Here is a 57671-nt window from a genome sequence, read left to right as displayed (position 1 = left end):
CACGGCGAGCGGCAGCGAGATCGTCGCGCTGATCGAGGCCGACCGCCAGCTCTCCGAGACGGACCGGTCGCTTATCGCCCTGTTCACGAGCCGGCTCTCCATCGCTTTCGACAACGTCATCCTGTACGAGCGGCTGCAGCAGACCAACGCCGACCTGGAGCGGCGGGTCGTCGAGAGGACTGCGGAGCTGATCCGGGCGAACCGGCGGCTGGACCTGCAGCGCTCGGACCTGCGGCGCGCCAACAGCCTCAAGACCGAGATCCTCGGCACCATCGCGCACGACCTGAAGAACCCGCTCGCGGTGATCCTCGGCCGCGCCGAGATGCTGTCCGACCTGATCGACATGCAGGGCGACCGGGAGCAGATGCGCGCGCAGCTGCAGCACGTGCGCACCAGCGCCAAGGGGCTGACGACCATGATCGACAGCCTCATGGCAGACGCGATGACCGACGCCCTCGACATCAGCCTGCGCCGGGAACCGGTCGACCTCGCGGGCCTCGCCCGGGAGGTGTGCGAGGCCGACCGGCCGCTGGCCGACGCCAAGGGCCAGACCCTGGTCTGCGCGGGCCCGGACGAGCTGTTCCTGTGCGGCGACGCCGAGCGCCTGCGGGAGGCGCTCGACAACCTCGTCTCCAACGCCATCAAGTACAGCCCGGCGGGCGGGGCGATCACGGTGCGGGTCAGCCGCGAGCCGGGGCCGCGCGGCGCGGAGCTGATCTGCGCCGTCGCCGACCACGGACCCGGCCTGTCGCCGGAGGATCTGGCCCGCGTCTTCGGGCGATTCCAGCGCCTGTCGGCCAAGCCCACCGGCGGCGAGAACTCGACGGGGCTCGGGCTCTCGATCGTCCGTCGGATCGCCGAGCTCCACGGAGGCCGCGCCACGGCCGAGAGCGCCGGACCAGGGTTGGGGGCAGTCTTCGCGATCCGCTTCCCGGAAGACTCCGTCGGGCTGATCTGACGCGCGGCGCCCGGAACTCTCCCGCCTCCCGACGGCCCGTCACTCCGCCGGATCGAACCGGAACCCCGCGCGGCAGGCGACCGGCTGAATGCGCGGCCGCGTGCCGGCAGATGAGCGGCGGCCTCCCGGTCCCGCTCAGGGGCGGGACGGGTGCGCCTCGGCGCCCCCTGAGGACTGCGTCCGGAGATACGCGATGAGGTCCGCCCGGTCGAGGGGATCGGGGAGGCCGCGGAAGCTCATGCTCGTACCGGGCGCCAGCTTCGCCGGGGCGGAGAGCCACAGGTCCATTCTCTCCGGGGTCCAGGTTCCGCCCAGCGACCGGAGCGCACCGGTATAGCCGTAGCGCCTGCTGTTGCTGGCAACGGGCTTGCCGAGCACGTCGTAGAGTCCGGGACCGTTCCGATCGCCCGCCCCCGGGCTGATCGTGTGACAGGCGGCGCACTGACCGAACAGCCGCCCGCCGCGCTCCGCGTCGGCCACCCGCATGACGTCGGCGAACGTCGGTGTCTCGCCCAGGGACCGGCGGCGCTCCTGCCCGTCGTCCGAGCAGGCCGTCGCCAGCAGTATCAGCGCGAGCGGCGCGACGTGCGCGGGACGAGACAGGATCCGCGGTCGCGTCCGCAGGGGGCAGCACAGCATCGCATTCCCTTCGCGCGGGGAGGAGACCGGTACGGCAGGCCGAAGGCGCGCGCCGCCTCGGCCGATTCAGACGACGGTCGAGATCGCGCCGGGCGGATGCGCCAGCAACGTCGCGAGCAGGCTGAGGCCGTATCGCAGCGTCTCGGCGTCCGGCGCGGCCCCGAGGGAGACGCGGATGGCCTCCGGGGCGGTCCCGACCGCGAAGGCGTCGCTCGGGACAACGGACACGCCGAGCTGTCGCGCGTGGGCGCCGAACTCACCGCGGCGCCACGGATCGGGGAGGCGGAGCCACAGATGGTGCCCGCACGGATGCGCCCGGACGTCGAGATCGCGGAGCGTCTCGCGCGCGACCGCCTGCCTGAGCTCATTCTCCTGCCGGATCGCCGCGACGACAGCGTCGAGCTCACCCTCGGCGATCCAGTGCGAGGCGAGCGCGGCCGTGAGGGGCGAGGCCATCATGTTGATGGCGCGCAGCTCAGCCGCCAGCCGCACCGCCTCGTTCGTTCCCGGTACCGCGACGTAGGCGATGCGCAGGCCGGGACTCGCGCATTTGGACAGCGTCGCGATGTGCCAAGTGAGGTCGCTCGCCTCCGCCGCGAGGGGAGCCGGCGCGTCGAGGGGCAAGACCCCGTACGCGTCGTCCTCGATGATGGCGACGCCGTGCGTGCGGGCGATCCCGGCGATCTGCCGGCGACGGATCGCCGGCAGGGTCGCCGTCGTGGGGTTGTCGAGCGTCGGAACGAGGTACAGGGCCCGCGGCCGCTCGGATTCGCAGCGCTCGCGGAAGGCGTCCGGATCGAGCCCCTCCGCGTCGGCGGCCACTGGCACGAGGCGGACGCCGCGGCGCTCCGCGGCCATGCGCAGCCCGGGATAGGTGAGTGCCGGCACGCAGAGAGCGTCGCCCGGCTTCAGGAGGGCGGCGAGCACGGCGGCGAGCACGACCTGGGCACCGCCCGCGACGAGGACGCGCTGCACCGGAAGTGGCCCGAGCCGTCGACCGAGCCAGTGGGCCGCCGCCGCCCGGTCGGCCAGGTTCCCGGCGCTGTCCTGGTACTGCATCCGGGCGAGGAAGCCGGACGAACCGGCGAGCCGCGCCAGACCTGTCTCGAGGCGCTCCGCCAGCCGCGCCGCCGCCGGCTGCGGCGGCATGTTCATGCTGAAATCGACGCTGCCGGACGGATCCGGCCGCCGCATCTCCGCGGCCGGCGCGCGGGCTGCCCGGACGAAGCTCCCCCGGCCCGCCGTCGCGTCGATCAATCCGGTTCTGCGCGCCTCGTTGAAGGCTCGCGTGACCGTCGTGAGATCGACGTTGAGCCGCTTCGCCAGGGCGCGCTGCGGCGGCAGGCGCGCGCCCGGCGCGAGCCGCCCGGCACGGATATCCTCGGCCAGCGCCCTGACGATGGCCATGTATTTCGGTCCCGCATCGCCGGCGATTGTCGGGATCCAAGATTCCATCGTTGACCCCTGTTGTCCCGCTCGCGTATGCATACATTTACGATGCGGCCAGAGCGAGCCGCGGCCATGCCGCGCCTACGCTGCCCGGATCGGCGAGCCCGCGCCGCGATTGTATGGCTGAGTAGGCCATACAATCGACGAATACAAGCCCGGCCGCTCACGCGCCGACCTCCGGTTCAGGAACGTGGATGATGCAGAGGACCACCGATCACTCGCTCATGTCCGTCGGCCTGCGCTGCCGCTGTCCGCGCTGCGGGGAAGGACGCCTGTTCGACGGCTTCCTCACCCTCAGGCCGCGCTGCGAGGCGTGCGGCCTCGACTACGGCTTCGCCGATCCGGCGGACGGGCCCGCTTTCTTCATCATGATGACGATGGCATTCCCCGTCACCGCGTTCGGCATCTGGCTCGAGCTCACCTACGATCCGCCGCTCTGGGTCCACGCGGTGGTGACGCTGCCGCTGCTCCTCCTGGCCTGCGTGCCGATCATCCGGCCGCTGAAGGGCCTCTTCATCGCCAGCCAGTACATCAACAAGGCCGAGGAGGGACGCCTCGCGGTCCCGAAAGCGCCCGCCTCCGGTCCGCCATCGCGGGACTGATCGCATCGCTGCGCCGCGCGCCCGACGCGGCGACGCCGGACAAACGACGGATGTCCCGCACGCGGCAGCGGGGCCCCGTGAGACCGCAGCATGTTGACCGCAAGTCGATGCCCGGGCTAGCCTCGTGGAATCAGAGTATTCCGAGATGTCCCGCCGGCGCAGTGCTTCAACCGATCGTTCAGATGACGTGGCTGCGCGACGCATGCGGGCCACGTACGCGCGCCGCCTCGGCACCCACGCGGATGGTGGCAGACGATGCGCCGAGCCGCGCGGGAGGTTGCACGGGTCATTCTCCGGACCGGACGCCGTCCACGTCGCGACACGGGGCCTGTGAGGGACCTGCCGCTGACCAGAGGGCGCGACGCACGGGGACGCCGACACCGCGACCTGTCGGCCTGCCTCGGCGAGCGGGCTCAATCTGACGGGAGGGGCGTATCGAGACCGCGATCGCACGCCTGGAGCGCGCCATCGACCGCGCCGCCAGAGGGCTCGTCGGGCGTCGCCAGGTGGTGGAACTGGTCCACCTCGCCCTCGTGGCCCGCGAGCATCTCCTGCTGATCGGACCGCCCGGCACCGGCAAGTCGGCCGTGGTGCGGGCCTGCGCCGCCGGGACCGGGGCGCGCTGCTTCGAGTACCTGATCGGGCGCTTCACCGAACCGGCCGAGCTGTTCGGCCCGCTGGATCTCGAAGCCCTGCGCGCGGGCAAGCTGCGGCCGGACGTCTCCGGCATGCTGCCGGAGGCCGAGTTCGCCTTCCTCGACGAGGTTTTCCTCGGCTCGACCGCGATCCTGAACGCGCTCCTCGGCGTGCTGAACGAGCGCCGCTACCGGCGTGGGCATTTCGACACCGCCGTCCCGCTGCGCTGCTGCGTCGGCGCCAGCAACGCCCTGCCCGAGGATCCCGGCCTCGCGGCCTTCGCCGATCGCTTCCTCGTCACGGCCTTCGTCGATCCCCTGGCCGATGCCGATCTGGAGGCCCTGCTCGCCGGTGACGCGACCGCGTCAGTCGAAGCCGACGCCGGGGAAGCGCCGCTGACGCTCGCCGAGATCGACGCCCTCGCCGGGGCCGCGGCGCGGATCGACCTGGGCCGGATCCGGCCGTCCTACGCGCAGGTCGTGCGCAAGCTGCGCGCCCGCGGCGTGCGCCTCAGCGACCGGCGCGTGGTCCGGGGACAGGCGCTCGTCGCGGCGGCGGCGCTCATCGCGGGCCGCACGGCGGCGGAGGAAGCCGACCTGTGGCCCGTGATCCACCTCGTCCAGGACCGGATCGCGCAGGACGAAGCCCGCGACCTGCTGCGCGTCGAACTCGGCGCCGCGGCGAGCCCTGTCCTGCCCGCGGCCGCCAAGGCGGCGGGCTACGGTCCGGCCGCCCGGGCCGCGGACCTCGCCAGGGAGGGAGAAGCTCTGGCCGCCGCCGCTCCGGACGACCGGGCCGCCCCCGCCTTCGAGGCCTGGCTGGTCCGCGCCGAGTCCTTCCTCGTGCAGATCGACGCGGCGTTCGGGGCAGAGGACCGCCCGCCGACCCTCNCGGAACGGCGCAGCGCGGCCCTGGGCCTCGCGAGCGCCGGCGGCTCGCTCGGCCAAGTGCTGCTCGTCCCGGTCGCGCAGTCGATCAGCGCGGTCGCGGGCCTGAGCGCGGCGCTCCTCCACGCCCCGATCGACGATCGTCCGGTCGCAGCGTCCTCTGCCGAGGGGGTCCGGTGACGCACGTCACCGGTGCGCCGGCCGCGACCGAGGGGGCCGGCCCGCGCGCCATGGCGATCACCTGTCGCGACGGCTACCGGCTCAACGGCCGTCTCTGGCGCCCGGACACGTGCCGCGCGCCGGTGCGGGGCTCCGTCGTCGTCAATCCGGCGACCGGTGTCCGCGCGCGCTACAACCGCGCCTACGCGCGGTTCCTGGCCGAGCGGGGCTTCGCGGTGCTCACCTACGATTACCGCGGGATCGGCGATTCGCGGCCCGCGCGCCTGAGGGGATGCGGCATCCGCTGGCGGGACTGGGGCGAGCTCGACTTCGACGCCGCTGTCCGGTGGATCCGCGACCGCGAGGCGGGACCGCTGATGGTGGTCGGCCACAGCTTCGGGGGCTTCCTCCCGGACTTCGCCGAGGCCGCCGGCGCGGTGGACCGCATCCTCACCGTCGGCGCGCAATTCGCCTGTCGCCACGATTACCGGGCCGTCGACAGGCTGGAGATGATCGCCAAGTGGCACCTGCTGATGCCGTCTGTGACCGCCGCCATGGGCTACTTTCCCGGCCATCGGCTCGGGTGGATCGAGGATCTCCCGGCCGGGGTCGCCTACGAGTGGGCATTCCGCGGGCGGCGCATGGAGGCGAGCTACCCGGCCGCCGACCGCCCGGCGCTCCTCGCCCGCTTCGCCGCCGTGCGCGCCCCGATCCTGGCGGTCGGCGTGCCGGACGACCCGTTCGGAACGCCGGCGGCGATCCGCCGGGGCCTCGGCTACTACGTGTCGAGCCCGCGCATAGAGGCTCAGCTGACCCCATCCGCGATCGGCGCGGAGGCGCCCGGCCACTTTGGCCTGTTCAACGCGCGCAGGAGCGGCCGTTTCTGGACCGACACGCTGCGCTGGTTGGGCGACGGGCACAATCCCTGGCCGGAGGCCGCGATCGATCCGGGGCCCCCAATCCCCGCCTGATCGCGGCAGCTGCCGGCAGAGGCGTCGGACGTGCTCCGGCGGACCGAGCGCGCGGCCGCGGATGCCTACCCCGCCTTGTGACGCAGTTGCAGCGATCGCGCGATCGCGGAGCGCTTGGCCGCGTAACCCGGGGCGACCATGGGGTAGTCGCGCGGTAACCCGTACTTGGTGCGGTAATCCTGCGGTGTCAGTCCGTGGGCCGTCAGATGACGCTTGAGCGTCTTGTACGACCTGCCGTCGATGAAGCTGATCAGGCCCTCGGCCTGGATGGACGTGCGGACCTCCCGCGCCGTCGCGGTTTCGGGCGTCGCGATTGCGCGCACCGGTCCCACGCTGATCTGGCACAGCATCTCGTACGTCCTGGCTATCATCTCACAGAGTTGGACTGGCGAGATCGAATTCCGGGTCACGTAGGCGCAGACGATCTTGATTGAATTCTGCAACGCCGGGTCGCATGCTTTCCTGCCGTCAGTACCAACCTCAGGTAGCATACCTTAAATTCCCCCTCTAAACGCGCTCTATGAGAGTTGTATATCAATTTTCACCTGTCAATCCTTTGCCTTGATTTGACTTGAAAAAATGCTGGCGCAGACGATATTCTACTTACAGAGACAATGACTGAGCGATTTCTCAACCAGAAAGGGGCTCCGTCGCGCGCATCACGCGTGCAACACACCTGGTCTGCGGATCATCCATCCGGACCTCGTGGGCGGTTCCGACAACGCGGACGATCGTGCAAACGACGTCGCGTGCTGAAGTGGGCCGGACCGACGAGGCTCGGCCGATGATCGATCGAGACCGGGCCCCTGCGACGGTTCTCACGGGCGAGATCCGACCCGGCGAGCTCAGTTGACTCTCGGCGGCCAGATTCTTCGGCGCTGTTACGGCCGCGCCCGAGAACTGATTTCGCAACTTACGCGTCAGTGAGACTCACGATTTGTATACCCGCAGTAAACCTGATCAATTCCGCTTTCCCTGTTCTCGAAGCCATGCAAATGGTCGCCTTCAACCACCGTGTTGACGGCGGTCTCTGCGAAAGTTCAGCGGGATGCTGAGCGCTTCGGTGATGCGATGCTGCCCTCGCGCGGGTCGCGAGCGGGGCAACCTGACCGGCGCCGACCTGAGCCAGGAGGCGGCGAACTCGCAGGCGCTATCGACCCGCCAGTCGATGGGCATCTCGGCCCTGTCATCGGGCGCCCACGCGATACAGCCGGAGGAACAGGGCACCGAGCGCGCTCGACCCGTGCACGGTGAGCCGCGTCGAGAACAAGGGCTGCTCGATCCCGCTCAGACGGCTCCACACATCGTTGCTCCTAGAGGTCGATGCGGTGGGGTTCCGGCGGCGTCGGCCGCGCGCGCGGGGTGCCGCGCGGCGGTCCCACCGAAGTCCGCCGGCGCGACGCTCCGTCGGGGTCCTGCTCGGTCCGCGCCCCGAGAGGGCTCCCCCGACCAGCGCCGCGGCGCGGACCGACGGCGGGAGGCGGAGCGGGAGGAGCAGGGCCGGACGAGGACGGGGATGGATGCTGCGCGGCCGATGGTGCCGAGGCCGGGTCGGCCGGAGGCGGAGGGCCCGTCCACGCGAAAGCCCCGGGAGCGGTCAGCTCCCGGGGCTCTGTCGACCTCGCGGCCAGTTTGATCGGGCTGGGGATGCAAGGATCGAACGAAGGGCATCGCCGCCGCGCGGCGACCGACATGCAGAGGACCAGTCCCATGCCGGATCGTCGCGCGGGCCGATGCGACCCTCGAGGCGCGGGTTCGGCTCAGTACGAGCCGAACTTGTAGTTCAGGCCGGCGCGGACGACGGCGAACTCGGTGTTGGCGGCCGCACCGTTGAGGTAGGCGACACCGCGCGGCGGCAGCAGGTTCGGGATGAAGACGCCGCTGGCGGTGTTCTTCTGGCGATCGAGGTTCACGTACAGGCCTTCGACCTTCAGGGTGACGGCCGAGGAGCGGAAGAAGTTCAGGAACGAGTCGGTGGGCAGGGCGTACTCGACGCCGCCGCCGACCGCGTAGCCGTTGCGGAAGCTGCTGCGGAAGTTGCGGCCGGCGAAGTTCTGGTCGTCCTGGCCGGAGCCGTAGGCGTAGCCGCCGGTGCCGTACACGAGGGTGCGGTCGAAGGCGTAGCCGAGGCGGCCGCGGGCAGTGCCGAAGTAATCCAGGCCGTTGCCGCTGGTCGCCACGTAGGCGCGCGGCGCCGAGAAGGCGAAGCCCGGGGTGCCGGCAAGCCCATAGTTGAGCGTGCCGTTGGCGCGGCGGGCGAAGTCGACGTACTGGGCGTCGGCCTCGAAGCCGATCACAACGCCCGAGCCCGGGGTCAGCTGCCAGTTGTAGCCGATCTGGGCGCCGCCCGAGAAGCCATTGTTGCTGCTGCGGTTGTTGACGCTGACCACCGCGTTGGTGTCGGGCGAGTTCGCCAGCGTGCCGCCGCGCAGGGCGTAATTGGTGGTGTTGCGGCTGTTGGCGTCGAAGCCGTAGCCGGCGTTCACGCCGACGTAGAAGCCGGTCCAGGTGAACACCGGCACCGGCGTGAACACCGGCGGCGGCGCGGCACGCCGCGGCAGGTCGGCGGCGGAGGCCGCGGCGGTCAGGGCAGTGAACGCGGCCAGAGAGGCCAGAATCTTGGTCATGTCTGTGTGAATTCCGTTTGAGCCAGCGGCTGGCGATGACGTATCATTCGAGTCGTTGCGAAGATGTAACCTGCCTGCAACACGGCGAACATTGGAGCGACGTGGAGAGACAAAGCCTTAACGATTCCTGAGCGTCGGAGATTTACTCAAGGACGAGAAGCGATGACTTTTATCGTCTTTGGGTTGTGTTTCCGGCAGTGACGGACCGGATTGTCCCCTGCCCTGAGTCGCGCATCGGCCGCGCGCGGCTTCGGTGCGGGCGGCTCAGCGGCGCGCGGGCTGCGGCTCGAAGTCGAGGCCGCACCGCTTCTCGGCGGAGGCCTGTTCCAGCGCCTTCACCTCGCCCTTGAGCCGCGCGAGCTCGGCCGTCTGGTGATTGTCGCCGTCGATGAACAGGAGCGCCGGCAGGAACACCACGGCGCCGACGGTGGTGGCGACCTGATCGCCGCGGCGCTTCTCGTCCTGCGCACCGGCCGCCTGCGCGGCGCGCACCGAGACGCGGCCGGCTTCCTCGCGGATCTGGGTGCAGGACAGGCTGCTGTACTGGATCGGCGACACGTACGTAGCGGCCACCTTGTCCGAAGAGGTCGCGCATGCACCGCACAGGATGCCCACGACCATTGATGGAAGAACGATCTGCTTCATGATTGCGCCCCCCGCACGATCGTCGTCGCAATCTTTCGCGCGATCTCGACGTCGTCTGCGTCCGCGGGGGCCGTAAGGTACGGTCCGTCGATCGGCTGTAGCCCAGCTTACACACATGGCATGAGATCAATTTATTGGGACGCAGAACACCAATTTTGAGACAGGAAGTCCTGCCGAGCCGAGTCCAAGCATTCGGCATGATCACGATACGGTGAAGGGTCGTGGCGCGTGAACGGGCCCCGGAGATCGGAAACACTTTCTTCACGCTCACGAGCCGGCAGACAGGGCGCGCCGTCGGCGACGCGGCAGGCGCGCATCCGCAGCGGCCGGGCGCTGCTTGTATCGCTCGACCGGAGGGATCCGCGGAGTCGGTTGGGCGTCGACGACGCTGGCGCGACCGTTGCACCTGCGGCCGCAGGTCTGCGAAGAGCCCACTCGCCTGAGGCCGGGATGCGTCGGGATGGATCGCACCGGGAGAGGATCATGACGGATCAATCCGCACGGACTCGGGCGCCAGAATGCGGGCGCCGTCCATGACAGTGGCGGACGCGGGCGATCGCGTCGGGGCGATCTGCCAGGCCCTGCGACGGGCCATCGTGGAACGGGCCCTCGCCCCGGGCGACCGCCTGCCGGAGGACGCGCTAGGTGAGCGGTTCGGAGTGAGCCGCACCATCGCCCGACAGGCCCTGCTGCGGCTCGCCGGGGAAGGCCTGGTCGACCTGCGCCGCAACCGCATCGCCGTCGTGGCGACGCCGAGCTGGGAGGAGGCGCGGGACACTTTCGACGTCCGCCTCGGCCTGGAGCGGCTCGTGGTCCGCCGCCTCGCCGGACAGCTCGGCCCGGATCAGCGCCAGCGTCTGCTGGACCAGATCGCCCGCGAGGAAGCCGCCCGGGGCGGGCCCGAGGCGCTGTCGATCCGGCTCGCCACGGAGTTCCACCTGATGCTTGCCGAGATGACCGGAAGCGCCGTGCTGACCCGCTACGTCGCGGAACTCGGCTATCGCTGCGCCCTGATCCTGTCCCTCTACAGCCGCCCGCACTCCTCGGACTGCGCCGTGAGCGAGCACCGCGACATCGTCGCCGCCCTGGTCGCGGGCGACGCCGAGCGCGCCGTCGCGCTCATGGACCACCACCTCGACGCGGTCGCCGAGAGGGCCCGGATCGTTCCTCCGGCCCCGCGCGAGCGCGATCTCGCGCGCCTGCTGGCGCCCTACGTCGCGGGCGGCGGGGCCTGAGCCCGCCGCGTCAGGCCGTGAGGCCGTGCTTGATGAGGAGGCGCTCGGCGCTGTCGTTCCAGACCTCCATGCCGACGATCAGCCCGTCGCGCACGGTGAAGCGGTCGACGTAGCGGTTGCCCTCGAAGGGCGTGCCGTCCGGCCACGCGCCGTACAGGGTGCCGAGGCTGTAGACCGTGGTGACGCCGTCGCCCGGGACCACGTCGAGCCGCTCCATCCGCTTCTTCACCCAGGCGTAGCGGCCGGCATTGAAGGCCGTGACCTCGGACGGGTGGTGGAACACCCGCGCGCCGGTGAACACGATCCGGGTGCCGGGCGCCATGTAGCGGGCGGCCGTCTCGGGATCCGGGACCATCGAGGCCTCCAGATAGGCGGTGACGTTGGCGGCGTCGCGGGCGGTCGCCGCATCGCGGGTGACGTCGGTCATGGCGGGTCTCCTGTCGGCGCCACCGTGCCGCAAAAGCCCGGTCTGCGCATGCAGTAAGTGTATGCACTTTGACGAGCAATTGAGCACACGATGCCTCCGGCGATGCACGCATGCGGCGGCGCCGACCCCGGCTCGGCCGATATCGCGTGGCATGGAGGTTGCGCAAAGCAGGCTGCGCCCCGCCCTCGGAGACACGCCATGGCCTCCTTCCTGCCCCCGACCCTGCGCCGCTTCGCGGTGACGACGAGCGCCCTGCTCGGCCTCGCCGTCTCGGCCGCGCAGGCGGCCGACACCGTCAAGATCGGCCTCGTGACCGCCCTGAGCGGCCAGTCCGCGAAATCCGGCGAGGCGATCTCCCGCGGGATCGGGCTCGCCATCGACGAGATCAACGCCAAGGGCGGCGTGCTCGGGCGCCCCCTCGAGCTCGTGGCCCGCGACGACGAGGCCAACCCGTCCAAGGGCGTGCTGGCGACGCGCGAGCTGATCCAGCGGGTCGGCGTCGTCGCGGTGGTCGGCGGCCTCGACACGCCGGTCTCGATGGCGATCGTGCCGATCGCCAACCAGATGAAGGTGCCGTTCATCGGCCCCTGGGCGGCCGGCACCGGCATCACCCGCAACGGCGCCGCCGACAATTACGCCTTCCGCGTCTCCGCGGTCGACGCCCTCGTCGACGAGGCGCTGGTCGCCTACGCGGTGAAGACCTACGGGGCGAAGAAGCCCGGCATGATCCTCGTCAACAACGCCTGGGGCGAGTCGAACCAGAAGGGCCTCAAGGACGCCCTGCAGGCGGCCAACCTCCCGGCGGCGGGCATCGAGAAGTACGAGGCCAACGACGTCGACATGGTGCCCCAGCTGTCCCGGCTGAAGGAGGCCGGGGCCGACGCGCTGTTCCTCGTCGGCAATGTCGGTCCCTCGGCCCAGGTGGTGAAGTCGCTGGACCGGATGGGCTGGTCGGTGCCGGTCGTCTCGCACTGGGGCCCGGCGGGCGGCCGTTTCGACGAGCTCGCGGGCCCGAGCGCCGGGAAGGTCCACTTCATCCAGACCTTCACCTTCGCGGGCAACGCGTCGCCGAAGGCGAGCGCGGTGCTCGGCGCGCTCAAGGCCAAGTACCCGGCGATCAAGTCGATGGCCGACGTCACCCCCGCGGTCGGCATCGCCAACGCCTACGACGCGACCCACCTGCTGGCGCTCGCCATCCAGGCCGCCGGCTCCACCGAGGGGCCGAAGGTCCGCGACGGCTTCTACAAGATCGGAACCTATCCGGGCCTGATCAAAACCTACGACAAGCCCTTCGCCCCCGGTCAGCACGACGCGCTCGGCCCGAACGACTACGTGTTCACCCGCTTCAAGGACGGTGAGATCGTCGCGGTGACCAACTGAGCCCGGCGATGCTGACCTCCATCCTCGTCAGCGGCCTCGGCCTCGGCAGCATGTACGGGCTCGTGGCCCTCGGCTTCCACGTGACCTACGCGGTGTCGGGGACCGTGAACTTCGCGCAGGGCAGCGTCGTCACCCTGGGTGCGGTCCTGGCCTACGCGCTCGGCGTCACCCTCGGCTGGCCGATGCCGGCGGCGATCGTCCTGGCGCTCGCCGGCTGCGCCCTGTTCGGCCTCGTGGTCGAGCGGGCGCTGGTCCGCCCGTTCGTGGCCCGCGGCTCGGACGCGTGGCTGCTCGCGACGGTGGCGGGCGGCATCGTGCTCGACAACACCGTGCTGTTCACCTACGGCAAGGAGCCGCGCAGCCTGCCCTCGCCGCTGGCCACGAAGCCGGTGGAGATCCTCGGGACCGGCATCTACCCGCTGCAGCTCGTGATCCCGGTCGTCGGGATCGCGCTCGCCTTCGCGATCCGCACGGTGTTCCGGAAGACCGATCTCGGCCGCGTCCTGCTCGCCGTGGCGCAGAACGCCGACGCCGCCCGCCTGATGGGGATCGACGTGCGCCGCACCGTGGCCTGCGCCTTCGCGCTCTCGGCCGTGCTGGCCGGCATCGCGGGCCTCCTGATCGCGCCGCTCTTCTCGGTCTCGGCCGAGTTGGGCACGCTGTTCGGCATCAAGGCCTTCGCGGTGGCGATCCTGGGCGGCATCGGCTCCGCCACCGGGGTGATCGTGGCGGGGCTGCTCTACGGCCTCGTCGAGGCCGGCGTCACCGCGACCCTGGGCTCGACCTACACGCAGCTCGTGGTGTTCTCGGTGATCATCCTGGCCCTCACCCTGCGCCCCGACGGCCTGCTCGGCCGCGCCGCGGTCAACAAGGTCTGACCCGATGCCGAACCTGCGCTCAGGCCCGGCGATGCGGCTCGGCATCGCCGGCCTCACCGCCGCCGCGCTCGGCCTCGTCGCGCTGACCGCCGGCTACAGCCATTTCGTGATCGCCCTCGTGGCGCTGACCACGGTGGCGGGCGTCGGCCTCAACGTGCTCCTCGGCCTGACCGGGCTGATCTCCTTCGGCCAGGCCGGCTTCTACGCGATCGGCGCCTACGCGAGCGCGATCCTGACGCTTCACGGCGTCAGCTTCTGGCTGGCGCTCCCGGCGGCGGCGCTGATCGCGGCGCTCGTCGGCGGCCTCGTGGCGGTGCCGGCGATGCGGGTGAAGGGCCCCTACCTCGCCATGCTCACGATCGCCTTCGGCTTCATCGTCGAGCACGGGTTGATCGAGGGCGGCGAGCTGACCGGCGGCCAGAACGGCCTCGTCGTCACCGACGCGCCGAGCCTCCTCGGCGAGCCGCTCTCGCCGGCCGGCCTCGCGGTGCTGGCGGTGCTCGCCGCCGGGGCGAGCCTGGCCGGGTTCGACCTCCTCGCCCGCAGCCGCCTCGGCCGGGCGATGCGCGCCGTGCGCGACGCCGACGTCGCTGCGGCGGCTCTGGGTTTCGACCCGGTCCGGGTGAAGACCCTGGCCTTCGCGATCTCCGCCGCCCTGACCGGCCTCGCGGGGGCGGTCCTGCCGCCGCTGATGCTGTTCATCGCGCCGAGCTCGTTCCCGTTCTCACAGTCGATCCTGTTCGTCCTCTCGGTGATCGTCGGCGGCGCCGGAACGGTGCTCGGCCCGCTCCTCGGGGCCCTCGTCACCGTGCTGCTGCCGGAGGCGCTGTCGGGGCTCGCCGAGTACCGCCTGCTGTTCTTCGGCGTCGCGACCCTGGCGGTGCTGTGGCTGGTGCCCTCGGGGCTCGTCGGCAGCCTCGCCCGGCTGCTGCCGCGCGGCCGCGGCGCGCCAGCCGCCGCCGAGAGCGGCGAGGCGCCGCTGCCGGGTACGGCGGCGCGCGAGGCCCTTGTGCTCGACGGCGTCGGCATCCGCTTCGGCGGCATCACGGCAGCAGACGGCGTCGACCTCACGGCGCGGCCGGCAGCCGTCACCAGCGTGATCGGCCCGAACGGGGCCGGCAAGACTACCGTGCTCAACATGGTCTCGGGCTTCTACCGGCCGAGCGCCGGNACGCGGAGCGAGAGGTCCTTGATCTCGATGGCGGCGAGGGCCAGGGTGGCGCCGGCCGCGATGGCGACGGCGCTGCGATCGCCGATGGCCTGCCCGCCCTGAGCCAAGAGGGTGCCTTGCGCGAGGGTGGTGGGGCCGGTGTAGGTGTTGGCGCCCGAGAGCGCGAGGGTCCCGGGTCCGCGCTTGGTCAGGCCGCCGGGTCCGGCGAGGGCCTGGGTGAGGGTGAAGGTGTTGGCGGGGTCGGCGATGTCGAGGCCGCCGCCGTTCCGGCCCCAGGTGATCGGCCGGGTCGTGGCGGTGAAGGCGGTTCCGGTGACCTGGAGGGTTCCGCCGTCGAAGGCGAGGGGACCGCTGGCGGCGCCGAGGTTGGCGTCGCGCGAGACCGCGAGGGTGCCGCCCGCGAGCACGACGCCGCCCGAGAAGGTGTTGGTGCCGGAGAGCGTCAGCGTGCCGGCCCCGAGCTTGAACAAGGTCCCCGGACCGGACACGACGTTCGACACCGTCAGGGTCTGAGCCGGGTCGACGGCCAGACCCGAGACGCCCTCGAGGGTGAAGGGACGCGTGGACGTGAAGCTCGCCGTCGCCTCCAGGGCGGCGCCGTCGCCGATCGTGACAGCGCCGTAGGCTTGGCCGAGATTCGCGTCGCGCGACACCGAGACGGTGCCCGCCAGGATCCGCGTGCCGCCGGTGTAGGTGTTGTCGGCCAGTAGGCTCAATCGGCCCGGGCCCGTCTTGGACAGGCCGCCATTGCCGGACACGACCGCATCCTCCGTGAGCGTCGCGCCAGCGAGCGCCCCGAGCGTACCGCCGTCGCGCAGGATGACGGGCCGCCCGAGCGTGAAGCTCCGGGTGGCGATCAGCGCGCTCTTGTTCTCCAGCGTCACGGTGTTGCCGGGGTCGCCGAGCGCCTCGGTCCTGCCGACGGCAAGCCCGCCCTGCCAGACGAAGACCCCGCCGGTGAAGTCGCTCGTCCCGGTCAGGAGCTGAATGCCGGTCCCGTCCTTGATCAGGCCGCCGTTGCCGGAGATGCGCCCGTCGAAGTGCGGCACCATGGTCGCGCCGGCGACGTCGAGCACCAGCGGCGCCATCTCGGTGGTCAGCAGATGGGCCTTGGTGGCGCGGCCATGGTCGTCGAGGTTCTTGAGGACGAGCGGCAGGAGCGGCCCGTTATCGTCCGGCTGGTCGTCGCCATACCCGGTCGCGGGGGGATGGGGCGCCACGGCCTGATATTGCCGGAACGCTTCGGAGCTCAGTTGCTGCTGGAGGGCTTGGCCGATCCTCAGCAGCGTCTGCTCCTGATAGGGATTGGCGTCGATGAGGATGTTCGCCCGCGCGCCATCCACCTGAAACGGCACGTTGAGCTGGGGCGACGCGGAGGTCTGTTCCGTCACGAAGCTGAACACGCCGAGGCCGTCGTTGGAATTGTCGTCCGTGCCGAGGAGGCCGACGACCGCATCGACACCGAGGGCATTGCGGACATTCGACATCAGCGCTGTCGAGATCCGGAGCCAGTTCGCATAGGCGCGCTTGAATTCGTCGATGGAGGCGTAGGGGCCAACCTGCTGCGAGGCCAGGAAAGCCAGCGCTGAATCGCCTTCGAGACCCGGGTTCTTCCGAGCGAAGGCCACGAGGTCGTCGATCGTGCGGGCGAACACCGTCGGGTCCACGTTCAGCCGCGAGAACTTGTCTCCGAGCAGCCGGACGAGCGCACTCTTGTAATCATCAGGCAATGAGACGCGAGAAGAGAGGTAATTTGAGATCGAAACGTACGCATCATAGAAGATCAGCGGTATGGCCCCCGTGGTCGCAGCCTGGACCCACGCGGCCCCGTCGGTGAAATTGTCCCGGATATCGTTCAGGAACGCGGCCCTGTCGGTGGGATCAGTCGGGATCGTCACGGACGAATCGGCAAACTTCACGAACTGAGCGAGATCGTCGTCCGACATCGCCAGGACCGCCGTCTTGACCGCAGCGTCGACCCCGGCGCGATCGAGCGACACGACGGCGGCGTGCGCGGCCGTCAGCATCCCGCCGACGAGGGAATCGAATTGCGGTGGCCGCTGCGGATCCTCGGTCGACGTCGCGCTGTAGATGCCGACCTTCAGGCCGGTCAGGTCACCGGTCAGGCCGGCATTGTAGTCGGCAGGCCGGACGAAGTCCTTGCTGCGCGTGTCGGTCGTGTCGAGCTTGACCATCCCGTTGAGGGCGAGGGCGAGGTCGTGGACGCTGTTGCCCATGGGGCCGGCGGTGTCGATCTGTCGGGAATAGGGTGCGACGCCGGTCGTGCTGATCAGGCCCGCCGTCGGCTTGAGGGCGTAGAGACCCTGCTGCTGGGCTGGGTAGATGATCGAGTCGGAGGTTTGCGATCCGACGGTGAGCGGGGCGAAGCGCATGGCGGCCGCGATGCTCGGCCCGCTGCTCGATCCGGCCACCGCGATCGACGGATCGACCGGGCTGATCGTCTGGCCGCCCGTATCGCTGCGATTGTTGCTCGTGAGCCCGGCCCACTGGCCCATATTGGCCTTGCCCATGATGAGAAGGCCCTGCTCCCGCATCCCGGTCACCAGGGTCGCCTCGGCGGCCGGACGGGATCCGATCAGGGCGGCCGAGCCCGCGGTGGTGCGCAGATCGTCGGCGGTGCCGATGTTCATCTTGAGGAGGACCGGCACGCCGAAGAGCGGCGGCAGCGTCGAGCCCTGGCGCTGCGCCTCCATCCGCTGCGCGTCCGCCCGGTCGGCGAGCGTCAGGATATCCGGATTGATCTGCTCGACGGAGCGCAGGGCCGGGCCCGCATGGTCGAGTTGCTGGATCCTGTACATGTACTGCAGCACGATCTCGCGCGACGTCGTCTCGCCCCGTTGAAGCATGCCGGCGAGGTCCACGGCCGTCCGTCCGGTCAGGTCGACGCCGCCGTAATCGGGCAGCGGATCGCTCGAGAGGGTTCGCGTCAGCGGGACGGGGGCCGGCGGCTTCGGCAGCGAAGCATCCGTCAACCCGAGCCGCCCCACGAGACCGACGATGTCGGCTTCCGTCGCGGCGCGCGGATCGAAGGTCACGAGCGGCCGGGCGGAGATGGCGAGGGTGGCAATCTCCGCATCGGTCTTGAGCCGGCCGGCGCGGATATAGGCAGCGCGGACGACGTCGCGCAGGGCGAGTTGGTCCTGGGGATCGGTCGCCTGCCCGGAGGCCGGCACGGTCAGCCAGAGGGCGCTCAGCAGGGTTCCGGAAACGCGCAGTCGCCCCCGTGATGCGGGCAGGCCAAGGAACATGGTCGGTCTCCGGAGCTGTGATTCTGACAGGCGTGTTCGACGGGCCGGGGCACGGCATGCGAGTCGCGGACGGCTCACCCGGGCCTCCGCCCTCGGCGACGAGACCCAGGCGCTGACCGGCGCGGCGCGCCGGCGGGCGCGCCGCGATGGGGGCGCCGGAAAGCGCCGGACGCGGAGGGCCGCACTCGCATCGGCCCCGCCGCCATCGACGGCCGCGCCTGGGCATCCGGCGGAACGGGCCGCGATACCGGCGCCGTCCCGGTCTCGGTCAGCCGGACAGACCGGGCAGAGGCGGATGGCCGGAGCGGGACCGAACTCGGCCCGAGAACAGAGCGGGGACCGCGGCCGGGCATCCGGTGCGCGAGCGCGACGCGACGGATCGGCCCGCCGCCGGTCACTTCGCCTCTCCGATCGGACCTTTCGCTTCAGAGAAAGGCGCAGCGATCTTCGGCGTCATCTCCAGGCGGTCGAAGACATTCCGTCGGCCGTCCAAGTCAAGATACGGAATATCAGGGACAAAATCGGCGGATATCATGCCGATGAGATAGAAAATGACTCAGCGATCGGTCAAGATCTCACAATAACTACTGTATTTGATCGGCAATTACCATCTATTGGATAAGATATAGATCTTTTTTCCAGAATTCATCCGGCAACCGGTCGCGACAGATCCCGGCGTTCCTTCGTTTTGGCATAATATTTGCTTGTGACCTTCGCGAGGCCCGTGTGCGGACAGGGCGCAAATCGCGCCGACCACGACCGTTTAGCCGGACCTGTGACCCGAGAGTCACAATTCGGCCGGCCCTTCTCTCCTGCGCGCGCGGGCGGGCCCGAAGACCGCCGGCCAAATGCGCATCCAGGTCGACCTCGATCTGCCGCGCCTCGAGCGGCCACGGGCGCTCTCTTCAGGCGCGCGAGCGTGGGCTTCTGCGGGCAAGGCCGGAGCGCGCAGAGCAAGCCTCCCGGGAGCGGCCGAGCTCTGCCAGGTCTTCGGTCGACCCGCGACTCGGCCGGACGAAGCGTCCGTCCGCGCGAACTGGCTCGGGACCTTTCCGGGCGCGCTGCCGTCTCGCCGAACCGCCGCCCCCTCACCAGCAGGCGCCTCATGTTTGGGGCCTGGCCGACCGCCTGCCGCGATGAGCGCGGCTTCCGACAGCGGGTCGAGAGTTCCCGCGCCGTCAGGGCGCGTCCGATCGATCACCCGACCGGGGACGGGACACCATGACATCGGCAGGCTGCCACAGTGTGACAAAAATACAGCGCATCGCGCTGTCGATGCGGCATCCGGAATCCAAATGAAGGCGATTTCGACGCCGATACGAAGAAAGACTCATGTAATCAGCAAGCCGGCGCCCAATCCAATCCTATATTATTGTAAAAATTACGTACCAAACTCAACGTCTCATGCAAGATAAAGATATGAAATCGCCAGTTGCGCCAAGATCGGCAATACATTTAGATCTGCATCGCGCATGCGATCGGGATCCAAGACGAAGAATTTCTAATCTTTGATCGAACATCGTGCATAGATGCGAAGATTCGGATCGCAGGCGGATCGAATGTGCAAAAAGATCGGATTTCCATTGATCGTCTTCGGGAAGAGACGTCTTCGGAATTCGGTTCTATCGATCTCATGGCGCGCGAGCCTGGGCCTCGCGGCCTTGGGATGGTCCGGTCCGAACCTCGTCCTCGCGCAGAGCACAGTCAGCGCCGATCCGGCATCGTGGCGCACCCCGGAATATCGGGCCGACTGGGGCCTCGAGGCGATGCGCGCCGCCGATGCCTATGCGGCCGGCTACACGGGCTTGGGCGTCACGGTCGGTGTGGTCGATTCGGGCATCTACGCTGCCCACCCGGAATTCACCGACGCCCGCGTGAAGCCGCTCACGATCACCGGCACCTTCGGATCGGACGGCTACTACTTCATGAACGGGTCCGGGGCACCGGACGACCGGTCTCCGCAGCCGAGCTTCTTCGACAAGGGCGAACCCTACACCGTTCCCGGAACCTACGATCCGGCCGTCAACGATCCGCACGGCACCCACGTGACCGGGTCGATCGCGGCCTCCCGCAACGGCGTCGGCATGCACGGCGTGGCGTTCGACGCGAATGTCTACGTGGCGAACACGCACACGACGGATGAGGCCATCTACGGGGCGAACGCCGACTACGCGTACTTCAAGAACGCCTATGGCAGCCTCGCGGCTGCCGGTGCCCGAGCGATCAACTCGTCCTGGGGCAGCCCGCCGCCCACGGACGACTACAACAGCCTCCCGGGCTTACGCCAAGCCTACACGAAATTCGACGGCCAGCTCGGCTACGTCGATGCCTTGTCCAATGTCGCCAAGCAATACGGCATCATCCAAGTCTTCGCCGCTGGTAATACAGGCTGGAACAATCCGAACGTTCGCTCGTCACTGCCGTATTTCCGACCGGACATCGAGAAGAACTGGCTCGCGGTCGGCGCGGCCGGACCGGGCGCGAACGGAAGCACGGCCCCCGGAGATCTCGTCCTCGCCCCGTACTCGAACCGCGCCGGCGCCGCCAAGTATTGGTATGTCGTCGCTCCCGGCGATGCAATCAACAGTACGGCACCGACATATACGCGAAGCGCCGTCTGGGATCCCGATAGCTGGGGTATCGATCCGAATCATCAGACCGGCTACACCAGGGTCGATGGGACCTCGATGGCGGCGCCGCACGCCACCGGCGCGCTGGCGGTCATCATGCAGCGCTATCCGTACATGACCAACACGCAGGCCCGCGACGTCCTGCTCACCACCGCCTATCACCGCGATGCCGTCGACGGCATTCCCGACGCCAACCGCAATGCGCCCAACGCGGTCTGGGGCTGGGGCTTGATCGACCTCGACAAGGCCATGCGGGGGCCCGGCCAGTTCCTGGGTCCCGTCGCCGCGAATCTCCCCGCGGGCGTGAAGGACACGTGGTCCAACGACATCTCCGAGGACGCACTGATCCGGCGCAAGCAGGAGAACGACGCCGAGGCGGCCCTCTGGGCGACCCGCAAGGCCACCCTCGATTCACGCCTTCAGACTCCGGTCCTGACGGCCGGCCTTCCGGCCAGCCGGACCGCGCTGGACGGCGTCGTCAGCGCGCTGCGCAATGGCAGCCAGTCCGCGATCCAGGGCGCCATCACGGCCGCCACCGCTGATCCCGTCGCCAATCAGGTTCTCGCGACGTTCGTCCGATCCAATGGGTATGACGGCGTCTGGCCCCTCACCGACCCGGCCTACGCCGCTGACCGCGCTGACATGGGCGACCTCCTGAATACCTATCTCTCAGGACTGACGAGCGCCGATTACAACAGCGCCATCGCTCAGATCGTCCGCGATTGGCAGAACGAGTCTCGGTTCGAGCCCCTGCGGATCGCCTCCTTCGGCAGCATCCCCAGCCAGGGCAGCCTGACCAAGCTCGGGGCCGGCACGCTGACGCTCTCCGGCACCAACACCTTCTCGGGCGGCGTCGTGCTCGCGGGCGGCACCCTCGCGGTCTCGCGCGACGCCAACCTCGGCGCCGCCAGCGGTCCCCTCGCCTTCGACGGCGGAACCCTCCAGGTCACCGGAACCGCCTTCACCGCCACGACCCGGCCGATCACCTGGGGCCGGAACGGCGGCGGCCTCGACATCGCCGACCCCGCCAACACCTTCACCCTCACCCAGGCCCTCGCCGGACCCGGCGGCCTGACCAAGCGCGGACCCGGGACCCNGCGGGCGGCACCCTCGCGGTCTCGCGCGACGCCAACCTCGGCGCCGCCAGCGGTCCCCTCGCCTTCGACGGCGGAACCCTCCAGGTCACCGGAACCGCCTTCACCGCCACGACCCGGCCGATCACCTGGGGCCGGAACGGCGGCGGCCTCGACATCGCCGACCCCGCCAACACCTTCACCCTCACCCAGGCCCTCGCCGGACCCGGCGGCCTGACCAAGCGCGGACCCGGGACCCTCGCGCTCTCGGGCGCCAACACCTACACCGGCCCCACCACCCTCGCGCAAGGCACCCTCTTGGCCCAGGGCGGGCAGGCCATCGGCGATCGCAGCGCCGTCGCCATCGCGGCCGGCGCCACCCTGGCCCTCGCCGACAGCGAGACCGTCGGATCCCTCGCCGGGCAGGGCCGCGTCGCCCTGGGCTCCGCCCGCCTCACCGCCGGCGGCGACGGCACCTCAACCACCTTCGTCGGCACCCTCGACGGGACCGGCGGCCTGACCAAGGCCGGACCCGGAACCCTGACGCTCACCGGCGCCAGCACCTACTCCGGCGGCACCACCATCGCGGCCGGCACGCTCAGCACGGCCCATGCCGCGGCGCTGGGAACCGGAGCGGCTGCGGTCGCGGCGGCTGGCACCCTCGACGTGAACAACGTCACCCTCGCCAACGCCCTGACGCTGGCGGGCGCCGGCCGTGCCGGCGTCGGCGCCCTCACCGGCACCGGCACGGCCGGCGCCTCCGGGGCGATCACGCTGGCCGGCAACGCCGCGCTCGGCGGCCGCGGCACCCTGACCCTCTCCGGCACCATCGACGACGGCGGCAACGGCTACGGCCTGTCGAAGGTCGGTCCCGGCACCGCGATCCTCACGGCCGCCAACACCTACACGGGCACCACCACGATCTCTGGCGGCAGGCTGGCCCTGGCCGGGTCCGGTTCGATCGGCGCCTCCAGCGGCGTGGCGCTCGCCACCGGCGGCACCTTCGACATCGCCGGCCGGACCGGGACCGGCACCGCCGTCACCACCCTCACCGATACCGCGCCCGGCCAGGCCGGCACCGTGGCCCTCGGCACCAGGACGCTCACGATCTCCAACGCCGGCGGAAGCTTCGGCGGACTGATCATCGGTACCGGCGGCCTGACCCTCACGGCGGGCAGCCAGACGCTCACCGGCGCCAGCACCTACACGGGCGTCACCATGGTCTCGGGTGGCACCCTCGCGCTGGCGGGCTCCGGCTCGATCAGCGCCTCCAGCGGTGTGGAGTTGGCCACCGGCGGCACCTTCGACATCGCCAGCCTGACAGGCCCCGGCACCACCATCGCCGGTCTCGCCAACACGGCAGCAGGTCAAGCCGGCACCGTCGCCCTCGGCACCAAGACCCTGACTCTGGCCGACGCCGCGGGCAGCTTCGGCGGCCGCATCACCGGCACCGGCGGCCTGAGCCTGACCGGCGGCCGCCAGATCCTGACCGGGCACAGCACCTACACGGGTGCGACCACCGTGGCGGACGCCACGCTGGAGATCGACGGCGTGCTCGGCGCCTCCGCGGTGACGATCCGGCGCGGGGGCACGCTGTCGGGCATCGGCAAGATCGGCGATCCGCTGATCGAGGCCGGCGGACGGCTCGCCCCCGGCAGCGCTGCGGCGATCGGCACTCTGGCGATCCACGGCCCGCTGACCTTCGCGCCGGGCGCGTTCTACACGGTCCGGATCACGCCGACGTCCAACGACCGCACCGACGTGACCGGCCCGGTGACGATACAGGGCGGCACCGTGCAGGTGCTGGCGGGCTCGGGCACCTACACGCCGGCCCTGCGCTACACCCTGCTCACGGCCAGCGGCGGCATCACCGGCACGTTCACCAGCCTCCAGACGACGAGCAACCTCGCCTTCCTGACGCCGTCACTGAGCTACGAGGCCCACGGCATCGCCCTCGGCTTCGCCCAGACAGCGCCGCTCACCAGCGCGGCCACGACGCCGAACCAGGCCACAATCGCGAGTGCCCTCAACGGCACCGGGCCGACCGTCACCAGCACGCCGGCCACGGCCGTCGGCGCGCGCCCCGCCGTGACGACGAGCGTGGCGGCCACCGGCACGGTCACGACCGCGGTGAGCACCGGAACCGGGACGACGACGGTTGTGTCGAGCCCGGCCGCACAGGTGACCACGGCGCTGCTGAACCAGACAGCCTCCGGCGCCGTGCGGGCGCTCAACAGCCTGTCGGGCGAGATCCAGGCCTCGGCCCTCTCCGTGCGGGCGCAGACGGCGCTCGCCGCGCAGGGCACCCTGCTTGAGCACCTGCGCTTCGGCGTTGGGCCGGCCGGCGGCCTCGGCCTGACCGGCGCTGCCGGCCAGCGTTTCGCCCCCGGCACCACCCTGCCGGCCGGCTACGCAGCCTTGACCCCGGACGAGCCTGCCACCGGCGTCGTGCCGGTGCGGCCCCTCGCGCCGCGCTACGCGGTCTGGGGTCAGGCCTTCGGCGTGTTCGGCTCGAACGATGCCTCCCGCAACACCGCCCGCCTGACCCGGGAGACCGGCGGCTTCCTGCTCGGCGTCGAGACCGGCCCGGGCGTGCTGGGCGACGGGCTGGGCTCCGGCCTTGAGGGCTGGCGCCTCGGCGTGGCGGGCGGCTCCGGCGTCACGCAGTTCGACGCGACCACCCGCCAGTCGTCCGGCCGGATCGAGGGCAGCTTCGGCGCCGCTCATGTCGACGGCACGCTCGGACCCGTGCAGGTCCGGCTCGGGGCCATGTATGGCAGGGACGCCCTCGATACCCGCCGCACGGTGCTGTTCCCGGGCTTCTCGCAGGCGGTCAGCGGCCGGGCTGGAGGCAGCACGCTGCAGGGCTTCGGCGAGGTCGGCTACCGGATCGGCGGGGCGGAGCGCTATGTCGAGCCGTTCGTGGGCGGGGCTGTGTTGCGCCTGCGCCGGGACGGCTTCACCGAGACGGGAGGCTCGTCGGCGCTGGCGGCGTTCGGGCGGACCGATCTGATCGAGACGGCCACCGTGGGTCTCCAGGCGCGGGCGGTGGTGGCCGACCTGTTCGGGGGCGCCGGCCCGGTGCTCGCGCAGGGTCTGATCGGCTACCGGCGGGCGTTCGGGGATGTGGCGCCGGCCGCACGCCTGGCGTTCCGGGGCAGCACGGGTTTCCGGACGGCGGGCGCGCCGCTGGCCCGGGACGCGGCGGTGGTGTCGGCCGGCCTGGAGTGGCAGGTGGCGCCGGGCACGCTTGTTGGCCTGAGCTATGACGGCCAGATCGGGGCGCGGACACGCGACCACGCCGTCAAGGGCAGCTTCTCGTACCGCTGGTGAACGGAGTGATTTCAGATCCCGTTTCACTCCGCAAGTTCCGTGGAGCTGACCTATGCCCCAGGCACCTCTATTTGCCGATGAGATCGTTTTTACAGATACAAAGCAAATAGAGGTCTGGAGCATTTCTTTAATATATGGGCCGCCTCGACGCACGATGGACACGCCGCCTGGTTCAGGGACCCGGCGGAGACGCTGATCCATGCCCGACAGGACACCTGCACAAGGACAACCCCCTTTCCAGTCTCCCACGTCGGTCGCTAGCCCCTCGCCCTCGGGCGTTCGCCGCTACGGAGAAGGCGCGGTGCGGAGGTCTGGCACCCGGTTGTCCGTTCTGGTGCCCGGGGGCCCAACGGTGGCCGAGGGCGGCGTGGCTGCTTCGATAAGGGAGTGCCGGAGACAAGGCGTTCTTCGAGGGCTCGTCCATGGAGTCCAGCTTGAAGTGACGTAGGACGAGGCGCCTCGACTTGCCCCACGTGCCTTCCTCGAGCGGCGTGCCCGAAGGCCGTGACCGCGCATTTGCCCGCGCGGCCTCGTGATCGTTGTGTGGCATTTCCGCGGCCGCGGCAGGCAGCCAGCGCCCCAGACAGTCGCCGCGCCCCGAGTTGCCGCTCCGATCTTTGACCGATCTGTGGGATTGGTTGGCATCGACTTTGCGAACCGGCCGCTCAACCGCTTCCGGTCACCGGACCCGAGGCGCGATGCGGAGAGGAGTTCGGGGGATGGGTGCGATGGACCGCCGGAAGGTGCTGAAACTGTCGATGGCGGCCGCGGCCGGCACCGTCGCGATGCCGTTCGTCGCGCGGAAGGGCTTCGCCGCCGAGCCGATCAAGCTCGGCAGCCTGCTCGACGGGTCCGGCGCGCTGGGCCTCGAAGGCAAGCGGATGATCGAGACCACCGAGTACGCGGTCGAGCAACTCAACAAGGCCGGCGGGCTCCTCGGGCGGCCGATCCAGCTCATCGCCTACGACACGCAATCGTCGATGCAGCTCTACACCCAGTATGCCCAGCAGCTCGCCCTCAAGGACAAGGTCGACGTCGTCCAGGGCGGCATCACCTCGGCATCGCGCGAGGCGATCCGACCCATCTTCGACCGCGCGCGGACCCTCTACTTCTACAACACGCAGTACGAGGGCGGCGTCTGCGACCGCAACGTGTTCTGCACCGGGTCGACCCCCGCGCAGACCGTCAATCACATCGTCGACTACGCCCTCAAGAACTGGGGCAAGAAGGCCTACATCGTCGCGGCAGACTACAATTACGGGCACATCACCGCGAGCTGGATGACGAAGTTCATGAAGAATGGCGGCGGATCGGTGCTCGGCACCGACTTCTTCCCCCTCGACGTCACCAACTTCTCGTCCGCGATCAGCCGCATCCAGCAGGCGCAGCCCGATCTCGTCCTCTCGGCGCTGGTCGGCGCCAACCACTCGGGCTTCTATCGCCAGTGGGACGCGGCGGGCATGAAGTCCAAGATCCCGGTCGGGTCGAGCGTGTTCGGGCTCGGCGACGAGCTGACGACGATGGATCCCTCCACGACGAACGGGATCATCACCTGCTACGGCTGGTACAACGACCTCGACACGCCCGCGAGCAAGGCCTTCGTCGCCGGCATGCAGGCGAAGTTCGGCGCCGACGTCACCGATCTCAGCGAGCTCGACACCGCCACCTACGAGGGCATCCTGTTCTGGGCCGAGGCGGTGAAGAAGGCCGGCTCGATCGAGCGCGACAAGGTCATCGCCGCCCTGGAGAGCGGCCTGAGCATCGAGTCCCCGACCGGCACGGTCACCATGGACGGTGCCACCCACCACACCATCCGCAACACCTATCTGGCCCGCCCGAAGGACCGGAAGTGGGAGATCCTCGCCACCTTCCCGAACTCGTTCCCGGCCGACACCGGCGGTGCCTGCGACCTGATCAAGAATCCGCGCACCAACAAGCAGTTCACGCCGGACCTGAAGGGCTGAGGGCGATGGATCTCGCCGGGCTGCTCGCCTTCAACGTCGTCACCGGCATCGCCACCCTGGTCCTGATCACCCTCGGCCTCGGGGTGATCTACGGGATGATGCGCATCATCAACCTCGCCCACGGCGAGTTCATGATGCTCGGCGCCTACACGGCCGTGATGGCGAGCGGGGCCGGGGTCAACATCTGGATCGCGATGCTCGTCCTGCCGCCGCTGGTGGTCGGCGTGATCGGGCTGATCCTGGAGCGCACCGTCATCCGCTTCCTCTACGGGCGGATGATGGACACGATGCTCGCCACCTGGGGCATCAGCCTGGGCTTGATCGGGCTGATCACCACGCTCTACGGCAACGTCGTGCGCGGCGTCTCGACGCCCGTCGGCAGCTTCGACATCGGGCGCTACGGGGCGAGCCTCTACAGCCTCGTCATCGTGGCGACGGCGCTGGCCGCCCTGGCGGCGATGTTCCTGGTGCTGCGCTTCACCAAGTTCGGCCTGATCCTGCGCGCGACCATGCAGAACCCGCGCATGGCCGCGGCACTGGGGGTGCAGCCGAACCGCGTCTACATGGCGACCTTCGCGCTCGGCGCGGCCCTGGCGGGCCTCGCCGGCGGCGTCCTCGCCCCGATCTCGGGCGTCTCCCCGGCCATGGGTGCGGCCTACATCGCCCGCGCCTTCATCACGGTTCTCGGCGGCGGCCCGGCCATCGTCACCGGCACCGGTCTGGCCTCCAGCCTGTTCGGCGTCATCAACGAACTCGTCTCGTTCAAGACGACGCCGGTCATCGGCGACGTCGCCCTCCTCGTCGCGGCGATCCTGCTGATCCGCGTCCTCCCGCAAGGCATCACCGGCCGCTACCTGAGGCGCAGCCTATGATCTCCGCAGCTCCCGCCCGCCGGCTCTCCGCCGCGGGGTTCCTGGCGACGCTGGCCCTCGGCCTCGCCATCCTGTTCGGGGCGCCCCACGCCCTCGACACGTTCGGCCTCGTCCAGTGCACCGGCTTCGCGGCGCTCGCGATGTTCGGCCTCTCGCAGGGCTTCGTCTGGGGCTTCGCGGGGGTGATGTCCTTCGGGCAGGCCGCCTTCCTGGGGCTCGGCGGCTACGCCTACGCCATCGCGGTCCTCAACATGGGCGACAGCACCGTGCCCGTCCTGCTGTCGATCCTGGTGCCGATGCTCTTCGCCGGCCTGCTCGGCTACTTCATGTTCTACGGGCGGATCAGCGACGCCTATATCGGCGTCATCACGCTGACCGTGTCGGTGATCCTGTTCCAGCTCGTCAACGCCACCTCCGGCAGCCAGTACCGGATCGGTGCGGCAGAGCTGGGCGGCTTCAACGGCATCCCGGCGATCCCCGCCCTCAACGCGCCCGGCCATCCCGACGAGCCCCTGGACATCGAGGGGATCTGGTACGCCGCGATGGGGGCCCTGATCCTCGTCTACGCCCTGTTGCGGGGGATCCTGGCGAGCCGCCTCGGCCGCGTGGTGGTGGCGATCCGCGAGAACGAGACCCGGGCCCAGCTGATCGGCTACGACCCGCGCCTCTACAAGCTCATCGCCTTCATGATCGCCGCGGGGGTCGCGGGCCTCGCCGGCTGTCTCTACGCCAACTGGGGCGGTTTCATCAGCCCGACCGTGTTCGGGCTGCCGATGTCGGCGCAGGTCATCATCTACGTCCTGGTCGGCGGCCTCGGCACCCTCGTCGGGCCGATGCTCGGCGCGGTGCTGATCCAGGCGCTGATCATCGCCGCCGGCAGCCAGAGCGCGGTCGATTCCAACCTCGGGCTCGGTGTCGTCCTCGTCGGCTTCGTCCTGCTCGTGCCGCAGGGGCTGATCCCGGTCGCCCGCGGCATCGGCCTCCGCCTCCTGGAGCGGGCACGGACGCCCCGGGCCTCGGGCGGGAAGGCGAAGGACGCGCTCGCCGCGGGAGGCGCGCGATGAACGCTCCCACCCCCCTCACCGGCGCCCACGGGGCGCCCCTGCGCCCGCTCGTCGAGGCCCGCGGCGTCACCATGCGGTTCGGCGGGGTGACGGCGGTGGCCGACGTCGATTTCACCCTCGGCGAGGTCGAGCTGCGCTGCCTGATCGGGCCCAACGGCGCCGGGAAGAGCACCTTCTTCAAGATCCTGACCGGTCAGCTGAAGCCCACCGAGGGCCGGATCCGCCTGCGCGACACGGACATCACCGGGGCCGAGCCCCACGCGATCGCGCGGCTCGGCGTCGGCATCAAGACGCAGGTGCCGAACGTCTTCAACGGACTCTCGGTCCACGAGAACGTGTTCGTGGCGGCCGGCCGGCGCAAGTCCATCGCCCGCACCCGCGCCATCGTCGACGAGACCCTGACGCGCCTCGACCTCACCGGGATCGCCGGACGCATCGTCGGCCAGCTCGCGCACGGCCAGCGGCAATGGGTCGAGATCGCCACCGTGCTCGCCCAGGAGCCCGAGCTGATCCTCCTCGACGAGCCGGCCGCCGGCATGACCCACGAGGAGGTCCACCGCACCGCCGCGCTGATCCGCGAGATCAACCGCACCCACGCCCTGATCGTGGTGGAACACGACATGCCGTTCATCCGGATGATCGCCAAGACCGTGACGGTGTTCAACCAGGGCCGGATCCTCATGGAGGATACGGTGGACGCCGTTCTGGCCGACAGCCGCGTGCGCGACGTCTATCTCGGCAAGCAGGCCGCCTGACATGACCGACCCTGCCAGCCCGCCGCTCCTCTCCGTCGAGGGCCTGCATTCCGGCTACGGCCGCATCCCGATCCTCGGCGGCGTGACCCTCGCGGTGCGCCCCGGCGAGTTCGTCGGCATCCTCGGCCACAACGGCATGGGCAAGACCACGCTGCTGCGCACCCTGATGGGCTACCTGCCGGCCACCGCCGGGCAGGTCCGGTTCGACGGGACCGACATCACCCGGCGCAGCCCGACGGCCCGGGCGCGCATGGGCCTCGGCTACGTGCCCCAGGGGCGCGAGATCTTCCCCGCGCTCAGCGTGCGCGAGAATCTGCGCATGGGCTGCCTGCTCGCGAAGCGGGACGAGGACGAGACCATCGGGGACATCCTCGCCACCTTCCCCCGGTTGAAGGCCTATCTCGACCGGCCCGGGGGTGCCCTGTCGGGCGGCGAGCAGCAGTTGCTGGCGCTGGCCCGCTGCCTCTGCGGTGGCCCGACCATCCTCCTGCTGGACGAGCCGACGGAGGGCATCCAGCCCTCGATCATCGAGGAGATCATCGAGATCCTCCTGCGGATCGGGCGCGAGCGCGGCATCGCGCTGCTCCTCGTCGAGCAGAACCTGACCTGCATCACCGGCCTCTCGGAACGCATCCTGATCCTTCAGAAGGGCGTCATCACCCGCGAGGTCCCGCCCGAGGTCGCGCGCGACCGGTCGCTGATCGACGAGTTCGTCGGCATGGCCTGAGCCGCCGCCGGATCCCCTCCCCTTCGCCAGTCCGGAGTTCCCCATGGATGCTGCCCCGATCGACGCGCCCGACCTTGCCGGGATGCTGACCGAGATGACCGTCGCCGACGTCCAGGCCGCCTTCGCCCGCGGCGTGACGGCCGAGGCGCTGACCGAAGCCTTCCTGGCGCGGATCGAGACCTACAATCCCCGCTACAACGCGATCATCTTCCGCAATCCGCACGCCCTCGACGAGGCGCGCGCGATCGACCGCCGCAGGGCCGCGGGCGAAGCCCTCGGGCCGCTGGCGGGCGTGCCGGTCGTGATCAAGGACACGATGGACGTCGCCGGCCTGCCCACCACGGCCGGCTGGCACTTCCTCTGCGCCAAGGCCGGGGGAGTGGACCTCGTGCCCGCCACGGACGCGCCCGTGGTGGACCGCATGCGGGCGGCCGGCTGCGTCATCCTCGGCAAGACCAACGTGCCCGTGCTGAGCGCCACCGGCAGCCACGCCAACGACAGCTGGGCCGGTCGGACGCTCAACGCCATGGCGCCCGACCTCCTGCCCGGCGGGTCGAGCGCCGGCACCGCCACGGCCGTCGCGGCCAGCCTCGCGGTCCTGGGACTCGCCGAGGAGACCGGCGGCTCGATCCAGAATCCCGCCTCGGCGCAGGGGCTCGTCGGCATCAAGCCGACCTTCGCCCTGGTGCCCAATACCGGGGTGGTCCCGCTCGCCGGCAGCACGCGCGACGTGGTCGGGCCGATCGCCCGCTGCGTGCGCGACGCGGCGCTGACCCTCGATGCCCTGGCCGGCTACACGGCGGCCGACCCGAAGACCGTGGCCGGGATCGGCCGCCGTCCGAAGGGCGGCTACGCCGCCGCGCTGTCCGACACGGCCCTGCGGGGCAGACGCCTCGGGCTCTACGGGCCGGGCTGGCGCGACCGGGCCCTCTCGGCGGAGACGATCCGGCTCTACGCCCGGGCCCAGGCCGAGATCGCCGAGCGGGGTGCCACCCTGGTGGCCGACCCCTTCGCCGGAAGCGGCTTCGCGGAGCTCGGCCAGCCCGTCGCCGGGCTCGATCACTACGACGCCCGGGGCATCGAGAGCGTGCTCTACGACCTCCATCACTATCTGCAACGGCTCGGTCCACAGGCGGCCTACCGGACCCTCGCCGACTTCGACGCCGCCACGAAGGCGGAAGATCCCCTCGCCCCGGGCGGCGTCCTCGACTGGATGAATCAGGTGCCGGCCTTCGCGGCCTGTCGCGCCGATCCCCTCGCCCCCCCGGATCTCTCGGATTTCCTGGCGGCGCGCGAGCGGTACCTCGACATCTTCACCGCGGTCATGGCGGAGCACGGTCTCGACGCCCTGGTCTTCCCGCAGACCCGCGACGCGGTGCCGGCCCTGCACGGGTCGGAGACGATCCACGAGACCACCGTCTGCGAGATCAACATCGCCGGGCTGCCGGGCGTGGTCGTGCCGGCCGGCCGCTACGCCTCGGGCTCGCCCTTCTGCCTGATCTTCGTCGGGCCGCTCTGGAGCGAGGCCGACCTCCTCGGACTCGCCTACGATTACGAGCAGGCGACCCGGCACCGCCAGGCCCCCGACCTCCGGGCCTGAAGGGATAGCCCCCGCCGCGAACCCGGCGGGGCTATCCGGCCGGCAGCGCCTCCGGGTCTGCGGGATCGTCCCGGCGCAGCGCGACGCCGCTGGTGCCCTGGGCCAGCATCGCCCGCAGCAGCGCCGCCATCTGCCCGGCGGCCGCCTCGACCGGGAGGCCGCCCTCCCGGATGTTCGAGATGCAGTTGCGCCGCGAGTCGGGCAGACCCGGCGCCGGGCCGTGCGTGACGTAGCAGCCCAGGCTGTCCGAGGCCGACAGGCCCGGACGCTCCCCGATCAGAACCACGACGCAGCGCGCCCCGAGCCGCGCCCCGATCGGATCGCCGATCGCCACGCGCCCCTGGCGGGCGACCACCACGGGCGCCAGACTCCAGCCGGCCCGCCGCACCCGCGCCGCCAGCGCCGCCGCCGCCGGCACCGCGTTCAGCGCGACCGCCGTCGCCGACAGCCCGTCCGGCCCTCGACCGCCCGGCCGCCGAGCTGCCCCACGTCGACCGGCGGCTCGTGGAGATCGCGCGGGCGCTCGCCGGCAGCCCCGCGGTCCTGCTCCTCGACGAGCCCGCCGCCGGCCTGTCGCGGGCCGATACCGACCGGCTGGCCCGGCTGATCCGACGGATCGCCGACAGCGGCGTCGCGGTGGTGCTGGTCGAGCACGACATGCCGCTGGTGATGGGCATCTCCGACCACATCCTCGTCATGGATGCCGGCCGCCCGATCGCGCGCGGCACGCCCGCCGAGATCCGGCGCGACCCGGCGGTGCTGCGCGCCTATCTCGGGGGCGCCGACACCCCGGCCCGGCCGCGGAGCGCGCCGTGGCAGGGACCGGCGGACGCCGTCCTCTCGGTCCTCGACCTGACGGCCGGCTACGGCGCCGCGCCGGTCCTCGACGGCGTCCATCTCGACGTGCGGCCGGGCGAGACCGTCGCCCTGCTGGGCGCGAACGGCGCCGGCAAGTCCACGGCCATGCGGGCCTTGGCAGGGCTGCTGCGCCCGGTCGCGGGCGCGATCGTGTTCGAGGACCGGCGCATAGAAGCGCTGCCGGCCCACCGGATCGCCCGCGGCGGCCTCGTCCTGGTGCCGGAAGGCCGGCAGGTCTTCCCGGAGCTGACCGTCGTCGAGAACATCCGCCTCGGCGCCTTCGGGCGCGGGACGCCGATCGACCCGGCCGAGGTCGAGCGCCTGCTCGACCGGTTCCCGCGGCTGCGCGACCGGGCGGCGAGCCGGGCGGGCCTGCTCTCCGGCGGCGAGCAGCAGATGCTCGCCATCGCCCGGGGGTTGATGGCGCACCCGCGCATCCTGCTCCTCGACGAGCCGTCGCTGGGCCTCGCCCCGGCGATGATCAACGCCCTCTACGCCACCGTGGCCGAGCTGCGCGACGAGGGCGTCACCATCCTGATCGTCGACCAGATGGCGGCTTTGGCCCTCACGGTCGCAGACCGCGGCTACGTGCTGGAGCAGGGCCGGGTCGTCGCGCGCGGAACCGCCGCGGAGCTCTCGGCGGACAAGGGGCTGGAAGCGGCCTATCTCGGTGCGGCGTAACGGGAGCTGCTCATGGACACGAAGGCCGGACACGGTCGCTACGGCTACAGCGCCCTCCCCGACCGGCCGGTCTACGACTGGCCGGAGGGTAAGCGGCTGGCTGTCTATGTCGGGCTGAACCTCGAGACCTTCGCGTTCGGTGAGGGCCTGGGCGCCGAGCTGGCGCCGGGCGGCCCGCAGCCGGACGTGCTCAACTACGCGTGGCGCGACTGGGGCAACCGGGTCGGCGCGTGGCGGATCGCCGAGATGCTCGACGCTCTGGCGATGCCGGCGAGCGTGCTGGTCAACAGCAACCTCTACCGGGACTGCCCCGGGCTGATCGAGGCGTTCCGGGCGCGGGGCGACGAGATCGTCGGCCACGGCCGCACCAACGCCGAGCGGCAGGGCACTCTCGACGAGGACGCGGAGCGGGCCCTGATCGCCGAGACGACCCGGGTGATCGCCGCGCGGGAGGGCCGCCCCCCCGCCGGGTGGCTCGGGCCGTGGATCTCGCAGTCGCGGGTGACGCCCGACCTGCTCGCCGAGGCCGGCTACCGCTACCTGCTCGACTGGGACCACGACGACCAGCCGACCTGGTTCAAGACGCGCGGCGGCGGCCGGATCCTGACGGTCCCCTACCCGCAGGAACTGAACGACATCCCCGCCATCGTGGCCCGCAAGGAGACGGGCCGCCAGTTCGCCGACGCGATCGTCGACGCCTTCGACGAGATGCTGGAGCAGTCCCGGAGCGCGCCGCTGGTGATGGGCGTCGCGCTCCACCCCTACATCGTCGGGCGCCCGCACCGGCTGCGGCCCCTGCGGCGGGCGCTCCAGCACATCGCCGACCGCCGCGCCGACATCTGGCTCACCACCGCCGGCGCGATCGCCGACCACATCGCGGCGCGGGAGGCCGGGCCGCGCTGACGCGGCCCTGACCGCGGCGAGTTCAGAGCACCTGCGACAGGAAACGGCGCGTGCGCTCGTCCCGGGCGGCGGCGAAGAAGGTCGCGGGCGGCCCGTGCTCGACGATCACGCCGCGGTCGGTGAAGTAGATGTGGTCGGCGACGTCGCGGGCGAAGTTCATCTCGTGCGTGACGAGCATGCAGGTCATGCCCTCCTCGGCGAGTTCCCGGATCGTCACCAGCACCTCTTTGACGGTCTCGGGATCGAGGGCGGCGGTGACCTCGTCGAACAGCATCACGTCCGGCCGCATCGCCAGCGAGCGGGCGATGGCCACGCGCTGCTGCTGGCCGCCGGACAACTCGCCCGGGTAGGCGTTCTCCTTGCCGGCCAGCCGGACCTTGGCGAGGAGCGCCCGCGCCCGGGCCTCGACCTCGCGCTTCTCCTGCCCGAGGACGTGGATGGGGGCCATCATCACGTTCTGCAGCGCGGTCTTGTGCGGGAACAGGTTGTACTGCTGGAACACCATCCCGACCTTGCGGCGCAGCGCCAGCTTGTCGAGCCGCGGATCGGTGACGTCGATCCCCTCGACCTCGATCGAGCCCGCGCTCACCGGCACCAGCGCGTTGACGCAGCGGATCAGCGTCGACTTGCCCGAGCCCGAAGGACCGATGATGCAGACCACCTCGCCCTTGCGGACGTCGAAGCTGATCCCCTTCAGCACCTCGAACGTCCCGAAGGACTTGTGCACGTCGACGACGCGGACGATCGGCTGATCGGGAGTCCGGCTCGGGGTCGGGGTGGCGGCCAGGGTCGCGCGCGTCATGGTCTCAGCGGGTCTCGAAGCGGCGTTCCAGGGCGGCGGTGAACCGGTCGATCGGGTAGCAGTAGAGGAAGAAGCACAGCAGCGCGAAGCCGTAGAGCGGCGCGAACAGCTCGGGGCGGCCGCCCTCGGCGGCGTGCACCTGCGCGGTCAGCGTCAGCATCTCGGTGACGCCGACGATAGAGGCCTGCACGGTCGCCATCGCGATGAGCGAGTAGACGTTCATCCACGGCGGCAGCATGCGCTTCGCGCACTGGGGCAGGATGATGCGCCACATCGTCTGTCGCCGGGTGAAGGCCAGGGATTCCGCGGCCTCCCACTGGGTGTTCGGCACTGAGCGCACCGCGCCGCGGACGATCTCGGCGACGTTGGCCATGACCGGCAGGCTGAACCCGAAGGTCGCCTTCACCCAGTCGGGCAGCGGCACGCGGATGCCGAAGACGGTGACTTGGAACGGCACGAGGAACATCACGAAGAACAGCAGCACCAGCCAGGGCACGTTGCGGAAGACCTGCGTGACGCACCACGCGAGGCGGGGCAGGATCCGCCCCTCTGCCAGCATGGCCAGCCCGAGCCCGATGCCCGCCACCGTACCGATGGCCATCGCCATCAGCGAGATCGCCACGTTGAAGGCGAAGCCCGTGAGCAAGAGGGGCGCCCACTTGATCACGACCTCCAGGGGCGACAGCGCGGCGGCCCCGCCCTGCGCCCAGGCCGGCAGGGCGATGAGCGCGAGGCCGGTGAGCAGCCAGAGATGGGCCGGGCGCAGGCGCGACGCCGCGCGGTCCTCCGGGAGCGCGAAGGGCAGGAGGACCGGCAGGTCCCCCGGTTGTCCGCCTTGCGGATCGGCAGCCTTCATCGGCCGTATCCCGGGATGCGCAGGGCGCGTTCCCAGCGGTGCATGATCCAGACGAGAACGCCGACGAGGACCGCGTAGGTCGCCAGCAGCACCAGCATCATCTCCAGGACGTTCTGCGACTCGGACCAGATCTGCTTGACCGCGTACAGAGTCTCCGGGACCGCGATGGCGTAGGCGAGCGTGGTGGTCTTCAAGAGATTGATCAGGTTGTTGTTGAGCGCCGGCAGGCAGACGCGCAGCGCCAGCGGCAGCACGACGTAGCGGTAGGCCTTGAGGCGGGTGTAGCCCAGGGCCTCGGCGGCCTCGACCGTGGTCCGCGGCACCGCCTCGATGCCGGAGCGGAAGATCTCGACGTTGAACGCGCCCGCGAACAGCGACAGCGAGATGATCGCCCACTGGACGTTGTTGAGGATCGGCGCGCGCAGGCCGTCCGCCGAGCGGATGTCCGGGAGCAGCGTCCCGAGGCCGAAGTAGAAGAAGAAGATCTGCACGAGCGGCGGCGTGTTGCGGAACACTACAACGAAGCCGTTGACCAGCGCCCGCAGGACGCGCGACGGCCCGCTCTGCAGGAGCGCGCCGACGGCGCCGATGACGAGGCTCGCCAGGATCGTGCTGATCCCGAGGAGCAGCGTCATCCGCAGGCCGGCCACGTACCGGTCCCAGTCGTAGGGATCGTAGAAGACCGTGAAGTTGAAGCCCGTGGTCTCGTAGAGCTGCTGGAACCACGCCTGGATCGTGGCGATCATCGCGGGCGATCGGCCGGCTTCGTCGTGCAGGCGCGCATCAGTTGGTCGCGTTCTTGTACTTCTCGTGCATTGCCTTCGAGTAAGCGGTCGGCTCGATGCCCCACTTCTTCTCCTCGTTGACGATGAAGCCGGTCTTCATCCAGTTCTTGGTGGCGTCCTCGACCGCGGCCTGGAGCGTGGTGTTGCCCTGCGCCACCGCCATCATCCACGGGGCGTCCAGGATGCCCTTGAGCGGCAGCGCGTAGTTGGCCTTCCAGTCGTCGTCCAGCAGTTTACCCTGCAGCATGCTCTGGTCGTAGACGTAGCCGATGCAGTTGCCCTGCTTGAGCGCGAAGAGCGGCTTCTCGGACCCGTCGAAGGCGACGATCTCCGCACCGTAGGTCCGCGCGACGTCCTTGTTGTACCACGCCCCCGAGGTGGCGCAGAGGGGCTTGCCCTTGAGCTGCGCCCAGTCGGTGATGCCCGAATTCTTGGGCAGCAGGACGTTCACGAAGTCGGAATAGTAGTTCGGGTCGATCGCCTGCACGACGCGGCGGCGCTCGGGCTTGTCCGACAGGGTGGCGATCAGCAGATCGACCTTCCCCTGCTGCAGGAACTCGATCCGATTGGCCGAGACGACCGGCACGAGCTCGAGCTTCACGCCCAGCCGCTTGGCGATGTCGGCGGCGAGGTCGGGCTCCAGGCCGATGATCGCCCCGCTCGGGTCGCGGAAGCCGAACGGCTTGTAATCCGCCTTCACGCCGACGATCAGGGTCCCGCGCTTCTTGATCGCGTCGACGCCGTCGGCGGCCGTGGCCCGGCCGGGCAGCGCGACGCTCGAGAACGCCGCGAGCGCGGCCAGCGCGCCGGTGGCCAGAAGGGTGCGGACGGTGAGACGCATCGGATCTTTCCTGCTCGGGTCGGCCGATCTTGGCATGGTTTCAAGCAATCCACGAGCCATTGGCCGGCGCATCAACTGAAACGTGCCAGGGCGAAGGGCGTGAGATCGACCGTGCTGCCGGGGCCGGCCAGCTCCGACGCGACCGCCTCGCCGATGCCGGCCGAGTGCTTGAATCCGTGCCCCGAGCAGGCGGAGACCACCGTGACTCGGTCCATCGCCGGATGCCGGTCGATGATGAAGCCGCGGTCGGGAGTCACCGTGTAGACGCAGGCCGCGGCCTGGACGACCTCCGGGGTCGCGCCGGCCAGCCGGTTCGCAACGCGTAGCCGGTACATCGCGTCGGATTCCGACGGGTCGACGCGGCGCTCTACCCCGTCGGCGGTGGTGGTGGTGGTGTACTGTTCCGTGGCGACCTTGATGGACCCGTCGAGCGGCGGGAAGCCGTAGAGGTATTCCGTGTCGCTCGTCCCGTACATCCAGATGAAGACCGGCGAGTGCGGCCCGTAGGCGGTCTCGTCCGCCAGCGCGTACCAGTGCAGGAGCTGACGCCGGACGGTCAGGAGCCGGTCGAACGGGCTCCCGAGCAGCGGCGCCGTCCAGGCGCCCGCGGCCACGACGGCGCGGTCGGCCAGGATGGTCTCCTCCGCAGTCTCGATGCGGACGCCGCCCCCGTCCTGCTGCAGCCCGACCACCGTGCAGTTGGTGCGGATCTCGGCGCCCGCCGCCTCCGCGCGGCCGAGCTGCGCCGCGAGGCAGCGCTCCGGAAACACGTAGCCGCCGCCCGGCTCGTAATAGGCCTTCTCGTCGCCCGCGAGGTTCTGGAATTGCGGGAACCGGCGGGCCACCTCCGCGCCGGTGAGCACCTCGTGGGCGATGCCGGCACCCTCCGCGGCGGCGATGGAGCGCCCGACGAAGTCCGGCTTGCCGTGATGCGAGGAGACGCCGTGACCCGGGGCCATGACGAGCGCCCCGCAGGCGTTCAGCAGGGTCTCGCCGGTCTCGGCCTCCAGCGCGCGCCAGATGCGGTGCGAGGCGGTGACGAAGGGGACGTAGTCGGCGCCCTCACCGACCGCCTGCCGGGTGATCCGCGTCTCGCCGTGGCTGGATCCGAGCGCGTGGGGCGGCGCGAACCGGTCGAGGCCGATGACCGCGGCGCCCCGCTTCGCCAGCTGGTAGAGCGCGGCGCTGCCCATCGCGCCGAGTCCCAGGACGGCGACGTCGTAGCGGCGGCTCACGGCCGAAACGCCCGCAGGCTGCCGGGGCGGGCTGCCGCCGCGGCGCGGATCGGAGGACGGTCGGCAGGTCGAGGCATCCGGAAGCGATCTCGCGCGGCACGGGATAACGGCACACAGCATGATGGATGCCGAGCATCGCGTTTGACTGTGAGGGACGGTTTTCTGCACGTTTGAGCCGTCGAGGCGCGAAGGGTGCGGGCGCGATGGAGGCTGAGACCGGTGACCGGCCGCAGGAGATCGGCTTCATCCTCGTGCCCGGCTTCGCGCTGCTGTCCTTCGCCTCGGGCTGCGAGCCGTTCCGCGCGGCCAACGAGCTCGCCGGGCGGCCGCTCTACCGCCTGCGCTACTTCGGCGAGGCGGAGGGCTCGGTGGCCTCCTCGTCGGGCGCCGAGATACCTACCGAGGCGCTGCCGCGCCTGCGCGGCCACATGCACACCCTCTTCGTCTGCGCGGGCGGAGAGCCGACCGGCTGGGACAGGCCCGAGATCCACGCGACCCTCCGGCGGATGGCGCGGCTCGGCGTGCGCATCGGGGGCATCTCGGGCGGTCCCTACCTGATGGCCGCGGCGGGCCTGCTCACCGACCGCGCGTTCACGCTCCACTGGGAATATGCCGGCGCCACGGTCGAGACCTTCCCGGACGCGCGTTTGAGCCGGGCGCGCTACGTCACCGACGGCGATCGCCTGACCTGCGGCGGCGGCGTCGCGCCCCTGGAGATGGCCCACGCCCTGATCGCCGAGCGCATGGGCGAGGCCTTCGCCCGCCGCGTCTCCGACTGGTTCCTGCACACGGCGATCGGCGCCGCCGACGACCCGCAGCGCGCCTCCGCGGTCGAGCGCTACGGAATCCACCATCCGGCCCTGCTGGCGGTCCTGGAGACGATGGAGAAGACCGTGGAGGCGCCCCTCGGCCGCTTGGCCATGGCGCGCCTCGCGGCGATCAGCCCGCGCCACCTGGACCGGCTGTTCCTCGACAAGCTCGGGCTCAGCTTCTCGGCCCAGTACAGGGCGATCCGCCTCGCGCACGGACGGCGCCTGCTGCGCCAGAGCCCGCTCCGGATCGGGGAGATCGCGACCGCCTGCGGCTTCGCGAGCGCGGCCCATTTCGCCCGCTGCTACCGGTCCCGGTACGGCTGCAGCCCGTCCGCGGAGCGCGCGTGACGTCCGCTCCGGCCGTCCGAGCGGTCAGTCCCGCGCGGCCGGCAGCGCCTCCGGGTCTGCGGGATCGTCCCGGCGCAGCGCGACGCCGCTGGTGCCCTGGGCCAGCATCGCCCGCAGCAGCGCCGCCATCTGCCCGGCGGCCGCCTCGACCGGGAGGCCGCCCTCCCGGATGTTCGAGATGCAGTTGCGCCGCGAGTCGGGCAGACCCGGCGCCGGGCCGTGCGTGACGTAGCAGCCCAGGCTGTCCGAGGCCGACAGGCCCGGACGCTCCCCGATCAGAACCACGNCCTCGGCCAGGGCCGGCGGCAGCGCGCCCGCCGCGCCTGCCAGCCGGCCCTGCCCGTCCGTGATGCCCACGGCCCGCAGCCACGCCTCGAATTCCGGCGCCGGGGGGCGACCCAGGGTCTCGCGGGCGAAGACCGCGTCGTGGTGCGACAGCGACTGGTAGTTCAGCATCACGTCGTCCGCCCCCGGCACCGTGATGACGAAGTTGACCCCGGCCGCGCACAGCAGGGTCAGCAGCGCGTCCATGTCCTCGCCGTCGGCATCGGCGTGGTTGGTGTAGCAGACGTCCACGCCCATCGGCAGGCCGAGCAGCTTGCCGCAGAAATGGTCCTCCAGCCCGGCGCGGATGATCTGCTTGCCGTTGTAGAGGTACTCGGGGCCGATGAAGCCCACGACCGTGTTGACGAGCAGCGGGTCGAACTCCCGCGCCACCGCGTAGGCGCGCGCCTCCATGGTCTGCTGGTCGACGCCCCAGTGCGCGTCGGCCGAGAGCGCCGAGCCCTGGCCGGTCTCGAAGTACATGACCTGCCCGCCCGCCGGGCAGCGGCCGAGGGCGCGCGCCGCGTCCGAGGCCTCGCGCAGGACGGCGAGGTCGACGCCGAAGCCGGCATTGGCCTTCTGCGAGCCGGCCACCGACTGGAACACGAGGTCGACGGGCGCGCCCCGGGCCATGGCGGCGATCGCCACGGTGACGTGGCCGAGGCAGCAGTGCTGGGTCGGCACGTCGAGGCGCAGCCGCAGGGTCTCGAGCAGCTCGACGATGCGGATGTAGTCGGGCAGGGAATCGGTCGCCGGGTTGACGCCGATGACCGCGTCGCCCGAGCCCATCAGCAGGCCGTCGAGGGCCGAGATCAGGATGCCCTCGGAGGAATCGGTCGGGTGGTTGGGCTGGTTGCGGGTGGCGAGGCGCCCGGGCAGGCCGAGGGTCGAGCGGAAGCGGGTCACCACCGGCCGCTTGGCGGCGACCGCGACGAGGTCCTGCAGGCGGCAGATCTTGGAGACCGCCGCGACCATCTCGGGCGTGAGGCCGGGCGCGAGGGCGGCGAGGGCGGCGGCGTCGGCGGCGGGCGCGAGCAGCCACTCGCGGAAGGCGCCGACCGTCAGCGAGGCGACCGGCGCGAACGCTTGCGCGTCGTGGCGGCGGGCGATGAGGTCGGAGACCTCGTCCTCGTCCGAGGGGATCAGCTCCTCGGCCAGGAAGGTCCTCAGCGGCAGGTCGGCGAGGGCGATCTGCGCGGCCAGGCGCTCGACAGGCCCTTCCGCGCACAGCCCGGCGAGCTGGTCGCCCGAGCGCTCCGGCGTGGCCTTGGCGAGCAGGCTGCGCAGGTCGGGGAAGGTGAAGCGTGTGCCTTCGATCGTCGTCGCGTAGGCCATGCGGGCGCTCCCGGCGCGCTGTCGGATCTCAGGGAACCCGATCCTGCAGGATGTCGAGGGCGGCCCCGTGCAGGTCGGGTGTGGCGGCGGCGAGGGCTTCGCCGTGGTGGCGGGCGAGGTGAAGGCGCTGGCCTCGCAGACGGCCCGAGCCACTGAGACGCCCCCGGCGCGCAGGGCCGCCACCTTGGCGGCGACTTCCGCGGCGTTGCGGGCGCAGAGGGCGACCGCGGCCCCCTCGTCGGCCAGCAGGTCGACGATCGCCGCGCCGATCCCCTTGGTGCCGCCGGTCACCAGCGCCCGGCGGCCTCTGAGCCCGAGATCCATGCCGTCCTCCTTCGTCGCCGATCAGGCGTGGGCGATCGCCTTCGTGATCGAGGCGCCGAGCGTGTACTTCGGATCGACCATATTGCCGAGCCGCACCCGCCCGCACTGCGTGAGCAGCATGTAGGCGTCGATCTCGTCGAAGCCGAAATCGGCCGCGAGCCAGCGGACCAGCTCCCGGTAGGCGATGCGTGCCGCGTCCTCCATCGGTCGGGCGGAGCCGATCGTCATGTAGAAGTCGGCGGTCTCGAGCCGCGGCCAGCGGAAGGTCCAGCCCTTGATCAGGTCGATCTGCACCGTCGTGTGGGTCGGGTGCTCCACCGCGACGCCGCAGAGCTCGCCGTCGCCCTGCGCGGCGTGGCAGTCGCCGAGGTAGAGGAGCGCGCCCTCGGTATTTACCGGCAGGTAGATCACCGCGCCGACGCCCACATCCGGCAGGTCCATGTTGCCGCCGTAATAGTCCGGCTGCAGCGAGGAGATCGCCTCGATCTCCGGCGAGGTGCCGATCGTGCCGATGAAGGGCTGGTAGGGCAGCGTGATCCGGTCGTTCCAGCGCACGCCATTCTCGGCCGTGACCTCGAGCTTGCGCACCCGCTCGGGCAGGGACGGGTTGAGGAGCGCGGTGTCGCCGGTGGCGACGAGGCCGCCGAATTCCGGCATGATCAGCGTCGTGCCGCAGGGCTGCGGGCCGCGCGGCCGGATCGAGCGGATCGCCACCGCGAGGCAGTCGCCCTTCTCGGCGCCGTTGACGTAGATCGGCCCGTTCTGGGGATTGAGGTACGGGAAGTTCAGGATCTGCGTCGGGCTGTCGGTCTCGTGGCGGATCTTGCCCTCGAAGGCGTCGTGGGTCTCGACGGTGACGACGGCGCCGGGATCGACGGTCAGCACCGGCTCGGCGAAGGGCCCGTAGACGTAGTGGTAACGGCCCTGCTCGGCCTCGGTGATCGTGTGCTCCCGGCCGGGCTTGCCGCCGGCGACGCCCTTGCGGGCCATGATGGACTGGTCGAGCCACTGCATGGTCGTCTCTCCCTGGGTTGTCGGACTTCGGTGTCAGACGGCGAGGTGGCGCCGCACGAGGTCGCGGTCGTCGAGGTCCCGGGCCGTCAGCTCCGCGACGATCCGGCCCTTGTCCATGACGTAGCTGCGCTGGGCCATGGCGCGGATCAGGTCGAGGTTCTGCTCCACGAACACGATCGTCACCCCGGTGCGGCGGTTGAGATCGACGAGGGTGCGGCCGATCTGCTGCACCACCGAGGGCTGGATGCCCTCGGAAGGCTCATCGAGCAGGATCAGCGCCGACCCGCCGACGAGGACGCGGCCGATGGCGAGCTGCTGCTGCTGCCCGCCCGAGAGCGTCCCGGCCCGCTGCCCGCGCCGCTCGCGCAGGATCGGGAACGGCCCGAAGGCGCGCTCGTAATCCGGCCGCTCGCCCTTCGGCAGCAGCGACGCGCCGACCGTCAGGTTGTCGGCGACGCTCATGCGCGGGAAGACGTCGCGGCCCTGGGGCACGTAGCCGATGCCGAGGCGGGCGCGCCGGTGGGCGGCGAGCCCCTCCACGGCCGCGCCCCGGAACGCGATGCCGCCCGCGGAGGCGGGCAACAGCCCGACGAGGCTGCGCATCAGCGTCGACTTGCCGACGCCGTTGCGGCCGATCACCGCCACGATCTCGCCGGGCCGGACCGCGAGGTCGACGCCCTGGAGCACGGGCTTGCCGCCGTAGCCGGCGCGCAGGCCGGTCGTCGCGAGGAGCGGTTCAGGCATCGGCGACGCTCCGCAGCGGCGGCGCGTCCGCCTCCCCGAGGTAGATCGCGGCGACCCGCTCGTCCGCGATGATCGCGTCGGTGGTACCCTGGGCGAAGATGCGCCCGACATGGAGCACGGTCACCCGCTGGGCGATCTGCCGGACGAAGGCCATGTCGTGCTCGATGGCCAGCACGGCGACGCCGTCGCGGTTGAGCGCCTGCACCATCGCGCCGGTGGCGAAGGTCTCGTCCGGCGACATCCCGGCGGTGGGCTCGTCGAGCAGGAGCAGGCGCGGCTTGAGGCTGATCGCCATGCCGATCTCCAGCCACTGCTTCTGCCCGTGGCTGAGGGCGCCGGCCCGGTCGGAGGCCGCCGCGGTGAGGTTGAGGAAGGCGAGCAACCGGCGGATCTCGGCGCTGAGCGAGGCGCCCTCGAGATGGTGCTGCAGGGCGATCTCCAGGTTGTGGGCGACCGACAGGCTCGGAAAGATCCCCGGGACCTGGAACTTGACGCTCATGCCCCGCCGGATCCGCGCGAAGGGCTTGAGCGCGGTGATGTCCTCGCCGCCGTAGAGGATCTGCCCACGCTCCGGCGCGTACTCGCCGAGCAGAAGGCGGAAGAAGGTGCTCTTGCCGGCGCCGTTCGGCCCGATCAGGCAGTGGATCTCCCCCGCCGCGAGGGCGAAATTCACGTCGTTGGTGACGTGCAGCCCGCCGAAATGCTTGCTGAGATCGCGGGTCTCGAGGAGCGGGGTCATCGGCCGGCCTCCCGGCGGCGCAGGCGGCCGAGCCCGCGCATGGCCGCCACCACGAGGCCGTCGGGCGCCGCCAGCACCACGACGACGAGGAGCAGGCCCATCACCACCAGGGCGTACTGGCTGCCGTAGATCGTCAGCGCCTGGAAGCCGCCGAGGACCACGAGCGTGCCGATCAGCGTGGCCGTCAGGTCGCCGCGGCCGCCGACCGCGACCCAGATCACCGGCAGCGCGGCGGCGGTGAGCCCCATGCTGGAGGGCGTGATGTACTGGCCCCAGGCGGTGTAGAGGGTGCCGCTCAGCCCCGCGAGGGCCGAGCCGATCACGAAGGCGGCGAGCTGGTAGCGCCGCACGTCGTAGCCGAGCATCTCGGCCCGTTCCGGGTTCTCGCGGATCGCCACCAGCACGTTGCCGAACCGGGCGTTCACCAGGATGCGCAGCGCGAGGTAGACGACGATCAGGAGGCCCAGGAGGCCGTAGTAGAGGGCGACCTCGGGAAACAGCACGACGTCGCCGTCGGGCCACGGCACGGTCAGGGGCGGCATGCCGCTCATCCCGTTGTAGCCGTTGAGCCGCGCCGCCCCGATCTTCCATTCCGGACCGGCGGTCTGCGCCATGAAGCGCTCCAGGGCGAGCGTCACCGACAGGGTGATGATGCCGAGGAACACCCCGCCGATCCGGCCGAAGAACAGGAAGTAGCCGAGGAGCGCCGCCATGACGGCCGAGAGCGCCACCGCCAGCACCAGGGCCGCGAAGGTGAAGCCGTAGGCGGCGCCGACATTGAGCGTGAGCACGCCGTAGGCGTAGCCGGAGAGGCCAAAGAAGGCAGTCTGGCCGAAGCTGAGCGCGCCGCCGTAGCCCCAGATCAGGCACAGGCCGAGCGCCATGAACACCCAGCAGAAGAAGTAGGCGGTATTGCCGACCGTGTAGCCGTCCGCGAACCACGGGTAGGCCACGGCGGCCGCCACCGCGAGGGCGAAGGCGGTCCAGAAGGCCGGGCCGCGCCCCAGGGTCTGCGGGCCCTCGAGGCGCCGGAGCAGGGTCATCGCCATGGCCTCAGGCCCGCTCGCGCAGGATCAGGCCCGAGATGCCCCGCGGCAGCACCCGGATCACCAAGATCACCGCGACGAGGAGGCCGATCTGGCCGAAGAGCTGGCCCTGCCACGTCGTGAGCAGCGCCCGCACCGTGCCCAGCACGAGCGCCGCCGGCGCCGTGCCGAGGAAGATGTCGGCGCCGCCGACCACCACGGTGACGAAGGCCTCCATGATGAAGGTCGTCCCCATGGTCGGCACGATGGTCATGGTCGGCGCGTAGAGCCCGCCCGCGAGGCCCGCCAGCGCCGCGCCGAGGCCGAAGGTCAGGGCGTAGACGGTGCGTGTGTCGACGCCGAGGGCCTCGGCCATGTGCGGCACCTGGATGGTGGCGCGGGCGAGCGTCCCGAAGCGGGTGGCGTTGAAGGCGAGGTAGAGCCCGGCCAGCACCGCGACGGCGGCGACCATCAACACGACGCGGTAGGTCGAGTAGGAGTAGCCGCCGACCGTGAAGCTGCCGAGCGGCGTGCCGATCCCCGGCATGCTGGAGCCCAGCAGGATCAGCGTGCCCTGCGTCGCCGCGAGGCTGATGCCCCAGGTCGCCACGATCGTGTCGAGGGGCCGCCCGTAGAGGTGGCGGATGACCAGGCGCTCCATCACCATGCCGACGGCCCCGGCCGCGAGCGCGCCGACCAGGATCCCCAGCGGAAGCGGCAGCCCCGCCCGCGTGGTCGCCGCCGTGACGTAGGCGCCGCACATGATCAGCTCGCCGTGCGCGAGGTTGATCACGCCCATCATGCCGAACACCACCGCGAGGCCGCAGGCGGAGAGGACCAGGAACGAGAACGCGTCGCCGATCTGGTAGAGGAACGCGAAGGCGTGAGTCAGCAGATCCATCCGGAGGCCCGATCGTGATGGCTGTGGGCCGGGGCCTCGGCCCCGGCGATGTCGCGTCGTCTCCGGCCCGGGGCCGCGGCGCGCGGATTTCCGTCCCGGCGGCTCAGGGCTTCGGCGGGTTGCTCGGCGTGTACTGCGCCATCGGATCCTTCTGCGTCAGGTCGCAGCCGGCCTTCCCGAGCCAGTAGGGCTGGATGTTGTCCCAGGTCTTCGGGAAGGAGATCGCGTGCTTCTCGTCGACCTTCGCGAGGTAGATCGTGTGGGAGGCGTGCTGACTCTTCGAGTCGATGCAGACCTTGCCCTCCGGCGCGTCCACGCAGACGTCGCCCGCCGCGATGACCTTGCGCAGGTCGGCGCGCTTGGTCGAGCCGTTCGCCCGCTCCACCATCTGCTTGTAGAGGTAAACCGCGAGGTAGGAGTTCTCGGCCTCCTGGTTCACGTACGGCTCGTTCGGGAACTTCGCCTTCCACTTGGCCAGGAAGGCCTTGCTCGACGGGCTGTCGACCTCCTCGATGTAGTTCGTGGTCACGTACATGTTGGCGAGGCTCGGGGGCTGGAAGCGCTTGTGCTCGTAGCCCTGGCCGATATTGACCGAGGAGCCCATCGGCACCTTCAGGTTCGCGGCCGCCGCCTGCTCGTAGTAGGAGGCCTGCGCCGTCCCGACGAGCAGCGTCATCAGGATGTCGGGCTTGGCCTTCTGAATGTTCTGGATCGTCTGCGAGAATTGCGACACGCCGAGGGGGATGAACTCTTCCCCGACCATCTCGCCGCCGTTCTCCTTGACGATGTTGCGCACCCACTCGGCCGAGATCTGACCGAAATTGTAGTCGGCCGCGATCGTGTAGACCCGCTTGCCGAACTTCTCCATCATCCACGGGATCAGCGTCGAGAATTGCTGCTCCGGCACCGCGCCCGTGACGACCATGTGGCCGTCGCAGACGCCGCCCTCGTACTGGTTGTTGTAGAACGCGAAGCCGTCGAGCTGGTCGACGATCGGCCGGTAGGCCTCGCGGGACGCGCTGGAGAAGCCCGCGAAGACGGCGTTGACCTTGTCGCGCTGGAGCACGCGGCGCATGAATTCCTGGTAGCGCGTGTTGTCGGACTGCGTGTCGTAGATCACGAGCTCCAGCTTGCGCCCGGCGATGCCGCCCGCGGCGTTGATCTCGTCCGCGGCGAGCTGGATGCCGTGGACCTTGCCGATCGTGGCGACCGCGAAGTCGCCGGACTGGTCCTCGAGGACGCCGAGCTTGATCGGGTCGGCGGCGCGGGCCGCGGGGGCGGCCAGGGCTGCGCCGGCGAGCAGGGCGGCCGCGAGGGCGGGCAGTCGGGATCCGCGGGGCGTTCTCGGCATCAGGGCGTCCTCGTTTTCGGGGTGGCGACGGAAACTCAGGATCGGGCGAGCCGCGGCGGCGCGGCCGGCGCCGCGACCGCGGGACGGGCGCGCACCAGCGCCTCGCAGTAGGCCTCGAGGGGCTGCCGGGCGCGCATGGAGTCGCGGCGCAGGGTCTCGTAGGCCGCGTCGTCGTCGAGGCCGTGCTCCTGCATCAGCCGCAGGATCGCCTTGACGACGTGGCGCCGGCCGCGCCGCCGCTCCTCGTGGCGGGCCAGGCGCTCCTCCAGCAGGCGGCGCCGGTTGTGCTCGTTCACCGCCAGGAACAGGGCGGCGTAGACCGAGGCGCCGTGGATCGGCTTGCGCAGCAGGCCGGTGGCGCCGAGCTGAAGCAGGCCCTTGAGCCGGCTCGGCGCCTCGACGCCCACGAGGCCGACCACCGGGACCGGCGGCAGGTCAGGCACGGCGCTCGCCGCGAGGCCCGGCAGTGGAAGGTCGCCGTCCACGATGACGATGTGGTGCTCGGGATCGAGGATCTCGAAGTCGAGCCACGGCGCCTCGCCGGCCGGGACGACCGAGGCCACGGTGAGCCCGAGCTTCATCAGGGTGCCCGCCAGGACGTCCGTGGCGGTGCTCGGCGGCGCGATCAGCAGGGCCTGCGCGCCGCTGAAATTCTGGATCAGCCGGGGCGTCGTCATGGGACCACCCGCAGGCGCGGGCGCCGGCTCACCGGCACGACGCGCGGATCGCTGCGCACGAGGTAGGGGTCCGGCGCGACCGGCTCTTCGGCCTGCGCCACGATGGTGAAGCGGGCCGCCGCCGTCGAGAGCCCGATCCGGGGGGTCAGGCAGGCGTGGAGGGTCGTCTCGTCGAGGCGCACTGGTCCCTGGGGCGCCTCGAACTCGTCGGCGCAGGCCGCCCGGCGCACCGTCGCGGCGTCCTCGGTCCCGGCCCGCACCAGCGCCCGCGCCAGGAGATGCACCGCGATGTACGAGGATTCGGCATCCGCCGAGGGGGTCGGTCCGCCGGGGAAGCGCGCCGCGTAGGCCGCCATGAAGGCGCGGTTGCGGGGCGTGTCGATCGACGTGAAGTAGACGCTGGAGGACAAGTGGCCGTCGACCGCCTCCGGCCCGATCGCCTCCAGTTCCGGCTCGGCGAGGCTGCAGCTCGCCACCGGCATCGTGCGGGCTTGGTCGATGCCGCGCGCCGCGCAGGCGCTCCGGAAGTCGCGGAAGAACTGGTACGCCGAGATCCCGATCAGCGTGTTGAAGACGAAGTCCGGCCTCGCGGCCAGGATCGCCTCGATCACCTGATCGAAGGCGGTCTCACCCACCGGGAGGTAGCGCTCGCCCGCGACCCCGCCACCGGCGATCGCCAGCGTCTCGCGCAGGATCCGGTTGTTCTCCCAGGCCCAGATGTAGTTGGAACCGATGCAGTAGGCCGTGCGCCCGCCCCCGGCGAGCAGGTGTCGCACCAGCGGGACGATGTGCTGATTCGGCGCCGCTCCGGTATAGACCACATTCGCTGAGGTCTCGAAGCCCTCGTAATGCGACGGATACCAGAGCAGCGCGTCCCGCTTCTCGAAGATCGGGATGATCTCCTTGCGGCTCGACGAGGTGTAGCAGCCGACGACGTGGCGGATCCCCGCGCCGAGGAGCCGCTCGGCCCCGGCGACATAGCCCGCGAGGGCGCCCTGCGGATCGCAGATCACCGGCTCGAGGACGCAGTCGCCGCGCGCGTTCACCTCCTCGACCGCCAGGAGCGCGCCGTTCAGCATCGCCCGGCCGACGAGACCGTAGGGTCCGTCCGCGGAGAAGAGGATGCCGACGCGGTGATGGCTCAGGCCCATGCAATCCTTCAGAACGCAAAAAGCCCGCCAGTGCGTGAGCACTGCGGGCGGCATCGCCGAGAAAGATGGTGACGTATTGGCGCGAAACTGGGCAGCTTTGCCCCGCGCCTGAAAACTAGGCTCCTCGGTTATGGCCTCTGTGTCAAGTGCCGCGCAGTCGTTTCGGAACCGGCGTCTTGGCGATTGCTTCCCGGGGTCGCCGGCCGGCATACGCGCGAGCGCGCCTCAGAGGCGCCTGAAGCCGCGGAGGCGGGGCGCAGGCCGACCGGCATCGGCTGACGCGGAGTCGCGCGGGGCACCACCGGCCGGCGCGATTATTCCAATCTCCGGAATGATGAACTGTGCAGAACGCGTATTCTGCTCGCCCGGACGCGGCGGCATTCTCCCCTCACGGCCCGGGGCGATCCCGGCCCCGACGGAGACCGACGGTCATGAAGCTCTACCACCATCCCCTCTCGGGCCACGCCCACCGCGCGCGCCTGTTCCTGTCCCTGGTCGAGGCCCCGCACGAGCTGATCGAGGTCGACCTGAAGGCGGGCGAGCACAAGACGCCGGCCTTCCTCGCCATGAACCCGTTCGGTCAGGTGCCGGTGCTCGACGACGACGGCGTGATCGTCTCCGATTCCAACGCCATCCTGGTCTACGTGGCGAAGCGGCTCGGCCGCTCCGACTGGCTGCCCGAGGATCCGCGCGGCGCGGCGGCGGTCCAGCGCTGGCTTTCGGTCGCGGCGGGCGAGCTCGCCTACGGGCCGGCGGCGGCCCGGCTGATCACGGTCTTCGGCGCCACGTTCAACCCGGCGGAGGTGATCGCCCGGGCGCACACGCTGCTCGGGCGGCTCGAGGCGCATCTCGACGGCCGGGAGTGGCTCGCGGCCGAGCGGCCGACCGTCGCGGACGTGGCGGTCTACAGCTACCTCGCCCGCGCCCCGGAGGGGAACGTGGACCTGTCGGGCTACCCGCGGGTCGGGGCCTTCCTGCGCCGGGTCGAGGGCCTGCCGGGCTTCGTGCCCTTCGCCGAGACGCCCGCGGGCCTCACGGCCGCGGCGTGACCGGACGGCCCCGGGCGCGCCCGCGCCCGGGGGGCGGATGCGAGTTGAGGGCGCGAAGATGACCGACGATCAGACCCTTGCGACGCTGCCGACTTGGCATGTCGGCGAGACGACCATCCAGGAGACGGTCGGCGCCGCCGACCGGATGGCCGTGATCGGCCAGCGGGTGGTGCGGGACTTCATGCCCGATCAGCACCGCGCGTTCTTCGCGCAGATCCCCTTCGTCGTGCTGGGCAGCGTCGACCGGCAGGGCGACGCCTGGGCCACGCTCCTGGCGGGCGGCCCCGGCTTCATCACCTCGCCCTCGGCCACCACCCTCGACATCGCCGCCCGGCCGGACCCGGCCGACCCCGCGTCGGAGGGAACGCGCGAGGGCGACGCTATAGGCCTCCTCGGGATCGCGCTGGACAGCCGCCGCCGCAACCGCGTCAACGGCCTCGTCCGGTCAGCGGCGGGCGGGGTCCTCCACTTCGCCGTCGATCAGAGCTTCGGCAATTGCCCGCAATACATCCAGCTCCGCGACATGACCTTCGCGGGCGAGCCGGGCGCCTCCACGCCGGTCCCCGCCGAGGAGAGCGCGGAGCTCGACCCGGAAGCGCGCGGCCTGATCGGCGCGGCGGACACGTTCTTCGTGGCCTCCTACGCCGACCGCGAGGGCCGGCGCCAGGTCGACGTCTCGCATCGCGGCGGCAAGGCGGGGTTCGTCCGCGTCGCCGCGGACGGCACGCTCACCATCCCCGACTTCGCCGGCAACCTGTTCTTCGCCACCCTCGGGAACATCCTCCTGAACGGAAGGGCCGGTCTGGTCTTCACCGACTTCGCGACCGGCGATCTCCTGCAGCTGACCGGTGACGCCGCGGTCATCCTGGACTCGCCCGAGATCGCCGCCTTCCAGGGCGCCGAGCGGCTCTGGAGCTTCTGGCCGCGCCGGGTGATCCGCCGGCGCGGCGCCCTGCCGCTGCGCTGGTCGTTCCGGCCGGACGGCTGGTCTCCGAACGCGCTGATGACCGGCGACTGGGCGGAGGCCGCCGACCGCGTCCGGGCGGCCGGGCACGCGGCGCAGTGGCGGCCGTTCCGGGTGGTCGAGATCGTCGACGAGAGCCGCACGATCCGGTCCTTCCACCTGGTCCCGGACGACGGGGCCGGTCGGCTCCCGCACCGCGCGGGCCAGCACCTCCCGATCCGCGTGACGCTGCCCGGAGCGACGGCGCCGGTGATCCGGACCTACACGCTCTCGGTCGCGCCGTCGGACCCGACCTACCGGATCAGCGTGAAGCGCGACGGCGCGGTCTCGCGGCACCTCCACGACCGGGTCCGCGTCGGCGACATCCTCGAGGCGCGCGCCCCCGACGGCGGCTTTACCCTCGACGCGGGCGCGACGCGCCCGGCGGTGCTGCTCGCCGGCGGCGTCGGGATCACGCCGCTCGTCGCGATGCTCCGGCACGTGGTCTACGAGGGCCGGCGCACGCGCAAGATCCGGCCGACCACGCTCGTCTACGCCGCTCGCACGCGCGCCGAGCGCGCCTTCGACCGGGAGCTGTCCGAACTCGCCGCGGCGGCGCAAGGGGCGGTCCGGGTGGTGCGCGTGCTCAGCGACGTGTCCGATGCCCGGCTTGGCGCCGACTACGACGCCGCGGGCCGGATCGACATGGCCCTGCTCACGCGGTTCCTGGCCTTCGGCGACTACGATTTCTACCTGTGCGGGCCAGCTTCCTTCACGCAGGCGCTCTATGACGGGCTCCGCGGCCTCAACGTGGCGGACGACCGCATTCACGCGGAAGCCTTCGGCCCCTCGGGGCTCGTCCGCGACGCCGGACCGGCGGCGGCCGTGCCCAAACGCCCGCCGGCCTCCACCGCGACGGTTCCGGTCGCCTTCCTCGACACCGGCAAGGAGGCGCGCTGGACGCCCGAAGCGGGCAGCCTCCTCGACCTCGCCGAGGCCCGCGGCCTCGCACCGCCCTTCAGCTGCCGCGAAGGGAGTTGCGGAACCTGCCGCACCAAGCTGCTCGCCGGCGCGGTGACCTATCCCAAGGAACCGAGCGCCGCCGTGGCGGCGGACGAGGTGCTGATCTGCTCGGCGGTGCCCGCGGAGGGCACGGAACGGGTGCAGCTCGCGCTCTGACGCGCGATACGCCGTGTTCCACGCCGTTTTCCGTCTTCCGGGACCGGCGCGGCGCGATCATGCTGCGGCGCGCCTGTGCCGGGCCTCGAGCCCCTTTCATCCCGAGAACCTGAGGAGTCCCCCATGTCCCGTCCGCCGCTGCCGCCCTTCGACGAGCAGAGCGCGATCACGAAGGTCCGCCTCGCCGAGGATGGCTGGAACGGCCGCGACCCGGCCAAGGTCGCGCTGGCCTACACGACCGATACCCGCTGGCGGAACCGGGCCGAGTTCCTGAACGGGCGGCAGGAGGTGGAGGCGTTCCTGACCCGAAAGTGGAACCGGGAACTCGATTACCGCCTCATCAAGGAGCTCTGGGCCTTCACCGGCAACCGCATCGCCGTGCGCTACGCCTATGAGTACCACGACGACAGCGGCCACTGGTTCCGGGCCTACGGCAACGAGAACTGGGAGTTCGCCGAGGACGGGCTGATGCGCTATCGGCACAGCAGCATCAACGAACTGCCCATCACGGAAGCGGACCGCAAGTTTCACTGGCCCCTCGGGCGTCGGCCGGACGACCATCCCGGCCTGAGCCACTTCGGCTTCTGAGCGGTCGGGCCGCCGCGCGGCCGGGCCGGGCGTGGGCGTCGCGACCCGGCCGCACAACACGGGAGCGAGGCCATGGATCGGTGGCAGGCCATGCGCATCTTCGCGAAGGTCGCCGAGACGGCGAGCTTCGCGCGGACCGCCCGCCTCCTGCACATGAGCCCGCCGGCCGTGACGCGGGCGGTGGCCGCGCTCGAGGAGACCATCGGGACCCGCCTCCTGATCCGGACGACGCGTTCCGTGAAGCTGACGGAGGCGGGCAGCCGGTACTACGAGGATTGCCGGCGCATCCTGGCCGACATCGCCGAGGCGGAATCGGCGGCGGCCGGCTCCAACGCCGTGCCCTCGGGCACGCTCGCGGTGACGGCCTCGGTCCTGTTCGGGCGGATGCACGTGCTCCCGATCGTCACCGACTACCTCGACACCTACCCGACCATGGCGGCGCGCACCCTCTTCGTCGATCGGCCGGTGAGCATGGTCGAGGAGGGGATCGACGTCGCGATCCGCATCGGCCACCTGACCGATTCTGGCGTCACGGCCGCCCGGGTCGGTTCGGTGCGCCACGTCATCTGCGGCGCCCCGGACTACTTCGCGCGGCACGGCGTGCCGGCGACGCCGGCGGATCTGAAGCGGCACCGGATCGCCGTCTCCACCGGCGCCTTCGCGTCGCCGGAATGGCGGTTCGGCCGGAACGAGCGGGTGGTCGTCCACCCGACCCTGGAGGGGAACACGAACGAGGTCTCGATCGGCGCCGCCCGGTCGGGCTGGGGGCTGGCGCGGGTCCTGAACTACCAGATCGGCCCGGACCTGCGGGACGGCCGCCTGCAGATCGTGCTCGCCGACTATGAGGAGGCGCCGCTGCCCGTCCACGTCCTGTACCCGGAAGGCCGGCACGCGCCCGCGAAGGTGCGAACCTTCGTCGACCTGGCGGTGTCGCGGCTGCGCGCCAACCGGACGCTGAACTGAGAGCGGCCCGGATCGACACCGGTCGCATTGGCCGCAGCCGCGGCGGCGGAAAGGATGGCTCAGTCTTAGGTTAGTTTCTTAGGATCTCCCGCATCTTCTGCGGGTAATGAGGGCCCATCCGTGACGAGACCCGAGCGCGCGACCCTGCGCGGCCAAGCTCCGCCGACCGTTCGCCCGGATGTCGCTGCCGCGACGCCCGCGGACCGGCGGCACGCGGGCGTCGCGCCGTGCCCGGCGCCGATCTGAGAGAAGGCAGGCGCATGGATCAGTGGACTCGCCTCGACCCCATCTACGATTCCGAGGCGGCCGCGCGCGCGATCGCCGCGTCGGCGCCCGCGCGCGCCGACGCCCAGGATCGCGACGACGGCTTCCCGCGGGACGACATCGCCGATCTCGGCCGCCTCGGGCTGCTCGCCGCGCCCGTCCCGGTGGATCACGGCGGCGCGGGTCTCGGGACGGAGCCGGGCGCCGGTGCCCTGGCGGAGGTACTGCGGCTGGTCGGCTACGGGAGCCTCGCGCTCGGCCGGCTCTACGAGGGACACGTCAACGCCCTCCAGCTCATCGCCCGGTACGGCTCTCCCGCCCAGCGGGTCCGCCTGTTCGCCGACGCGCGCGCCGGCCATCTGTTCGGTGTCTGGAACACCGAGCCGGGGGAAGGCGGCCTGCGGATCGAGGCCCCGGAGGCCGACGGCCGTCTCCGCGGCGTGAAGACCTTCGCGTCGGGCGCCGGCTTCGTCACCCGCGCCCTCGTCACCGCGCGGCATCCGGGAGAGACCGGCACGGCGATGATGGTGGTGCCGCTCGACGCCGGCGCGCGGTCCGACCTCTCGGCGTGGCGGGCGCAGGGCATGCGCGCCTCTGCGACGGGCACGATCGACTTCACCGGCCTCGCCTTCGACGCCGATCACGTGGTGGGCGCGCCCGACGACTACTTCCGGCAGCCGGCCTTCTCGGGCGGCGCGTGGCGCTTCGCGGCGGTGCAGCTCGGCGGCATCGAGGCCGTGTTCGATGCCTGGCGCGGCCATCTCGGCTGCCTCGGCCGGGGGAGCGATCCGCACCAGCTGGCGCGCCTCGGCGAGGGTGCCATCGCGGTCGAGGGCGCGCGGCTCTGGGTCGAGCGCGGGGCGCAAGTCGCGTCGGACGCGGAGATGCCGCCCGAGCGCGTCGTCGCCTACATCAACCTGGTCCGCCTCGCGGTCGAGCGCGCGGGCCTCGACGTCCTGCAGCTGGCCCAGCGCTCGGTGGGCCTGCAGGGCTTCCTGCGCGGCCATCCGCTCGAGCGGCTGTCGCGCGATCTCGCCACCTACCTGCGCCAGCCCGGGCCGGACCAGGCGCTCACCAGCGCGGCCTCCGAGATCCTGCGCAGCGGCGGCCTCGCCGGCGACTTGTGGACCGAGAACGCCGCGTGACGGGATTCGGGAGCCACGGCCCGGCGCCGCGGACCGCCTGGCTGGACGGGCCGGAGCAGTACGGCCGCGTCAGCCGCGGATTTCACTGGCTGATGGCCGCCCTGTTCGCGTGGCAGTTCGCGGGCGCGCTGCTCTACGTCACGATCGGCGACGCGGCGCTCACCCGCCTCGTCGGCGGCAGCCACTTCACCCTCGGCTTCACCCTGTTCGTGCTCGTGCTCCTGCGCGGCGTCTGGGGTCTCGCGAACCTTCACCGGCGCCCCGCCCACCCGGGCGCGCCGGGGCGCGCCGTCGCGGCCGGTCACGCCCTGATCTATCTCCTGATGGTCCTGGTCCCGAGCCTCGCGCTGCTGCGCCAGTATGGCTCGGGCAAGCCCTTCGCGCCCTACGGCATCCCGGTGATGCCGGCGCGCGAGACGAAGATCGAGTGGATGATGCTGCCCGCCGATCTGTTCCACTACTGGCTGGGCTTCACGCTCCTCGTCGTCGTGCTCGGCCATGCCGCGATGGCGCTCTTGCACCGCAGGCTCTGGAACGAGAGCGTCCTGACGCGCATGACCTGACCGGCGGCGGGCGCGCCACGCGCGATGCTCAGGCCTCGGCCTCCGCGGCGGCGGGCGCGCGCTCGGGAAGCGGCGCGTCCAGCGTGAACACCACGCCGCAGGCGCGATACTCGATCTCCGCCGTGCCACCCATCTCGGCGGCCAGCGCCCGCTCGATGAGGCGCGTGCCGAACCCGCCGCGGGCCGGTACCGTCACCGCGGGTCCGCCGACCTCCTCCCACCGAAACCAGAGACGGGCCGGCGTCGCCCCGTTCACCACGTCCCAGTTCAGGATCACCCGCCCCCGGTCGTTCGACAGGGCACCGTACTTGACCGCGTTGGTCGCCAGCTCGTGCAGCGCCATCGTGAAGGCGAGCGTCAGGCGCGGCGTCAGCCACACCTCCGGTCCGTTGATCAGGAAGCGCTGCCCCGCCCCGCCGCGGAAGGCCTGGAGGGTGCCCTCCACGATGACGCCGAGCGTGGCCCCGATCCAGCTCTCGCGGGTCAGGACGTCGTGGGCGGCCGAGAGCGAGTGCAGCCGCGCGTCGAGGGTCCTGTGCGCCTCCTCCAGGGAGGCGGCGTTGCGCAGGGTCTGGTGCGCGATCGACTGCATGGTCGCCATCGAGTTCTTCACCCGGTGGTTCAACTCGTCGGCCAGGAGGGCGCGGTGCTCCTCCGCGCGCTTGCGCTCGGTCACGTCGATGGAGACGCCGGCCATGCTGAGCGGCTGACCGACCGCGTCGTAGAAGGTCTGACCCCGGATCTGCAGCCAGCGCAGCTCCCCGCCGGGGGTGCGCGCGCGGTACTCGATGTCGTAGTCGCTGTGCTCGCGGATCGAGGCCTGCACCGCGGCCCGCATGCGGGACTGGTCCTCGGGCTCGATCGCGGCGATCAGGTCCTCGTAGCTGAACGGCTCGCCCGGGGCCCAGCCGAAATTCTCCTTGCAGGTGTCGGAGGCCACGAGCCGCATGTCGGCGAGATCGAGGGTCCACGAGCCGAAACGTCCGGCCTTCAGGATGAAGCGCAACCGCTCCTCGCTGCGGGTGAGGTCGCTGGTGCGGCGCTCCACCTCCTGCTCGAGCGCCTCCCGGTCGCGCTGCATCCGCGCGAGCTTCTCCCGCTCCAGCGTCACGTCGAACTGCGACGCGAAGAAGTAGGTGAGCACACCGTCGCGATCGAAGACCGGCGAGATCAGGAGCCGATTCCAGAAGGGCTCGCCGCTCTTCTTATAGTTCAGGAGCTCGATCTCGATCGGCACGCGACGGCCGATCGCCGCCCGGATCTTCGCGATGTCGGCCTTGCTGGTCTCGGGCCCCTGCAGGAACCGGCAGTTCCGGCCGA

Annotated in this window: 46 protein-coding genes and 4 pseudogenes (2 of these 50 only partly in view); 26 read left to right on the top strand and 24 right to left on the bottom strand. The window is 71.0% G+C overall.

Annotated elements, in window-relative coordinates:
* Nucleotides 1-958, top strand: the 3' portion of a protein-coding gene (locus MMR14E_RS22000) for a DUF3369 domain-containing protein (protein ID WP_331317217.1). The gene continues 797 nt to the left of window position 1, outside the view; only the last 958 of its 1755 coding nucleotides appear in the window; its start codon lies off the left edge, out of view; it ends in the stop codon at nt 956-958.
* Nucleotides 959-1093: 135 nt separating this feature from the next.
* Here the strand turns inward: MMR14E_RS22000 and MMR14E_RS21995 are convergent, their stop codons facing one another.
* Both MMR14E_RS21995 and MMR14E_RS21990 read right to left on the bottom strand, forming a co-directional pair.
* The gene (locus MMR14E_RS21995; RefSeq protein ID WP_331317215.1) at nt 1094-1597 is read right to left on the bottom strand and encodes a c-type cytochrome; all 504 of its coding nucleotides are present in this window, start codon (nt 1595-1597) and stop codon (nt 1094-1096) included.
* Between the two features lie 66 nt (nt 1598-1663).
* A complete protein-coding gene (locus MMR14E_RS21990) occupies nt 1664-3052 on the bottom strand; it encodes a PLP-dependent aminotransferase family protein (RefSeq protein WP_331317214.1) in 1389 nt (462 codons plus the stop codon).
* A gap of 191 nt (nt 3053-3243) precedes the next feature.
* On the opposite strand from MMR14E_RS21990, the gene MMR14E_RS21985 reads away from it, so the two are divergent.
* From MMR14E_RS21985 to MMR14E_RS21975, 3 genes are all read left to right on the top strand, one after another.
* Entirely contained in the window at nt 3244-3648 is a 405-nt protein-coding gene (locus MMR14E_RS21985; protein ID WP_331318611.1) for a DUF983 domain-containing protein, read from the top strand.
* 434 nt (nt 3649-4082) lie between these two features.
* Complete coding sequence (locus MMR14E_RS21980) at nt 4083-5351, top strand: AAA family ATPase (protein ID WP_331318610.1); 1269 nt, start codon at nt 4083-4085, stop codon at nt 5349-5351.
* Nucleotides 5348-6301: an alpha/beta fold hydrolase gene (locus tag MMR14E_RS21975; protein ID WP_331317213.1), complete on the top strand. Its 954-nt coding sequence runs from the start codon at nt 5348-5350 to the stop codon at nt 6299-6301. The genes MMR14E_RS21980 and MMR14E_RS21975 overlap by 4 nt, the downstream gene beginning before the upstream one ends.
* A gap of 65 nt (nt 6302-6366) precedes the next feature.
* Here MMR14E_RS21975 and MMR14E_RS21970 read toward each other — a convergent pair whose 3' ends face one another.
* The 3 genes from MMR14E_RS21970 to MMR14E_RS21960 form a co-directional block, all read right to left on the bottom strand.
* A complete protein-coding gene (locus tag MMR14E_RS21970) occupies nt 6367-6792 on the bottom strand; it encodes a MucR family transcriptional regulator (RefSeq protein ID WP_331317211.1) in 426 nt (141 codons plus the stop codon).
* A gap of 1269 nt (nt 6793-8061) precedes the next feature.
* A complete protein-coding gene (locus MMR14E_RS21965) occupies nt 8062-8928 on the bottom strand; it encodes a porin family protein (protein ID WP_331317210.1) in 867 nt (288 codons plus the stop codon).
* Between the two features lie 264 nt (nt 8929-9192).
* Nucleotides 9193-9573: a hypothetical protein gene (locus tag MMR14E_RS21960; RefSeq protein WP_331317208.1), complete on the bottom strand. Its 381-nt coding sequence runs from the start codon at nt 9571-9573 to the stop codon at nt 9193-9195.
* 533 nt (nt 9574-10106) lie between these two features.
* On the opposite strand from MMR14E_RS21960, the gene MMR14E_RS21955 reads away from it, so the two are divergent.
* Nucleotides 10107-10808 carry a GntR family transcriptional regulator gene (locus MMR14E_RS21955; protein ID WP_331317207.1) on the top strand — a complete coding sequence of 234 codons (702 nt, stop codon included), beginning with the start codon at nt 10107-10109 and terminating at the stop codon, nt 10806-10808.
* A gap of 10 nt (nt 10809-10818) precedes the next feature.
* On the opposite strand, the gene MMR14E_RS21950 is transcribed toward MMR14E_RS21955, so the two are convergent.
* Entirely contained in the window at nt 10819-11235 is a 417-nt protein-coding gene (locus MMR14E_RS21950; RefSeq protein ID WP_331317206.1) for a nuclear transport factor 2 family protein, read from the bottom strand.
* Nucleotides 11236-11433: 198 nt separating this feature from the next.
* Between MMR14E_RS21950 and MMR14E_RS21945 the strand changes: the two genes are divergently transcribed.
* The 3 genes and pseudogenes from MMR14E_RS21945 to MMR14E_RS21935 all read left to right on the top strand — a co-directional run.
* Entirely contained in the window at nt 11434-12615 is a 1182-nt protein-coding gene (locus MMR14E_RS21945) for an ABC transporter substrate-binding protein (RefSeq protein WP_331317205.1), read from the top strand.
* 8 nt (nt 12616-12623) lie between these two features.
* Nucleotides 12624-13493, top strand: a complete 870-nt coding sequence (locus MMR14E_RS21940; RefSeq protein ID WP_331317203.1) for a branched-chain amino acid ABC transporter permease — start codon at nt 12624-12626, stop codon at nt 13491-13493.
* A gap of 4 nt (nt 13494-13497) precedes the next feature.
* Nucleotides 13498-14661, top strand: a pseudogene (locus tag MMR14E_RS21935) (ABC transporter permease subunit); the annotation flags it as partial.
* On the opposite strand, the gene MMR14E_RS21930 reads toward MMR14E_RS21935, so the two are convergent.
* Nucleotides 14646-17483, bottom strand: a complete 2838-nt coding sequence (locus MMR14E_RS21930) for an amidase family protein (RefSeq protein WP_331318608.1) — start codon at nt 17481-17483, stop codon at nt 14646-14648. The pseudogene MMR14E_RS21935 and the gene MMR14E_RS21930 overlap by 16 nt on opposite strands.
* 2216 nt (nt 17484-19699) lie before the next feature.
* Between MMR14E_RS21930 and MMR14E_RS21925 the strand changes: the two genes are divergently transcribed.
* The 9 genes and pseudogenes from MMR14E_RS21925 (at nt 19700) to MMR14E_RS21890 (ending at nt 31951) form a co-directional block, all read left to right on the top strand.
* The gene (locus MMR14E_RS21925; RefSeq protein ID WP_331317202.1) at nt 19700-21874 is read left to right on the top strand and encodes a S8 family serine peptidase; all 2175 of its coding nucleotides are present in this window, start codon (nt 19700-19702) and stop codon (nt 21872-21874) included.
* Nucleotides 21871-21918, top strand: a pseudogene (locus MMR14E_RS29355) (hypothetical protein); the annotation flags it as partial. The gene MMR14E_RS21925 and the pseudogene MMR14E_RS29355, both read left to right, overlap by 4 nt.
* A 36-nt stretch (nt 21919-21954) precedes the next feature.
* A complete protein-coding gene (locus tag MMR14E_RS21920; protein ID WP_331317200.1) occupies nt 21955-24969 on the top strand; it encodes an autotransporter outer membrane beta-barrel domain-containing protein in 3015 nt (1004 codons plus the stop codon).
* 719 nt (nt 24970-25688) lie between these two features.
* The gene (locus MMR14E_RS21915; RefSeq protein WP_331317198.1) at nt 25689-26933 is read left to right on the top strand and encodes an ABC transporter substrate-binding protein; all 1245 of its coding nucleotides are present in this window, start codon (nt 25689-25691) and stop codon (nt 26931-26933) included.
* 5 nt (nt 26934-26938) lie between these two features.
* Nucleotides 26939-27805, top strand: a complete 867-nt coding sequence (locus MMR14E_RS21910; RefSeq protein WP_331317196.1) for a branched-chain amino acid ABC transporter permease — start codon at nt 26939-26941, stop codon at nt 27803-27805.
* The gene (locus tag MMR14E_RS21905) at nt 27802-28869 is read left to right on the top strand and encodes an ABC transporter permease subunit (RefSeq protein WP_331317194.1); all 1068 of its coding nucleotides are present in this window, start codon (nt 27802-27804) and stop codon (nt 28867-28869) included. The genes MMR14E_RS21910 and MMR14E_RS21905 overlap by 4 nt, the downstream gene beginning before the upstream one ends.
* Nucleotides 28866-29624 carry an ATP-binding cassette domain-containing protein gene (locus tag MMR14E_RS21900; protein ID WP_056530338.1) on the top strand — a complete coding sequence of 253 codons (759 nt, stop codon included), beginning with the start codon at nt 28866-28868 and terminating at the stop codon, nt 29622-29624. The genes MMR14E_RS21905 and MMR14E_RS21900 overlap by 4 nt, the downstream gene beginning before the upstream one ends.
* Nucleotide 29625: 1 nt before the next feature.
* Nucleotides 29626-30351 carry an ABC transporter ATP-binding protein gene (locus MMR14E_RS21895; RefSeq protein ID WP_331317191.1) on the top strand — a complete coding sequence of 242 codons (726 nt, stop codon included), beginning with the start codon at nt 29626-29628 and terminating at the stop codon, nt 30349-30351.
* Nucleotides 30352-30394: 43 nt separating this feature from the next.
* A complete protein-coding gene (locus tag MMR14E_RS21890) occupies nt 30395-31951 on the top strand; it encodes an amidase (RefSeq protein WP_331317190.1) in 1557 nt (518 codons plus the stop codon).
* A gap of 31 nt (nt 31952-31982) precedes the next feature.
* On the opposite strand, the gene MMR14E_RS21885 is transcribed toward MMR14E_RS21890, so the two are convergent.
* Nucleotides 31983-32369, bottom strand: coding sequence for an ethanolamine ammonia-lyase light chain EutC (locus MMR14E_RS21885; RefSeq protein WP_419539395.1), 387 nt, complete (start codon nt 32367-32369; stop codon nt 31983-31985).
* 38 nt (nt 32370-32407) lie between these two features.
* Between MMR14E_RS21885 and MMR14E_RS21880 the strand changes: the two are divergent.
* Both MMR14E_RS21880 and MMR14E_RS21875 read left to right on the top strand, forming a co-directional pair.
* Nucleotides 32408-33490 (top strand): annotated as a pseudogene (locus MMR14E_RS21880) (ATP-binding cassette domain-containing protein); the annotation flags it as partial.
* Nucleotides 33491-33502: 12 nt separating this feature from the next.
* Entirely contained in the window at nt 33503-34393 is an 891-nt protein-coding gene (locus tag MMR14E_RS21875; RefSeq protein ID WP_331317189.1) for a polysaccharide deacetylase family protein, read from the top strand.
* Between the two features lie 22 nt (nt 34394-34415).
* Here the strand turns inward: MMR14E_RS21875 and MMR14E_RS21870 are convergent, their stop codons facing one another.
* The 5 genes from MMR14E_RS21870 to solA all read right to left on the bottom strand — a co-directional run bounded on the left by MMR14E_RS21870 (nt 34416) and on the right by solA (nt 38912).
* Nucleotides 34416-35195: an amino acid ABC transporter ATP-binding protein gene (locus MMR14E_RS21870; protein WP_331317188.1), complete on the bottom strand. Its 780-nt coding sequence runs from the start codon at nt 35193-35195 to the stop codon at nt 34416-34418.
* A 4-nt stretch (nt 35196-35199) separates the two neighbouring features.
* A complete protein-coding gene (locus MMR14E_RS21865) occupies nt 35200-36051 on the bottom strand; it encodes an amino acid ABC transporter permease (protein ID WP_331317186.1) in 852 nt (283 codons plus the stop codon).
* Nucleotides 36048-36797 (bottom strand): amino acid ABC transporter permease, encoded by a 750-nt coding sequence (locus tag MMR14E_RS21860; RefSeq protein ID WP_331317185.1) that lies wholly within the window; start codon nt 36795-36797, stop codon nt 36048-36050. Before MMR14E_RS21860 ends, MMR14E_RS21865 begins: the two co-directional genes overlap by 4 nt.
* Before the next feature lie 37 nt (nt 36798-36834).
* Nucleotides 36835-37677, bottom strand: a complete 843-nt coding sequence (locus tag MMR14E_RS21855; protein ID WP_331317183.1) for a transporter substrate-binding domain-containing protein — start codon at nt 37675-37677, stop codon at nt 36835-36837.
* 71 nt (nt 37678-37748) lie between these two features.
* The gene (solA, locus tag MMR14E_RS21850) at nt 37749-38912 is read right to left on the bottom strand and encodes an N-methyl-L-tryptophan oxidase (protein ID WP_331317182.1); all 1164 of its coding nucleotides are present in this window, start codon (nt 38910-38912) and stop codon (nt 37749-37751) included.
* A gap of 203 nt (nt 38913-39115) precedes the next feature.
* Here solA and MMR14E_RS21845 point away from each other — a divergent pair, with 203 nt between their 5' ends.
* The gene (locus MMR14E_RS21845; RefSeq protein WP_331317180.1) at nt 39116-40072 is read left to right on the top strand and encodes a GlxA family transcriptional regulator; all 957 of its coding nucleotides are present in this window, start codon (nt 39116-39118) and stop codon (nt 40070-40072) included.
* Between the two features lie 24 nt (nt 40073-40096).
* On the opposite strand, the gene eutB is transcribed toward MMR14E_RS21845, so the two are convergent.
* The 10 genes and pseudogenes from eutB to MMR14E_RS21790 form a co-directional block, all read right to left on the bottom strand.
* Complete coding sequence (gene eutB / locus MMR14E_RS21835; RefSeq protein ID WP_419539433.1) at nt 40097-41731, bottom strand: ethanolamine ammonia-lyase subunit EutB; 1635 nt, start codon at nt 41729-41731, stop codon at nt 40097-40099.
* Between the two features lie 198 nt (nt 41732-41929).
* Nucleotides 41930-42055: pseudogene (locus MMR14E_RS21830) on the bottom strand (SDR family NAD(P)-dependent oxidoreductase); the annotation flags it as partial.
* Between the two features lie 21 nt (nt 42056-42076).
* Nucleotides 42077-43069 carry an acetamidase/formamidase family protein gene (locus MMR14E_RS21825; protein WP_331317179.1) on the bottom strand — a complete coding sequence of 331 codons (993 nt, stop codon included), beginning with the start codon at nt 43067-43069 and terminating at the stop codon, nt 42077-42079.
* Nucleotides 43070-43102: 33 nt separating this feature from the next.
* Nucleotides 43103-43813 (bottom strand): ABC transporter ATP-binding protein, encoded by a 711-nt coding sequence (locus MMR14E_RS21820; RefSeq protein ID WP_331317177.1) that lies wholly within the window; start codon nt 43811-43813, stop codon nt 43103-43105.
* The gene (locus MMR14E_RS21815) at nt 43806-44552 is read right to left on the bottom strand and encodes an ABC transporter ATP-binding protein (RefSeq protein WP_331317176.1); all 747 of its coding nucleotides are present in this window, start codon (nt 44550-44552) and stop codon (nt 43806-43808) included. Before MMR14E_RS21815 ends, MMR14E_RS21820 begins: the two co-directional genes overlap by 8 nt.
* Nucleotides 44549-45595, bottom strand: coding sequence for a branched-chain amino acid ABC transporter permease (locus tag MMR14E_RS21810; protein ID WP_331318604.1), 1047 nt, complete (start codon nt 45593-45595; stop codon nt 44549-44551). The genes MMR14E_RS21815 and MMR14E_RS21810 overlap by 4 nt, the downstream gene beginning before the upstream one ends.
* Nucleotides 45596-45605: 10 nt before the next feature.
* Nucleotides 45606-46478, bottom strand: a complete 873-nt coding sequence (locus MMR14E_RS21805; protein WP_331317175.1) for an ABC transporter permease subunit — start codon at nt 46476-46478, stop codon at nt 45606-45608.
* Between the two features lie 103 nt (nt 46479-46581).
* Nucleotides 46582-47829: an urea ABC transporter substrate-binding protein gene (locus tag MMR14E_RS21800; RefSeq protein WP_331317173.1), complete on the bottom strand. Its 1248-nt coding sequence runs from the start codon at nt 47827-47829 to the stop codon at nt 46582-46584.
* Between the two features lie 35 nt (nt 47830-47864).
* Nucleotides 47865-48506, bottom strand: a complete 642-nt coding sequence (locus MMR14E_RS21795) for an ANTAR domain-containing response regulator (protein WP_331317172.1) — start codon at nt 48504-48506, stop codon at nt 47865-47867.
* A complete protein-coding gene (locus MMR14E_RS21790; RefSeq protein ID WP_331317171.1) occupies nt 48503-49657 on the bottom strand; it encodes a transporter substrate-binding domain-containing protein in 1155 nt (384 codons plus the stop codon). The genes MMR14E_RS21795 and MMR14E_RS21790 overlap by 4 nt, the downstream gene beginning before the upstream one ends.
* A 431-nt stretch (nt 49658-50088) precedes the next feature.
* Between MMR14E_RS21790 and MMR14E_RS21785 the strand changes: the two genes are divergently transcribed.
* The 6 genes from MMR14E_RS21785 (at nt 50089) to MMR14E_RS21760 (ending at nt 56351) form a co-directional block, all read left to right on the top strand.
* Complete coding sequence (locus tag MMR14E_RS21785; RefSeq protein ID WP_331317170.1) at nt 50089-50706, top strand: glutathione S-transferase; 618 nt, start codon at nt 50089-50091, stop codon at nt 50704-50706.
* 58 nt (nt 50707-50764) lie between these two features.
* Nucleotides 50765-52828, top strand: coding sequence for a pyridoxamine 5'-phosphate oxidase family protein (locus MMR14E_RS21780; RefSeq protein WP_331317169.1), 2064 nt, complete (start codon nt 50765-50767; stop codon nt 52826-52828).
* Between the two features lie 123 nt (nt 52829-52951).
* On the top strand, nt 52952-53416 hold the full coding sequence (locus MMR14E_RS21775) for a nuclear transport factor 2 family protein (RefSeq protein ID WP_331317167.1): 465 nt from the start codon (nt 52952-52954) through the stop codon (nt 53414-53416).
* A 72-nt stretch (nt 53417-53488) separates the two neighbouring features.
* The gene (locus MMR14E_RS21770) at nt 53489-54379 is read left to right on the top strand and encodes a LysR family transcriptional regulator (protein ID WP_331317165.1); all 891 of its coding nucleotides are present in this window, start codon (nt 53489-53491) and stop codon (nt 54377-54379) included.
* A gap of 260 nt (nt 54380-54639) precedes the next feature.
* Nucleotides 54640-55788 carry an acyl-CoA dehydrogenase family protein gene (locus MMR14E_RS21765; RefSeq protein WP_331317163.1) on the top strand — a complete coding sequence of 383 codons (1149 nt, stop codon included), beginning with the start codon at nt 54640-54642 and terminating at the stop codon, nt 55786-55788.
* On the top strand, nt 55785-56351 hold the full coding sequence (locus tag MMR14E_RS21760; RefSeq protein WP_419539393.1) for a cytochrome b: 567 nt from the start codon (nt 55785-55787) through the stop codon (nt 56349-56351). The genes MMR14E_RS21765 and MMR14E_RS21760 overlap by 4 nt, the downstream gene beginning before the upstream one ends.
* 28 nt (nt 56352-56379) lie before the next feature.
* Here the strand turns inward: MMR14E_RS21760 and MMR14E_RS21755 are convergent, their stop codons facing one another.
* Nucleotides 56380-57671 carry the 3' portion of an HWE histidine kinase domain-containing protein gene (locus MMR14E_RS21755; protein ID WP_331317162.1) on the bottom strand. Its footprint extends 196 nt past the window's final position, so only the last 1292 of its 1488 coding nucleotides appear in the window; its start codon lies beyond the right edge, outside the window; the stop codon is at nt 56380-56382.

It is taken from the genome of Methylobacterium mesophilicum (assembly GCF_036441335.1).
In the GTDB taxonomy this organism is placed as follows: Bacteria; Pseudomonadota; Alphaproteobacteria; order Rhizobiales; family Beijerinckiaceae; genus Methylobacterium; species Methylobacterium mesophilicum_B.
Note: the sequence above shows the minus strand (reverse complement) of the source record. Positions and strands in the feature narration are given on the sequence as shown.

Excerpts from the sequence above, each read along its gene's own strand:
- MMR14E_RS21995 (WP_331317215.1), bottom strand. The coding sequence starts at position 1,597 with ATGCTGTGCTGCCCCCTGCGGACGCGACCGCGGATCCTGTCTCGTCCC.
- MMR14E_RS21990 (WP_331317214.1), bottom strand. The coding sequence starts at position 3,052 with ATGGAATCTTGGATCCCGACAATCGCCGGCGATGCGGGACCGAAATAC.
- MMR14E_RS21985 (WP_331318611.1), top strand. The coding sequence starts at position 3,244 with ATGCAGAGGACCACCGATCACTCGCTCATGTCCGTCGGCCTGCGCTGC.
- MMR14E_RS21970 (WP_331317211.1), bottom strand. The coding sequence starts at position 6,792 with ATGCTACCTGAGGTTGGTACTGACGGCAGGAAAGCATGCGACCCGGCG.
- MMR14E_RS21965 (WP_331317210.1), bottom strand. The coding sequence starts at position 8,928 with ATGACCAAGATTCTGGCCTCTCTGGCCGCGTTCACTGCCCTGACCGCC.
- MMR14E_RS21960 (WP_331317208.1), bottom strand. The coding sequence starts at position 9,573 with ATGAAGCAGATCGTTCTTCCATCAATGGTCGTGGGCATCCTGTGCGGT.
- MMR14E_RS21955 (WP_331317207.1), top strand. The coding sequence starts at position 10,107 with ATGACAGTGGCGGACGCGGGCGATCGCGTCGGGGCGATCTGCCAGGCC.
- MMR14E_RS21950 (WP_331317206.1), bottom strand. The coding sequence starts at position 11,235 with ATGACCGACGTCACCCGCGATGCGGCGACCGCCCGCGACGCCGCCAAC.
- MMR14E_RS21945 (WP_331317205.1), top strand. The coding sequence starts at position 11,434 with ATGGCCTCCTTCCTGCCCCCGACCCTGCGCCGCTTCGCGGTGACGACG.
- MMR14E_RS21940 (WP_331317203.1), top strand. The coding sequence starts at position 12,624 with ATGCTGACCTCCATCCTCGTCAGCGGCCTCGGCCTCGGCAGCATGTAC.
- MMR14E_RS21915 (WP_331317198.1), top strand. The coding sequence starts at position 25,689 with ATGGGTGCGATGGACCGCCGGAAGGTGCTGAAACTGTCGATGGCGGCC.
- MMR14E_RS21910 (WP_331317196.1), top strand. The coding sequence starts at position 26,939 with ATGGATCTCGCCGGGCTGCTCGCCTTCAACGTCGTCACCGGCATCGCC.
- MMR14E_RS21905 (WP_331317194.1), top strand. The coding sequence starts at position 27,802 with ATGATCTCCGCAGCTCCCGCCCGCCGGCTCTCCGCCGCGGGGTTCCTG.
- MMR14E_RS21900 (WP_056530338.1), top strand. The coding sequence starts at position 28,866 with ATGAACGCTCCCACCCCCCTCACCGGCGCCCACGGGGCGCCCCTGCGC.
- MMR14E_RS21895 (WP_331317191.1), top strand. The coding sequence starts at position 29,626 with ATGACCGACCCTGCCAGCCCGCCGCTCCTCTCCGTCGAGGGCCTGCAT.
- MMR14E_RS21890 (WP_331317190.1), top strand. The coding sequence starts at position 30,395 with ATGGATGCTGCCCCGATCGACGCGCCCGACCTTGCCGGGATGCTGACC.
- MMR14E_RS21875 (WP_331317189.1), top strand. The coding sequence starts at position 33,503 with ATGGACACGAAGGCCGGACACGGTCGCTACGGCTACAGCGCCCTCCCC.
- MMR14E_RS21870 (WP_331317188.1), bottom strand. The coding sequence starts at position 35,195 with ATGACGCGCGCGACCCTGGCCGCCACCCCGACCCCGAGCCGGACTCCC.
- MMR14E_RS21865 (WP_331317186.1), bottom strand. The coding sequence starts at position 36,051 with ATGAAGGCTGCCGATCCGCAAGGCGGACAACCGGGGGACCTGCCGGTC.
- MMR14E_RS21860 (WP_331317185.1), bottom strand. The coding sequence starts at position 36,797 with ATGATCGCCACGATCCAGGCGTGGTTCCAGCAGCTCTACGAGACCACG.
- MMR14E_RS21855 (WP_331317183.1), bottom strand. The coding sequence starts at position 37,677 with ATGCGTCTCACCGTCCGCACCCTTCTGGCCACCGGCGCGCTGGCCGCG.
- MMR14E_RS21845 (WP_331317180.1), top strand. The coding sequence starts at position 39,116 with ATGGAGGCTGAGACCGGTGACCGGCCGCAGGAGATCGGCTTCATCCTC.
- MMR14E_RS21825 (WP_331317179.1), bottom strand. The coding sequence starts at position 43,069 with ATGCAGTGGCTCGACCAGTCCATCATGGCCCGCAAGGGCGTCGCCGGC.
- MMR14E_RS21820 (WP_331317177.1), bottom strand. The coding sequence starts at position 43,813 with ATGCCTGAACCGCTCCTCGCGACGACCGGCCTGCGCGCCGGCTACGGC.
- MMR14E_RS21815 (WP_331317176.1), bottom strand. The coding sequence starts at position 44,552 with ATGACCCCGCTCCTCGAGACCCGCGATCTCAGCAAGCATTTCGGCGGG.
- MMR14E_RS21810 (WP_331318604.1), bottom strand. The coding sequence starts at position 45,595 with ATGACCCTGCTCCGGCGCCTCGAGGGCCCGCAGACCCTGGGGCGCGGC.
- MMR14E_RS21805 (WP_331317175.1), bottom strand. The coding sequence starts at position 46,478 with ATGGATCTGCTGACTCACGCCTTCGCGTTCCTCTACCAGATCGGCGAC.
- MMR14E_RS21800 (WP_331317173.1), bottom strand. The coding sequence starts at position 47,829 with ATGCCGAGAACGCCCCGCGGATCCCGACTGCCCGCCCTCGCGGCCGCC.
- MMR14E_RS21795 (WP_331317172.1), bottom strand. The coding sequence starts at position 48,506 with ATGACGACGCCCCGGCTGATCCAGAATTTCAGCGGCGCGCAGGCCCTG.
- MMR14E_RS21790 (WP_331317171.1), bottom strand. The coding sequence starts at position 49,657 with ATGGGCCTGAGCCATCACCGCGTCGGCATCCTCTTCTCCGCGGACGGA.
- MMR14E_RS21785 (WP_331317170.1), top strand. The coding sequence starts at position 50,089 with ATGAAGCTCTACCACCATCCCCTCTCGGGCCACGCCCACCGCGCGCGC.
- MMR14E_RS21780 (WP_331317169.1), top strand. The coding sequence starts at position 50,765 with ATGACCGACGATCAGACCCTTGCGACGCTGCCGACTTGGCATGTCGGC.
- MMR14E_RS21775 (WP_331317167.1), top strand. The coding sequence starts at position 52,952 with ATGTCCCGTCCGCCGCTGCCGCCCTTCGACGAGCAGAGCGCGATCACG.
- MMR14E_RS21770 (WP_331317165.1), top strand. The coding sequence starts at position 53,489 with ATGGATCGGTGGCAGGCCATGCGCATCTTCGCGAAGGTCGCCGAGACG.
- MMR14E_RS21765 (WP_331317163.1), top strand. The coding sequence starts at position 54,640 with ATGGATCAGTGGACTCGCCTCGACCCCATCTACGATTCCGAGGCGGCC.